Below are 57,671 nucleotides of genomic sequence, written 5' to 3' on the forward strand. Positions count from 1 at the left end.
CTTGTTATGGATGCTCTTTTTTTATGATTACATAGCGAGGGTTAATTCTGAATAAAACGAAAGCTCTATTTATTTTTACCGCAATTACACCCTTTTTTCTTTACATACCCTTGGCGATATAGGTCTTGTGATGAGTGGTAATTGGAAGATTGTGAAGATGAAGTGTGGATATTTTTATTATTAGAATCTTTGTTAGAATTGTACTCTTTATTCATGATACCATCACCTCCAGTTTAATATTTTGATATATAGATAGTATATGTGAAAATTCTAGTAATTGTTACGGTAGTTTAACGTTTATATTAATTGTAGTTAAACAATGAGCAAATAATGAGAATTTATTATAAGAGTGTCATTAATTGTAATTCCTATTATAATATTGAGGGAATAATAGGAATATTCTTGAAACCTAAAGCATTATGAATGATTTTGAAATGAGTAATGTTTAAAAAAAGATATGTATAATATAGTACTTCAATCTAGAGATTCAGCAGAAGGGTAAAGGAAGTTACGTTGTGTTTAGCGTAGATACTTCAGGTAAATATAGAGTAATGAAAAAGATGAGTATATAAGATTTTTACAAAACAAAAAGATGTTTATGGAGTGGATAAACATCTTTTTTTGTCTCTTAACACTTATTTTTAAACTGTAAATTAAAGTAACGCGCAATATTGTTTTAATAGGATATTAAAACAATATATACTTAAATATTCTCTGATCAACTGCATAAAGAATAACTTTACGATTTGGATCTGTTTATCCACTTCAAGGATATCTCGCCTATTAATACTCCTAAAACTGTTGTTGATAGTATGAAGGCTGCTGGGAATATGGTGCATGATACATTGTATCTCGGTTTTGATTATGGATGCAGTTTGCTGGAGGACCAATTACTGTAGTTGATTGAATAGGGGATATTGTTTTCTTCCACTCTTGTTCATCGAGACAATAAGTATGAGACATTACATTTGATGGTGTCAGTCTTAAAATATCCGAACCAAATATAACTTCTGGTGTAGAAGCGTTAAAAATTGCTAATAAATGTGTATTGTCTACAGCGGCGATTTCATAATGCCACCAACCTTGGGGTACGTTGGCAACTTGACCTGGTTTAATAGGAAGATTAAGAATTTGATTTGTAAATGGGTTAAGTAAGGAAACGACAGCTGCTCCTGAAATACAGTAAACTAGTTCAGCAGCATTTTGATGTACATGAGGCTCTACGACATTACCGGTGCTTAGAAAAATATCTAATAAAGAAGTATTGTCTAATGTATTTAATTGTTTAATCCCAAGTACATTTATATAATTTTCTCCATCCTTTTTAAAAAAATTACTCGTACTTAAATCATGAGTGAAACGGACAGAGGGGGATGTGTAATCTATATAAGAAGTCATTTGTTGTTCCTGCCTTTCTGTTTTGAAATAGGATTAAGTATACGAATTAGGATATGAGTCTAGTTATTTTAGTGTGCAGTATTGATTGTACGTATTCGTTTGAAATGAAGTTTTTATGTCGATGTACATATAGTGGAAAAAATGTTTAATAAAGTAAAACATTAAACTATTTTCGTAAATCCATTCATACCTTTGAGTGATGTAACGTTTAAAGAGAAAAGGTATATTATTCTTACATCCAAATGATAAAGGAGTGAATGGTTATGTCATATAGTGAAATGATTAGAAAAGAAGTCCTGAGCTGGGAAGGTGTTTCTGAAAAGCCACATCGCTTTGGTGGTATTGAATTAAATTATAAAAAGAAAGAGTTAGGTCATCTTCATGGTGACAAATTAGCCGACCTTCCATTTCAAAAATCAAAACGGGATGAATTAGTAAATAAAGGATTAGTACAACCGCATCATGTATTACCTGAGTCAGGATGGATCAGTTATCATATAAAAAGTGAAGAGGATATTCCGTTTCTCATTGAACTTTTTCGGATGCAGTATGATAGATTCGTAAAAAATTAGAGAAAAGTCGAGGTTGGTACTTCATTTACAAAATAACTAGGTATAAATGCCTAGTTATTTTTTTATGACAGAGGAATTCTGCTTATTTTTTGAGTCTAAAGTGTAAGAATAAATATGATACGTAAATACTTGAAATAAAAGAAAAAAACATTAGATTTATTACAATTCATGTTTGAATTGTATGTAAAAATTCAGTTAATATATGAAAAAATAGTATATTTACCAGGGGGATGAGTTGTTTATGAAAGAAGATATTAAGATTGGAAATGCAAAAATTAGTGATTTATCTAGCATAGTGGATATATACAATTCAACTATTTCAAGCAGAATGGTAACTGCTGATACAGAACCTGTTACTGTTACGAGCAGGGAACAATGGTTTCATGAACATTCACCTTCTTTTAGACCTCTATGGGTAATAGAATCTCAAGGAGAGATATGCGGATGGGTTAGTTTCCAATCTTTTTACGGTCGACCTGCTTATAATGGAACAGCTGAAATAAGTATATACATTCATCCAATGCATAGAGGTAGGGGGATAGGTAAATATATCATACAAAAAGTGTTAGATACTTGTCCGAAGCTCAAGATTAAAACATTATTAGCATTCATATTTGCTCATAATAAAGCTAGTCTTCAGTTATTTTCATGTTTTGATTTTGAAAAGTGGGCGCATTTGCCTAACGTTGCAGAATTAGATGGAATAGAAAGGGATTTAATCATTCTTGGTAAAAGGATTTCTTGATATTTGAGTGAAATATTATAAAAGTAGTGTAACAAGTTCAGCAAAAACGAGAAATGATATTTTTAGATCAAAGTGAATAACCTGTATTTTAATTTTAAAATAAACAAGTTAATTAACCTAGCTTGTTTATTTTAGTTTAATATTATGCAATATTTCATGCAAACGATTGCGTTTTTTGTTTATAATGAAAACGGATACATGTTTTTTATAAATTTAAAAAGAGAAAAGGAGAAAAGAGATGAAAAAACAGTTTCAATATTATTGTAGTGTCATTTTACCTGTCTTGATGTTATTTGTATCTCTATTCATTCCACAAGTAAGTTATGTGGCTGTAAATGGAAAAGGAATGAATCCGGATTATAAAGCTTACTTAATGGCACCATTAAAAAAGATTCCGGAAGTAACAAATTGGGAGACATTCGAAAATGATTTAAGATGGGCAAAACAAAATGGTTTTTATGCTATTACTGTTGATTTTTGGTGGGGAGATATGGAAAAAAACGGGGATCAGCAATTTGATTTTTCATACGCACAGCGTTTTGCTCAATCGGTAAGAAATGCAGGTATGAAAATGATACCTATTATTTCTACGCATCAGTGTGGTGGAAATGTTGGAGATGATTGTAATACACCAATTCCTTCATGGGTTTGGAATCAAAAAAATGATGATAGTCTTTACTTTAAATCTGAAACTGGAATCGTTAATAAAGAAACATTGAATCCACTTGCTTCAGATGTAATTCAAAAGGAATATGGTGAACTATATACAGCATTCGCAGCTGCTATGAAACCTTATAAAGATGTAATTGCAAAGATATATTTATCTGGGGGGCCAGCTGGAGAGCTGAGATATCCTTCCTACACATCTGCTGATGGAAGCGGTTATCCATCACGTGGAAAGTTTCAAGCATATACAGAATTTGCAAAGTCAAAATTCCGTTCCTGGATATTAAATAAATATGGTTCCTTAAATGAAGTGAACAAAGCGTGGAGTACAAAACTTACTTCCGTTTCAGAAATTTTACCACCAAGTGATGGGGAACTGTTTCTAAAGAATGGATATAATTCTGTATATGGAAAAGATTATTTAGAATGGTATCAAGGTGTTTTAGAAAATCATACAAAATTAATTGGTGAATTGGCACACAATGCTTTTGATCCAAGTTTTCAAGTACCAATCGGCGCAAAGATTGCAGGAGTACATTGGCAATATAATAATCCAGTTATACCTCATGGAGCAGAAAGGCCAGCAGGCTATAATAATTATAGCCATTTACTCGATGCTTTCAAAAGTGCAAAGTTAGATGTAACATTTACTTGTTTAGAAATGACAGACAAAGGAAGTTATCCAGAATATTCAATGCCTAGAACATTAGTACAAGATATTGCAACATTAGCTAATCAAAAGGGAATTGTACTAAATGGTGAAAATGCTTTAAGTATAGGAAATGAGGCTGAGTATAACAGAGTTGCAGAAATGACCTTTAATTATAATTTCTCTGGATTTACGTTACTTCGTTATCAAGATGTAATGTACAGCAATTCATTAATGGGAAGATTTAAGGATTTATTAGGTGTGACCCCTGTTATGCAAACGATTGTAGTGAAAAATGCTCCTACAACAATAGGAGATACTGTTTATATTACTGGGAATCGTGCGGAATTAGGAAGTTGGGACACGAAACAATATCCAATTCAATTATATTATGATTCTCATAATAATGATTGGCGAGGAAATGTTGTATTGCCAGCTGAAAGAAATATAGAATTTAAAGCATTTATTAAAAGCAAAGATGGAACGGTCAAATCATGGCAAACAATACAACAAAGATGGAATCCGGTCCCACTGAAGACTACCTCTCACGTCAGTTGGTGGTAATTATATTATGTAAACAAAAAGATCCTTTATCAGATAGTAAAGGGATCTTTTTGTTTTTGAAGAAAAAATAAAATCTTCAAAGATGTCACATTCTGCTTTCTTCATCCGTCTTGTGTGTAGAACAATAAGGAGGGAATTTGTATGGAGAACTTTACTGTCGCAATTATAGGCGGGGGGCTTGCTGGATTAACAGCTTCGATTTATTTAGCTAGGGAAGGGAAAAAAGTGGTTGTATTAGAAAAATCAAATCGTTTTGGCGGAAGAGCAATGACTACGAATAAAAACGGCATTCTTATGAATCTTGGGGCACATGCTTTATATTGCGGAGGAGAAGCACTATCAACTTTTGAGGAACTTGGAATCAATATTCCAGGAGGTATACCTTCAACTACGGCGCATGGTATATGGAAAAATGATGTGTATACAGTGCCGACAGATTTTCGATCAATTTTATCTACACCATTACTCTCATGGTCTGCTAAAATACAATTTTCTCATTTGATGCTAAAGCTAGGTAAATTAGATTTGAATACAATTCCGAAAATAAGTTTGAGTGTATGGGCAGAACAAGAAATTAAAGATCCCATGGTAAGAAATATGTTTTATGCATTATGCCGGACAACAACCTACACATATGCTCCGACAATACAGCTAGCATCTTCCGTATTAAAACAAATACAACGATCAATGAAAGAAGGAGTTTTTTATGTAGATGGTGGCTGGGAGACAATTATAAAAAAACTAAGAGATAAAGCTATGAATGCTGGAGTCCAATTTATGACTAATAAAAATGTAGTTGAAATTGAACACTGTAATGATGTTCAAAGAATACGCTGTTCTGGTGATGAAATATTTGAAGTCTCTACGATTGTCATTACAATACCACCAAAAGAGGCTTGGAATATTGTAAAAGGTGCAAAAGATACAGCACTGCATATATGGAAAGAACAATCAGTACCAATTACAGTAGCCTCACTAGATCTTGCTTTAAGAAAATTACCTAATTCATTACATCAGTTTGCTTTAGGATTAGACCAACCTGTATTTTTTACGAATCAATCGAGAGCGGCTAAACTAAGCGGCGATGGAACTGTAGTAGTGGGATTGATAAAATATCATAATCCTACATTACAAGTTAGTAACTCTAATGACGATAAAATTATGTTAGAACATATAATGGATTTATTACATCCGAATTGGCAACAGGAATTAGTTGTAAAACAATATTTACCTAAAATAACGGTTGTTTATGATTTTCCTCATATTGGTCGTACTGAAAATCCAGGTCCTATTATTCCAGAAATGCCAGGGATATATGTGGCAGGAGATTGGGCTGGCCATGATGAATTATTAGCTGATGCTGCGGTTTCTAGTGGTAAACGAGCAGCACTACAAATTCTAGAACAAAGTAAAGTCATAAATTGAAAGAGGGTCATGCGAGTGTGGAAACGGAACAATTGTATCAAGTATATAAACCTTTATTATTTTCTTTAGCCTACCGTATGCTTGGGAGTGTTATGGATGCTGAAGATATTGTTCATGATACATTTCTTTCATTAAGTAGGATAGAAGATTTAGAGTCTGTTGATAATGTAAAAGCTTATTTGTGTAAAATGGTTACAAATCGTTCAATCGATAAATTACGTTCAGCGGTCCATAAACGAAATGTTTATGTTGGTATGTGGTTACCGGAACCAGTTATTGACGAGAGTGATGACCCCTCAATGACATATATAATGAAGGAGTCTATGTCTACAGCATATCTTTTATTATTGGAACAGTTATCTGAAGTTGAACGGGCTGTATTTATATTACGAGAAGTTTTTGGTTACGATTATGATGAAATAGCATCAATCGTTGAAAAAAGTAGCGTGAATTGTCGTCAAATTTTTCACAGAGCTAGAAAGAGTATAGTAGATAAACCGAAAGCTTCAAAGTTAAGTACAAAGCAGATGGCCAAATATGTAGAACAATTCGTTGCTTCGATACAGCGAGGAGACGTGCAGGCAATGCTAGAAATTTTAAAAACAGATGCGATATTGAAGTCAGATGGTGGAGGGAAGGTTACAACGGCTCTTAAACCAATTTACACTTCTGAAAGAATTGTACGCTTATTCTTAGGAATTACTAAGAAGTTGCTAGAAGAACACTCCATCACATTTAAAATGGTAAATGGTGTTCCAGGTATTATTGTCAGTTTAAATAATTGCGCTGTGTATGTAATTTCATTTGAATTTAAAGAGGAAAAAATATCATCTATTTATATGATGATGAATCCAGAGAAGCTTATGCATTTAAATCGGAATGTATAGGATGGGAAAGACGCATTTTAAAAGAAATGCGTCTTTCATTTAAAATCATGTGAATTACTTCTCTAACATTTCAAGAGGAACATCTTTTTCACCTAATACCTCAAATTTGATTTCTCCGTCCTCTTCGTAAATACGTTTAATAATCGGTATAGTTATCATTTGCTTTTTATGCTGCTTACGTTTTCTAACAGCTTCTAAATTAATCACGTTCATGTTTAAAGCATCCTTTCCTATTTACAGTTATAAACAAAAGAAAATGCGTCCCAAAAGGGCGCTTCTTTAATGGAAAATACCGATTAAAAATGATTTTATAATTGCGTTTTGATTGTAAAATAATGTGAATGGAATAATTACACGTAGAAATTAACTTTACCAAAAAACGTAACAATATGCTACAAAAAAATTCGATTCTTTGTCTTATAACAGGAAAAGCGGATTCATTTAGCATATAATGAAAGGTAGACAAACATAATCGAGTTTCTCATCAATTTTGATCATTTATTAAATTTGCTTGGAAAGGCGATGAATAAAATGCATCATATAGAATCATTGTTGCTAGAACTTGAAAAATACGGAAAAAACTATGATCGAACAAAAGAAAAACGAGAAGAAAGGTTGAGAAATATTTCTCGAGAAATGGGACAGTTTTTATCCATTTTAGTGAAAGGATGTAGCGCTCAAAAGATATTAGAAATTGGGACATCGAATGGATACTCCACAATATGGCTTGCAAATGCTGTACAAGAAACAAATGGAGTCGTTACAACCGTGGAACTGTCTTCAGAACGTGTTGCAGAAGCGCTTGTGAATTTTCAAAAAGCCAATCTTAGGCACCGTATTGATATTCATAACCAGGAAGCTGGTGCATTTTTTGATGCACAAGTTAATCGGTCCTTTGACTTTATTTTCTTAGATTCAGAGCGTACGCAATACATGTGGTGGTGGGAAAATATAAAGCGTATATTAGAGCCTAAAGGATTTCTGGTAATTGATAATGCAATTTCACATACAGAAGAGTTAGCGGAATTTATTCAGATGATTGAAGAAGATGAGACATTTGAAACTGTGTTACTAGCTTTTCAAAAAGGAGCGTTTGTAGCAAGAAAAAAATGAAGAGATACAGTCATACTCAAAAAGGAGATTTCATAAAAAATGCGTATACATTCTTATTTCTATGAACAGGCGCAAAAATATCCTGATCGCGTTGCGCTTTCGGAACAACATAACAGATGGACTTATAAAGAATTGGCGGAATGTGTTTCAAATCGCGCATCAGCTCTTATGCAAGACGGAGCGATACCAGGACATATTTTTATTATCAAGTTAGAAAATCGTATGGAATGGATTCAAGATGCACTTGCGGTTTCAAAAATTGGTGGAATTATATTGCCGGTTCATCCAGACGTTACAGAAATTGAATGGCAAACAATTATAAGTAGTACGGAGCCTAATTGGATTATCACATCCAAAGAGACTTTATGTCAAACAATTGAGCCTAATACTATCCCATTTCCTTTTAGACATGTGAGTAGTAAGAATGAGTTATACTTCTTTGGTTATACTTCAGGTTCAACAGGTACACCGAAAGGGTTTGTTAAAAGTCATCAATCATGGACTAGTAGTTTTGAAGGGTGGAGTAAGGCATTTTCATTAATTGAAAGCGATCGTGTAGTAGTTCCGTTACACTTATCTTATTCAGCCCAGCTATATCCGGCACTTCAGGCATTAGCTATAGGAGCTGAGATTGTTTTATTATCTAAGTTCACCCCAGAAACTTTTTTTAAAGCGAAAGGATCGTGTGCTTCTATCACACCGGCTTTAATTGAACCTTTAATTCGCCATGCAAAGCAAAAACGAAGTGTGCAGGAAATGATTCCGAGGTGTATGATTTCAGTTGGGACAAAATTATCGCCTATACAAAGACAAAAATTTGAGGAATGTTTTCCTAAATCATTTTTGTATGAATATTACGGATCATCAGAAATGGGCTATGCCTCACTTTTAACACCAGATGATGCAAGAACTGCACCTGAAACAGTTGGAGTACCATTTCCAGATGTAGAGATTGCCTTTTTCAATGAGAAAAAAGAACGAGTAGTAACTAATAAAGAAAACTTTGGGAAATTATTTGTTCGCTCCGGTCAGGCTTTTGAAGGGTACATTGAAAATGAAAAGCAAACAAAAGCTACTTTCATAGAAGATTGGGTAACATCACATGATATTGGTTTCCAAAGAGAAGATGGGAAAATTGTTTTAGTAGGTAGAGACCGAGACATTATAAAAGCTACTGGAAGCTTTGTGTATGCTGGTGAAATAGAGGATGTATTACTTGGAATCACCGGGGTTACAGAAGCAGTAGTGTTTTCGGAAAAAGATGAGAAGCGTGGAGAAATTATACGTGCTGTTATCGTTAAAGAATTGTCTCGAGAATTAGTCGATATTCAAAAAGAGTGCCGTCAAAAATTAATATCGTATAAGCAACCAAGAAATTGGACTGTACTATCACATTTACCCAAGAAGCCGAACGGGAAGGTAGATAAAATGAAATTGAGGGCTGAATTGTTAAGTAATAAACTGTGTAACACGTAAAGAATCCGCCTTCAGCACGTAGCCTTCTAGGTCTTAAGTCCGAGGAAAATAATGCACGAAACAGGTATACTTATGGTAAGAAACAGGGAATGACTGCATAAGCAGGGATTCATTGTTCGATTATTTTGAATAGGATACTTTAACTAGAAAATACATGGGGTATCAAATATAGTGCAAATAAATTCGCACATATAAATAAAGGAGCGATTTTGTTGACTGAATTAGAGAAAAAAGAATCTGTATCAGTAGTGAAAGATAATGTAGACGTGGTTGTTGATACAGTTATTAAAGATGACGAACTTGTTGAATTGAATAAAGAGGCTGATTTATATGTACAAAAGTTAAATAGTGAACAAAATACAGATCTTTCAAAAGTATTATCACAGCTTGGAGATTTAGGTGATAAGGAACAGCAAGCAGCCGGGCAAACATTATCTGCACTGAAACGTCCTGTAACTGCGATGATGAACGGGAAGAATGAAGAGATTCCAAATACATTGTTAGAATTGCGTAAAGTCGTATCAGAACTCGACCCTAATTCATTAAAAGCCTCGGGTATGAAGAAATTTATGTTTAAAGTTTTTAAGAAAAATCCACTTGAAACATATGTTCATAAATATCAATCCATAGATAAACAAATTGAAGAAATTATAAGATCATTACTTATCGGGCGTGACAATCTCCAAGAAGATACAGTCGGTTTAGAAATGTTAAAAGAACAATCACACGATAAAATTCATGCTCTTGATAAACAAGTGTATCTAGGACGAAAGCTTGCTGGGATGCTTGAGGCTGAAAAACAAAACCCAGATCGTCAAAAGGATATTCCATTAATCAATGATGCGTTAGAAAAAATTCTTGTACGTACGCGTAACATGCAACAAGCAAAAAGTGTATTACTACAATCTATCGCATCTGTAGATATCATTAAGAAAAATAATGAAAAGTTAACAGAAGCGATTCGTAACGCGATTACAATGACGCAAAATGTTGTTACTGTTTCAGCTGCGATTCAGCTTGCATTAACAAACCAACGCAAAACGATTGATGCAGTGAATGCAACAAACGAAGCAATTGAATCGATGGTATTAAGTAATTCACAGGCTTTAAAACAAAACACAGAAGAAACGACGCAGCTGCTTGAAAATCCAGCGATCAGCATGGATAAATTGCGTGAATCATTCCAAAATGTATTTGCGGCGATTGAAGCATCTGAGAGATCGTCAGAGCGCATTATTGAATCTAGTAAGAAGTTTGTTATTGAACTTGACACATTTAATGATGAAATGAAGCAGAAGCTCATTCAGCGTCCAAAGAAATAAAAGTGCATTAGAGGAGGTGAAAAAATGGGTTTCTTCGAATTTGTTTTAATGATTGGTGGAATTTTGCTTTTACTAGGATTTACAGCTGTAGTTTTACTTGTTTATTTTGGCAGGAAATTTTACTTGTCATGGGCGAAACCGTATAAACGAGCACATGAATCAATTGAAAAGTTATCCAACAAATCAACGCCGTTTTTACAAGAGTTTACGCAACATCCACTTTTTTATCGTTGGATTCGTACTGAGGGGAAAAAGGAACAAAAAGCATTTAATACCCTTTTCTGTACAGCAAATCAACGTACAAGAGAACAAGTCTTCTCTATGTTACCGAAGGATAAACAAAAGAAAGTACACGTTATGGCAAAAACAACGAAAAAAGTGACGAATGAAGATATTGATGCAGCAGTAATGAAAGTGAAAGATTTCTTAAGACAAGAATCACAACAATCATCTAAGCCAACAGATCTATCGTTTTATAAATTGTATTTTTATGACCGTTATCCAGATGCATTAAATACAATTCAAGCGTATAAACGCTCAATCAATCCGTCACTCCAAAAAACAGTTGATGACATCACAGTTTCTGTATTGAATGCTCTTCCATATTACCAAGAACATCGCATGTTTGAACAACAACACAAACTTGAAACGTTCTTAATGAAAGACTTAATCGATATGTTATCATTGGTTGCACAACTTCCACCTTCACAGCGTCCAGAAAAAGAAGAAGAGTTGCAAGTTTACTTACAAAACTTCCAAAAAGAAATGGAAGCAGTAGAGCGTGATATTCGAGACTCCATTGATCATGATTTGAATGTGAAGATGAGAGCGGCGAAGGAGAAATTTAAGAATAAGTAAAAGAAAGCCTCTTGAGTACATTACTCAAGAGGCTTTCTTTAGTTTAATTCTTTAATTTGAATTGTATCTAAACTTATCTTTAAACAACATCTTGAATAGTTACTGCTTTAATTCATTTAACTCTTGCATACACTCTTGAACAAGTGTGACTGCCTGGCTCATGGTAGCCCCCCCGCCAAAGGCAGCTGTTACGCCAATGATTTCAAGAATTTCCTGTTCCGAAGCTCCTTGATCTATACATCCTTTAGTGTGATAAATAATGCAATACTCATCCTGAGAATAAAGGCTTATCCCTAAAGCAACTAATTGTTTTACTTTTTTTGATAAGGTACCTTCTTTAAAGCATTCCTCTGTAAAAGAATTAAACTGTTCAGCCAGTTTTGGCATTTTTTCCGTAAATAAACCTAACCCATGTTTATAGTGAAGGAGTGCAGATTCTGTAGTATTTCTACCTTCAAATTCCATATTTAATCAACCCCATTTCTAGTAGTTATGAAACATAAGTTAGTATGAGCTTAAAGCATTTTGATTAATCATATTTGAAGTTTACTTTAAAGTTCTGAAGGAGGTTAAAACAAGATAGGGGTTGTTAGAATAACATATCGGAGAATATTACGTAACATCTTTACTTTCTAAGAAATTATTCTTATAAATAAGCGAATAAAGTTAAAAATGTGTATAGACACTATCAAAGTTCATGTAAACCAATCCAATCATTTAATAGAGATAGTAAATTTTTCGTATACATGTATAGCGGATGACTACCTTCTCAGCATGATATATACCTAATTTAAATTATTTCAAATAAAAGTATCTAAGATTTTGGTATAGGAAAGGCAAGCATTTAAATATGCTTACCTCTGTTCTAACGACGATGCTCTACTAGATCAATTACCCCTAAAACAACGTGAGCTAAACCAAATCCAAATACCGTATTAGCAATCATCTTATTAGACCCGCGTGTCTGCTTCAATGCATAACCTGCAGCTGTGACCGCTGTACCTAATGCAGTTGGAATTAATCCTTCACGAATATCCATTGTAATATCCCCCTAGCATCGTAGTTAGTAAAACATGTAGTATTTAATAAATAAAATACTAACATTAGTATGGTCGCTTTTTATATAAATATGTAAACACCAATTTCAGGGAAATACATATGACTTAAAACCCTGAATCAATGTCCCAATCCATTCCAATAAAAATCTATAATACTTACAGCTAAATTATCTATATCGGTAATCAGTGGTTTTTGATTTACATCTTTGTAATCACCGACGTATAGCAAAGCAACAAAGGCATGAGCACTTAAAAGTGAGTGCCCTTTTGGGATTTCACCTTTTTGCATTGCTTTATGTATTGCTTGATCCAATACTTCATACATTTTATCTTCAGCTTGTTGCATTTGTTTTAAGTGATCCTCTGAAAGAGATATTTTTGCATCTTTCATAAAACTCTTGATGTCAATGTTCATTGTTGCAGTTAAATGAACTTTTGCAATATCAAGTAATCGCTCCTTAAGCGGTTTACTTGTTGAAAGAATTTTATGCATATTGTCTCTAATGCGAGCCATCATTTGAATCATTGTGTCCGTAAAAAGATCAGCTTTTGTAGCATAGTAGTAATAAACAGTTGCCTTTGTTACATCACACTCTTTTGCAACATCTTCCATAGAAACAATTTGATAACCTTTACTTAAAAACAACTTTGTAGCAATATCAACAATTTTATCTTTTGTAGATTTTGTATTTTTATTTTGAGGTGGTCTTCCTAAAGGACGTTGTTTTTGTTCCAATATCATTCTCTCCTGACTCTTTATAATTAAAAATATTATAACATATTAGTTGAATGGTTCTTGATTAATTAACCGACCAGTATATATAATTGATTCTATAGTTAGTCTGAAAGGTGGAATATGATGAAAAAGCATCCTCTTTATACATGGGGGAAATATGTCGGGGGACCAAAAGCAAGGTGGATTACCCTTTTTGTATGGGTCTTATTGACACTCGTTTTATCGTTTACTTGGCCAGCTGTGAATACTGTTGAAGATGAGACAGCCCCTAATCTTCCTGAAACGGCTATGTCACAACAGGCCAATAATATGATTAAGAGAGAATTTCCGAATGACTCAGGAAACCCTGTTCTTATTGTTTGGCATAAAGATAAAGGTTTAGAAGAGAAGGATTTTAAGACAATTCAAGATACTTATCAAAAGCTTAGAAATTCGCCATTAAAGGGTCAATCAACGTTACCACCTTTTGATACCATACCGCACCAAGTGTTAGCAAAAAGTCTTTCAGAAGATGGCACGTCTCTTATAACTCCTGTGTTTTTTGATAAAACTGCAGGGACAGATATGCTACAAGAGAATATGATTGAACTGCAGCGTGTTATAAAGAATACATTGGGAGATGATCCATTTAAAAGAAAGATTTCTGATTCTGGTTTGCATGTACGTCTATCAGGGCCAGTTGGTATTCAGACTGATGCAGTAAGCATATTTAGTCAGGCCGATGTGAAATTATTAGTTGCAACTGTATTGCTTGTTTTAGTTCTACTTATTCTTCTTTATCGTTCGCCACTTTTAGCAATCTTACCTTTGATTGTAGTTGGATTTGCTTATGGAATAATTAGTCCAACTTTAGGACTGCTAGCAGATAAAGGATGGATTGCTGCTGATGCACAGGGAATTTCAATTATGACTGTACTATTATTTGGAGCTGGTACGGATTATTGTCTATTTTTAATTTCAAGATATCGAGAGTTTCTTCTTGTAGAGCAAAATAAATTTAAAGCGCTACAACTTGCAATTATAGAATCAGGTGGAGCCATTATTATGAGTGCTCTTACAGTTGTAGTAGGATTAGGTACTTTATTACTTGCTCATATTGGCTCTTTCCATAGATTTGCAGTACCATTTAGTGTGGCTGTTTTTCTTATGGGAATCGCTTCATTGACGATTTTACCGGCATTATTAGCTATTTTTGGCAGAATAGCATTTTTCCCATTCATCCCAAGAACAAAAGAAATGAATGAAGAACTCGCTAAGAAAAAAAAGGAAACACTCAAAGTAAAAGAATCAAAAGGATTCTTAAGCAAAAAACTTGGAGGTCTTGTTATCCGTAAACCATGGACGATTATCCTGCTAACTTTATTCCTATTAGGTGGGTTAGCTTCATTTGTTCCACGCATCCAATTTACGTATGATTTATTAGAATCATTTCCAAAAGATATGCCTTCACGTGAAGGATTTGATTTAATCTCTGATCATTTTTCACCTGGAGAGTTAGCACCTGTACAAATTATTGTTGATACAAAAGGAAAAGATGTACCTGTCAAAGAAGAATTAACAAAACTTTCTTTTGTAGATCAAGTAACAGAACCAGTGAAAGGGAAACAGAACAATCAATTACAAATGTATGAAGTTTCAATAAAAGATAATCCGTATTCTATTGAGGGAATGAATAAAATCCCTGAGTTAAGAAAAAGTTTGAAACAGGTAATGAAGAGTGCTGAAATAAGTGATGCTAATAATCATATTTGGATTGGAGGAGAAACGGCTACATTATACGATACGAAACAAACGACTGAACGTGACCAAAATGTGATTATTCCAGTTATGATTGGTGTTATCGCATTATTATTACTTTTTTATTTACGTTCTATTGTGGCGATGATTTACTTAATTGTAACAGTGGTATTATCATTCTTCTCTGCATTAGGGGCGGGTTGGTTACTACTTCACTATGGTATGGATACTCCCGCAATACAAGGAGCAATTCCTCTATATGCATTTGTGTTCTTAGTAGCATTAGGAGAGGACTATAACATATTTATGGTTTCTGAAATATGGAAGAATAAAAGAAGCCAGCCACACCTTGAAGCAGTTAAAAATGGGGTGGTACAAACAGGTAGTGTTATTACGTCTGCTGGGTTAATTTTAGCAGGAACATTTGCTGTACTAGCTACTTTACCAATCCTAGTACTTGTTCAATTTGGTATTGTTACAGCAATAGGAGTACTACTAGATACATTTATAGTAAGACCACTTCTTGTCCCTTCACTTACAGTTGTTTTAGGCCGTTTCGCTTTTTGGCCAGGGAATCTTTGGAGGAAGAAAGAGACAAAAAAAGTAGACGCTTGATAATACAAGAAAATTAAAAAACCAAGGGAACTTTGATTTTCCTTGGTTTTTTATAAGGAATGAAATATGTATGCAAAATAAAAGTAATATTTAAATACTAAGTATTTTTTAAGTTCTCTTTTTTGCTGTTCTTTGTCTTCAATATCAGTTTCTGGTATTCCGAATAATCCATTCATGGCTTAATCTACCGGCTGAAGTCCAGTTTATGTAGTTTTAGATTTTATGTTTTTAGAATTGCTAATCTCTTCTTTTTTTGAATGTGGAAAATTCAGTTTTATAACCTCTGAACACTGTAGTTTTAAAAAATAAAAAAGGATGAAAAGAGTTTGGTAGATAAACATATGTATTATCTGCTAATTGTTATTATAATCCTCCTTGTAGAAATAGTGATTTTTACAATAAATATGGTTATCCAATTAGTAAACACATCAACACAAAGTAGTCATCAGATTTCATTTATATCATAATAAAACCATTAGAGTGGTTTTTCTTACTGGTACTGTATACAGTAGATAAAAATCCTGAAAATAGAATTCACATTCAATATAGTGAACTGAGAAAATAGTAGTTTATTTATATGTGTAAAGTAAAATCTCTCACATTTAGAGTGAGAGATTTCATAATTATTTTGCTTTTATAGTAGTTTTACTAGAAGGAATACTTTCATTATGCAACCGATCCACTGCAGTTACTACATACGTATATATCTCCCCAGATACAGCTGTATTATCTACATAAATTTCTCCAGGTTTTGTTTTTCGTAAAGTAGTAAGTAAATTCTCGGATTTTTGAATATCGACTTCATTTTTTCCGTTTACTCGGTAGATGGCATAATAAGCAGAGTCGTTGTTTCTATCATCAATAATGCCTAAAGCGATACCTTCATTTCTTGGAATAGCCCCTTTTAAAGTGGGTTGTTTAGGTGGATCGTGATCTAGCCAAGTCATTGGTGGGATTAATGCAGGGTGTTTATAAATGTCATTTTTTAGTCGGTCTTTTATCCCTAATGGATTTTTATTTATATCTTTTAAACTAAAGTGCATGCTACCTTTTATTTGCGAATTTTGATGATTTAGCGCAATTTGTCTTGGGTATTCTTCAGTGTCTGACCATGCAGGTACTGAGTTATTATTAATTTTATATGCTGCTTGCCCGATATATAGTTGAATAGGTTTGTTTACAGTTTCTTTTACCCACCAATTTAATAATATGTCATATGCTGCAGGTGCAAATCCGATATTCCAATAAATTTGTGGTGTAATATAGTCGATATATCCTTTTTGAATCCATTCTCGTGTGTCAGCATATAGATCATCATAATTTCTTTGTCCAGCAGTTGTATTAGAACCGGTTGGATCGTCAGCTATATTCCGCCATACACCAAATGGACTAATTCCAAATTTGATATACGGTTTTTCTTTTTTAATAGCGGTATTTAAACCACTAACAAGTTGATTGACATTATTGCGACGCCAGTCTTCAATGTTAGAGAATTTTCCATTATTGTAAGCTTCATAGGTATTCTGGTCTGGAAATTCCTCCCCAACTATCTTATAAGGATAAAAATAATCATCCATGTGAACAGCATCAATATCGTAATTTTGTACAACTTCTAATATTCCTTCAGTTATAAAGTTTTTTACTTCTGGAATACCAGGATTATAGTATAGTTTTCCTCCGTAAGATACAATCCAATCGGGATGTTGTTTTGCGGGGTGATTTTCTGCTAGTCGGTTTATTTCTGTATGGTTCATCGTAATTCTGTACGGATTAAACCATGCGTGAAATTCAAGATTTCTTTTATGGGCTTCTGCAACCATAAATGCAAGCGGATCATAGCCGGGGTCTTTTCCTTGCACGCCTGTAAGATATTCGGACCAAGGACCATATTGGGAAGGATAAAAAGCGTCTGCGGTTGGTTTAATTTGCACAACAACTGCGTTCATACCTACATTTTTCACATCATCTAGTAGTTTGATAAATTCTTGTTTCTGCTTTTCAATAGGTAGCCCTGGCTTAGAGGGCCAATCAATATTGAGCACAGATGCGATCCATGCGGCGCGTAATTCATGTTTTTGATACGTAGTGGGTATTTCAGCTTGTGTGGGGCTAGAGGTTATGAACAGGAAGGGAATAATCAAGATGACGCTACAACAACTCATTAATAATCTTCTAAAAATCATCGTACGCCTCCTTACATATTCTATTATCGAGACTACTATATCATGTGAATATAAGATTCACAATTGAGAAAGTAGGGTACTGAAAATTTTATTTCATATAAAAAACATTTTTACTGAAATTTCATTTCATCAGAACTAATTTGCCTATATTCTTCATATCATTTTTAATAACGTGAAACTTCCTTTCAGTGGTGTTTTGACAGTCCTTGAAAAAGGATGAAAATTACTTAAAGCATATAGGAGGATTATGAAATGAAAGTTCTGTTTGTATGTTCTGGAGGAATGTCCAGCTCGATTGTTGTAAACGCTTTAAAAAAAGAAGCTGAGAAGAAAGGAATCAGTATGGACGTGCACGCAATTGGCACGAGTGAAGTGGAAGAAGAGGTGAAAAATGGCTGGGACGTTGTAATGGTTGCTCCGCAAGTAAGGCATAGATTTGTTGCAGTGAAAAAAATAGCAGATGAGCAGTCTGTTCCTTGTGGTGTGATTCCGCCGCAGGCTTATACACCACTTGGTGGTCCGACGTTATTAAAAACAGTGCAAGAACTCATTCATTAGGAGGGAGAGTAGTATGAATAAGTTTATCTCGTTTCTTGAGAATAACTTATCTAGCCCAATGGCAAGGCTTTCTGAGCAAAGGCATTTACAAGCGATTCGTGACGGTGTAATTTCAGCATTACCGTTTATTATTGTAGGAAGTTTCTTTTTAATCGTGGCGTTTCCGCCTCTCCCAAAAGATAGTTTTATTTCAATCTGGGCAGCAAAGCATATAACAAGTATTTTAATACCGTATCGGTTAACGATGTTTATTATGTCGCTTTATATCGCCTTTGGTATTGGATATAATTTAGCGAAAAGTTACAAATTAGATGCATTATCAGGAGCGCAGCTTGCAGTTTGTTCCTTGCTCCTTACATTGACGCCTGAATTAATCGATAAGAAAGGGTTTATGCTCTCAATGACAAACCTTGGGGGACATGGGTTATTTGTTACAATGATTGTTTCCATTTTATCGGTTGAGATTTTGAGATTCTGTAAGACGAAAAATGTGATGATTAAGATGCCAGAACAAGTACCACCGTCTGTATCTCGTTCTTTTGAAGCACTTATACCTGCTGCTTTCGTTATTATTATTATGAGTATTATCACAGTTGTTTTTAGCATTGATTTACACCATTTAGTTGATAAGCTAGCTGCACCATTAGTAAAAGCTGGTGATAGTTATTTTGGAGTTATTCTACCTGTGTTTCTAATTACATTCTTCTGGTCATTTGGTATACATGGTGTTTCTGTTGTTGGGACAGTTGCCCGTCCTTTATGGGAAGTTTATCTTGGTAAAAACTCTGCTGCAGTTGCAGATGGAGCAAGCAGTATACCATTTATTGCACCGGAGCCATTATATCAATGGTTTATATGGATTGGCGGTTCCGGAGCTACGTTAGGACTTGTATTAGCCATGATTGTCTTCGGTAGATCAAAATATTCTAAAGCGCTATCAAGAACGTGCATTGTACCTGGGATTTTTAATATTAATGAACCAGTTATATTTGGACTTCCGATTGTATTAAACCCGATCTTAATTATTCCTTTTATTATTACGCCGCTTGTGACTGCAACCATTGCTTATACCGCAACTGCAATGGGACTTGTAACTGCGACTTATATTATGCCGCCGTGGACATTGCCAGCTCCAATCGGTGCATATTTAGCGACGGGAGGAGATTGGAGAGCGGTTGTATTAGTCTTCATTAATATAGCAATCTCATTCCTTATTTATCTGCCATTCTTTAAAATGTACGATAAAAATATGATTGAAATCGAAAAAAGCGGTGATGACGAACAAGATTCTGTGAATGTGTAAGAATGAGAAATGCGAAGAAATCATACAGACATGTATTTGAGTGATAGGCAACGAGTCTATCACTTCTTTCATGATTAAAGGTGAAACGAATCTGTTTTATCAATAGAAGAAGGTGAAATGAAGTGGGGATAAAATTCAGTTATAAAGGTGTGTTTTTGCTACTATTTGTAGTGATCTGTTCAAACCTTCTGTTTACGCCTCTATTAAGAATGTTAGATGTATCACAGATGTATAGTATATGGATTGTGACGAGTATTTCGGCAAGTATAATGCTAACAATTGTTATGTCCTTTATAGATGGTACGTATTCATCAAAAGTACAACTAATTGTTAGATTTGTATTTTTTCTAGTTGGTTGTACATTTATTACCTATATGATTGTCTTTTAAAGAAATAAAGAGGTGATACTATGTATATTGTTGGCTTAATGTCTGGTACTTCTTTAGATGGCATAGATGCTGCCCTTGTCCATATTGAAGGAAATGGTAAGGATACAAAAGTGGAACTCATTCATTTTATTACAGCACGGTTTTCAAGAGAAATAAAAAGTGAAATTCAGCAAGCGTTGTCGATAGAAACTTCTAATGTAAAACTTATATGTAGTTTAAATTTTAAACTCGGACAACGTTTTGCCGATGCAGTGAAAATAGTCTGTAAACAATCTAATTTTCCAATAGAACAATTAGATTTAATTGGCTCACATGGTCAAACAGTTTATCATCATCCTGTTCAAGAGGGAAAGATGGTTCCATCAACACTACAAATCGGAGAACCTGCAGTTATAGCCTATGAAACAGGAACAACAGTCATTTCAAATTTTCGAACGATGGATATGGCGGCTGGTGGTCAAGGAGCTCCGCTTGTTCCATATTCAGAACTCATTTTATATAGAGACCAAAATAAAAATCGAGTACTCCAAAATATTGGCGGAATAGGGAATGTAACCGTCATTCCAAGCCGAGTAGCTAAACAAGAAGCGATTGCCTTTGATACGGGACCAGGAAATATGGTGATAGATGAAGTGTGTCAACGATTATTTCAGCAGTCTTTTGATAAAAATGGGGACATAGCAAAACAGGGAAATGTGATAGATGAAATGCTTTCCTATTGTATGAAACATCCGTTTTTAGAAATTTTACCACCCAAATCAACAGGAAGAGAACAGTTTGGAAAAGAGTTTACAGATGAATTGTTAAAGCAATTTAATGGGCACAGTAAGGAGGACATTATAGCTACTGTAACAATGTTTACAGCAAACTCGATTGTTCATCATTTTCAAAAAGATATTTTTCCTTATTATCATATCGATGAAGTTATTCTTGGCGGAGGTGGAAGTTATAACAAAACACTTGTAGAAATGATAAAAGAAAGTTTGAAAGAGGAATCTTGTAAGGTATTTAGACAAGAAGAACTTGGGTATTCATCGGAAGCAAAAGAAGCAATAGCTTTTGCTGTGCTAGCAAATGAAACATATCATCGTAATCCAAGTAATGTACCAAGTGCTACAGGGGCAAGACATTCTGTCGTTTTAGGTAATGTAACATTCCCTCCAATTGTGAGGTAAGAAAAAGAGGGTGGAAAGATGAAGTATATGATCGGCGTAGATGGTGGTGGGACAAAAACAGAAGCGATTGCATTTGACCAAAATGGTAAAGAAATAGCAAGAAGTATGAGCAGTTTCGGAAATGTTTTATTAGATTATGAGAAAGCTGTATCGCATATTATGCAGGCAATTAATCAATGTCAACAAAGCTTATCTAAAGAGAACTGCGTTTGTATTTGTTTAGGGCTGGCTGGTGTGAAAAGTATAGATATGAATGTGTTAAAAGAGCGTTTAAAAACGAAATATCAAACAAATATTGAAATTTATGATGATGCAGTAATTGCGCATGCCGCTTTATTAGGAGGAAACGATGGTATTTTAACAATAGCGGGAACAGGTGCTATCTGCTTAGGGAAAAAAGGAGAAAAATTTGAGTATAGCGGAGGATGGGGCCATATATTAGGAGATGAAGGAAGTGGGTATTGGATTGCTTTACAAGCGTTAAAAAGGATGACAATCGAGTACGATAAAGGTGCTCAATTTTGCAATCTTAGCACAGCAATACAAAATCAAGTTCCTATTCATACACCATTTGATATAAAACAACTTGTATATTCCTCACAGAAAGATCAGGTTGCTGCGATTGCTCCTCTTGTAATAGAAGAAGCAAGGAAAGGTAATAATGATGCGCTCAAAATTATATTAAAAGCTAGTGAAGAATTAGCCACAATTACAGTTGATGTGTATAAAAAAATGTCATTTGAAGTACCAATTTCAATTGCAGTGAAAGGTGGGATTTTATGCTCTGCACCAGAAATATATGCTGAATTCAAGAGGTGTTGCGAAAAGTATATGAATGAAATAAATTTTATTCAAAATGAAATCTCATCAGCAAAAGGAGCTTATTTTTTAGCTGTAAAAAAATCTATGTTATTTTAAACATAGTTTTCAATATAGCAGTCTCATTTTAAAAATAAATATTTGGTATTATTTACAAAGGTAGGTGTTATATGGATTTAAGGATTAAAATATGGATTTTTTTATTTAGAATGTTATTTCCGATTTTCTTGCTTATCGTATGTATGAATAGTATAGCAATTATAGGAATTGATAAGGTTCCGGTGCATAAACTGCAAGTTATAATACTTGTAAGTTTGTTTATAGCCTGGTCAATAGGATATATTTTACAATATATTAAATCCGTACGTGTTATTGCATGGAAATTGATAGGGGTTACAACGGTAGCAAGTTTCATATTTTATTGTAGCGCTTACTTCTATGCCACTTATGCTTGAAGATTGTATTGAAAATAGTAAATAGAAAGCGAATGATTATATGATTCATATCAACCAGTTTCTGTATGTAATAGGCGCTTATATGGTTGGAAATGTATTAACAGCATATATGATTATAAAATGGAAATATGGGATAGATATTCGAGAAGCTGGTAGTGGAAACCCTGGTGCACGGAATATGGGGCGTTTATATGGGAAAGGATATTTTCTTGCTACATTTTTGGGAGATGCGCTAAAAGGGGCAATTGTTGTTTATATAGCGAGAATCTTATTTGGGGAGTCTATATTTTCATTACTCTCGTTACTAGCAGTTATTGTAGGTCATATATATCCAATTTTCTTTAAATATAAAGGTGGAAAGGGAATTTCGACATTTATTGGCGGACTGCTTGTGTTCAATTATTTAATAGTGCTTACTCTGATGTTTGTATTTATTTTATTTTATTTCATTTTTAAGAGTTTCACAAAGGCTGGTTTAATTACAGTCGCTTGCCTACCACTTTGTATGATTGCATACTCGTATTCTATGGTAGCAATTATATTAAGTGTTTGCATGATTCTATTGATTTTGTACGCACATAGAAAATAAAGGAGAGTAAAACATGGGGTTAATGTATAAAATTGCTGATCAAACTTGGGAATTTGAAAGTATTCATAAATTAAATTATAAAACATTTGTAGAAGAAATTCCACAGCATGAACAAACAGAAGAGCGCAAACGTATAGATTTGTTCCATGAAGAAAATACATATTTAATATGTTTAGATGGTCGAAGATTAGTAGGAATGGTTGCGGTAAGGGGGACACGGCCATTCTCATTAGATAATAAAATACTTCATTTAGATAAGTGGTTACCAGAACGTGGTGATCGTGTATATGAAATCCGTTTATTAGCTGTAGAGCAAGAATATCGAAGCGGAAGAGCTTTACTCGGATTGATTCGATTTTTACATCGCTATTTGCTTCTAAATGGGTATGATTTAGCGCTCATTTCAGCAACAACACGTGAACTTGCACTTTATGAACAAATAGGTTTTCGTCCTTTTTATACATTAGTTGGGACAGAGCAAGCAGCATTCCAGCCGATGTATATCACCCCAAAAATGTTTGAACAATCTAGTATTATAAATGTAGTAAAAAAAGAATATACATTTTTACCAGGACCTGTCGAGATTAGTGAAAATGTCCAGCAAGCATTTGCTTCTAATCCAATTTCGCATCGTTCCAACCAATTTAAAGCTGTGATGGAGAATGTGAAAAGACGACTTTTGCAAATGACAAAAGCCAAGCATGTACAAATAATGCTTGGGACAGGTACATTAGCAAATGATTCAATCGCTTTACAGTTGAAGTTATTAAAGGGACGTGGGTTAATTTTAACAAATGGTGAGTTTGGGAATCGTTTAATCAAGCAGGCAAACCGAGTAAACTTATCATTTGATACATATGAACGAGAAATGGGAACACCATTTTTATACAATGAAATAGGGGAGTTAGTGAAACATCAAGAGTATGAATGGATATGGTTTGTTCATCATGAAACGTCCACCGGTATGTTAAATGATTTAGAAACGTTAATTGGAATTGGTAAAAGGTACGGTATTAAATTATGTGTAGACTGTATTAGTTCTATTGGAGCAATCCAATTCTCTCTAGAAGATGTGTATTTTGCCAGCGGAGTTAGCGGAAAAGCAATTGGAGCATACACGGGATTATCTTTTGTATTTTACAATCATATTGTGAATGCAAATGAAACATTACCTATCTACATGGATATAGGAATGTACGCGGAAAACGGGAGTGTACCGTATTCACAATCTTGGAATTTAATATATGCATTACAAGAAGCGCTAAAGAAATTTGAAGATGAAGCCGAGTATAAGAAGATATATCAAACATATGCTTTTATTGAAGAAGCTGTTACCAATATGGGATTACAACTTGTATCTTCCAAAGAGCATACCTCATCTATCATTCTTACAATTGCATTAGATAAAGAACTTTCTTCTAAGGAAATAGGAGATTCATTAGCCTTGCAAGGATTTATTATTCATTATGAATCATCCTATTTACAGCAAAATAATTGGGTCCAAATTGCTTGCCTAAATCATTATAAAGAACGTGAAATGAAAAGAATGTTGGATTGTTTAGGGATGTATGTAGAACAACTTCATGTATAGTTAACAGAGAAGACGGTTATGAAAACCGTCTTTCTTATTTTTGCATTATGCATGTGCCGATCCAAATAGGGATTTCATTTTCAATTTTCCCTTTTTGCGAATTTCGGCATTTGTATGTACCATGATATATTTATGTGCCCAAGCAATTGCAATAACGTCATCTAACAAGCCGATTCCAATAATAGCTGCTAAATCCGGGATGAAATCGATTGACCATACATAATAGGACAGCGCAGCTAATATAATTATCTTGGCTTTAGCAGGTAATCCGTTCTTTTTTAAGGTGTAATATAAAATAATGCTCTCATACACACCGGACTTACCTAATTTGGTTGCACCTTTTTTCAATTTTTTCCATAATTTCTGTTTCTCCATATAACCACTCCTTATTTCGTTTTTTCATTAATTTTGTAAAAGTATATTTAACATTATGTAAATGCGTTTAAAAATATAGATTTTTTAAAAGGATAGACAAACAATCGACAAAATAACCCTTTTTATCGTTTTTTCTTAATGTCTATTTTCATAAGAATAAAAAAGAAGATAGGAGGAGAAAACATGTGGCTTTTGTTTGATGTAATAGCAGATATTATCTTGTTTTATCCGAGGACTGACGCGAAGTTAAAACATTATATTGCGAAGTTAAATGAACAAGAATGGTTTTGAGATGTACATGAATATACTGGGTATACAGGGACCATTTGGAATAATTGAAAAATCAAGAAGTTTATTTTGGCGCCTGTTAATATGAATTTGCTAACAAAATCAAAAAAGAAACAGAAAGAACTAATTCACCTTATCCATAGCGAGTATGAAAAAAGGAGATAAGAATTATCTTATTTTTCATATTTAGTGAAACAAATGGTACAATGAGAGCTTAATGTGAAAAATAAGGAAAAGAAGTGATCTGTTTGAAAAACTTTTTAGAATTAGGAATTAGTGAAACGTTTAATCATACACTACGTGAAAATGGGATTGCTGAAGCAACGCCAATTCAAGAACAAGCAATCCCTGTTGTTATGGCTGGAAAAGATATAATTGGACAAGCAAAAACTGGTACAGGTAAGACACTGGCATTCATCTTACCAATTTTAGAAAAAATTGATCCTGAATCAAGTGATGTACAAGCCTTGATTGTTGCGCCAACTAGAGAATTAGCGCTGCAAATTACAACTGAAATTGAAAAGATGCTTGTTCATAAAGAAGATATCAATGTTCTTGCAATATATGGCGGTCAAGATGTAGCGCAGCAAATGAGGAAATTAAAAGGAAATACACACATTGTTGTTGCAACGCCAGGACGTTTATTAGATCATTTACGCCGTGAGACGATTGTATTATCCAATGTTTCTATGCTTGTATTAGATGAAGCAGATCAAATGCTTCATTTCGGTTTTTTATATGATATAGAGGATATTTTAGAAGTAACACCTGAGAGTAAACAGACGATGTTGTTTTCAGCGACAATGCCAAAAGATATTAAAAAACTTGCGAAGCGTTACATGAAAGAGCCTGAGATGATTCGAATTCAAAGTGAAGAAGTAACGGTGAATAATATTAAGCAACGTGTGATTGAAACGACAGACCGTGCAAAGCAAGATGCGCTGCGCTATGTAATGGACCGTGATCAACCGTTTTTAGCAGTTATTTTTTGCCGTACAAAGCGGAGAGCAAGCAAGTTATATGATGATTTAAAAGGGTACGGTTATAATTGCGATGAACTTCACGGTGATTTATCTCAAGGAAAACGTGAACGAGTGATGAAAAGTTTCCGAGATGCAAAAATTCAATATTTAATCGCAACAGATGTAGCAGCTCGTGGATTGGATGTAGAGGGTGTAACGCATGTATTTAACTATGATATTCCAGAAGATGTAGAGAGCTATATACACCGAATTGGCCGAACTGGCCGTGCTGGTGGATCAGGCATTGCAATTACATTCGTTGCACCGAAAGATGAAATGCATTTAAAAGAGATTGAAAAAGGTATTGGTGCAACATTGCAACGACAAGTAATTGAACAGTCTGTAAAACCGAAAAATAAAACGGATGAAAAAAAACAAAAGCAGCAAATGAAAAAAACAACGAAAACAGGTCAATATCGATCAAAAGATAACCAAGGGAGATCGAAGAATACAAAACAACAATCATCGCATAAACCAAGTAAAAAGAAAAATAGTACAAAGCAAGGGCAACAAAGACGAGGTCGTTAATAAAGAGTAAGTGTAAAAGTCGTTTTCTTTTAAAGAAGGAAACGGCTTTTTTATTTTGTGTTTAGAAGGTGAATAAATGCAAAAAGTCTTTTTTCGATTTATAAAGTGGAAGGATAATTTAATTGAGGTGTTGTATAGAAGTAGGTAACAGCTTGTGAAAGGAACAGGATTAAATTAAATTTGCATGAAACTTTTTTACAGGCTACACATATATTTATATTAGACCGACAGTCGGTCTAGGGGAAAGGAGTTCTTTATGAGGACCGTCAAAGAATATGAGGAACGAAGAAATGAAATATTAGATACAGCTGAGATGTTGTTTACTTCTAAAGGGTATATGAAAACAACTGTAAATGATATTTTACGAGAAATCGGTATTGCAAAAGGAACATTTTATCATTACTTCAAGTCAAAGGAGGAAGTGATGGATGCAATTATCATGAGGAGTGTAACTGCGGATGAAGCGGCAGCAAAAAAGATTGCTTCAAATTCCAAGATTCCAGTAGTTGATAAATTGTTTCAAATTTTAATGGTGCAAGCACCAAAAGCTGGCGGGAATAAAGAAAAAATGATTGAGCAATTCCACAAGCCAAATAATGCAGAAATGCATCAAAAAAGTTTAGTGCAAGCTATTTTGCATTTAACACCTGTTTTAACAGAAGTAATTGAGCAAGGGATTGATGAGAAGATTTTTGTGACTGCGTATCCAAGGGAAACAATAGAATTTTTAATTGCTTCTGCACAAGTTATATTTGATGAAGGATTGTTTCAATGGCAGCCTCATGAAGCAATGCAAAGAGGAAAGGCTTTTATCAATATGATGGAAATGACTCTTGGAGCCCGAAAAGGAACTTTTAATTATATGCTAGACATTCTGAAGAGACAGTCTTAGCATAATTTTTTTGAAATTTATTAGACCGACAGTCGGTCTAATATTCTGCTGAAAGGTGTGTATACGATGAAAAACAATGCGAGTATAAAATCTTTCCCTAAAGATTTTACTCTTATGGTAATCGGGCAAATTGTATCAATCTTAGGCGCCACTCTTTTACGTTTTGCTTTATCGCTCTATGTGCTGAATATAAGGAGACGTGCAGATGTTTTTGCTACCTTATATGCCATATCGAGCATACCTCTTTTGTTGTCACCTCTTGGCGGGACTATTGCTGATAGATTTAACAGACGCAATTTGATGATAGTCTATGATTTGACAAGTAGTGCCGTTATATTGTGTTTTATTTTTGCGTCATCGATTGGAAACGTTTCTGTAATATTTATTGGTGTTGTTATGATTTTGCTAGCGTTTATTAGTTCGATATATTCTCCTGTTGTTATGGCGAGTATTCCACTGCTCGTTACGGAAAAGAAATTGGAACAGGCAAATGGTATTGTGAATGGGGTGCAAGCATTGTCGAGTGTGGCAGCTCCTGTTTTGGGCGGGGTACTATATGGTATTGTAGGCTTAAAAATCCTTGTTGTGATGAGTTGTATTACCTTTTTCTTGTCGGCAGTATTAGAGGTGTTTATCAAAATTCCATTTGTGAAAAGAAAACAGGATGGTCATATTGTACCGACAATTATAAAAGATATGAAAGACGGGCTTACTTATGTTGTCAGAGCACCTTATATTTTGAAATCTATGATCCTTGCAGCACTTCTCAATTTAATCCTTACACCACTCCTTGTTGTCGGTGGCCCCATCATTTTACGAGTAACGATGAAAAGTAGCGATACATTGTATGGGATTGGAATGGGGCTAATAGATTTAGCTACAATTTTAGGGGCTTTGTCTATTGGCTTCTTTGCAAAAAAGATGAAGATGAACACAATATACCAGTGGTTACTTATTATTGCTCTATTAATTGTCCCGATGGCTGTCTCTCTTATGCCTCTTGTTCTTAGATTTGGATACTATCCCTTATTTATCCTCTTTATCTTATGTGCAATCCTTATTGCAATGGCAATTACTATTATCTCTATCTTTGTCATTATAGAAAATTAGAAGACACCAAATCATTAGATTGATATGAACTATGGATGGTGTTCTTTTTATTTTAATAAAAGGACATGTGTGGAATAAAAGCATGAAAAGATTAATTAGGTGAATGGAAAAAACAAAGCAATCAAGTGGAAAAGAAGAAAAGAGAAGTTAAGCACATGGAATATCGAGAATTTGGCATAGATCATTCTAAAATTGAAGGCAAATGATGTGAAAGGTAGTTCAATTTGCGAAAAGAAGAAAGTGAAACAAAAGTATATTGAAATTACGGCAGCATGAAGGAGTTTTGTTGATACAGCAAAGATGGGTTCAATCCCTAAGTTGTTTCATTAAATGATTGCCTTTTTAAGTTGAATAGACGATCTAATATTCCCGAGATAAATTGTGGTATAATTTACATATAGGGGGAAAGTAGATGACACAACATAAAGAAGAACAAATGAATCAGGCGCTTGCATTGTTTTATTTTGCATATAAAACATTTACAGAAAAACCAGATGAAATTATAAAAGAATATGGTATACAGCGCGTGCATCACCGAATTTTATTTTTTATTGCTCGCTTTCCAGGGCTCAGTATAAATGAATTGTTATCTCTGTTAGAAATAAGTAAACAAGCTCTTCACGGACCACTCCGTCAGCTTCTTGAAAAGGGGCTTATCGAAAGTAATGAAGCAGAACATGATCGTCGTGTGAAACAGCTTGTCCTCACGAAAGAGGGAGCAGTGCTTGAGAGAAAACTAAGCGACGTGCAAAGAAAACAAATGGGAAGTATTTTTTCGAAATTTGGTGAAACATGTGAAGAACATTGGCATCAAGTGATGACAGAACTAGCAAATAGTCGTTTAGGTTTTGATGCATGGTTATCTAAGCGTGAAGAACCAGTTGATCAAAAATAAGGAAATAAATCATTCTTCAGTTTTTAGGGTTTGAAAAAGAATTCATTATATCCATGCATTTTGGCAACTATGAGTGGATTATAGAAATACATGGATAAAAAATGAACATTACTAGATACTTTATGACGTGTACGTATTGCAAAATTTAAATTATTATTTCCGAAAGGGGAATTATGATGATAAAACTTGTACTTATTCGTCACGGACAAAGTTTATGGAATCTTGAAAACAGATTTACAGGATGGACAGATGTAGATTTATCGGAAAATGGATTAAACGAAGCACAAGAAGCAGGTGCGATATTAAAAAACAATGGATATACATTTGATGTTGCGTATAGTTCTGTTTTAAAACGGGCAATTCGAACACTGTGGATTATTCTGCATGAAATGGATCTGGCTTGGGTTCCAGTACATAAATCATGGAAGTTAAATGAGAGACATTACGGAGCGTTGCAAGGTTTAAATAAAGATGAGACAGCAAAGAAATATGGAGGTGCACAGGTTCATATTTGGAGACGAAGTACGGATGTGAGACCGCCAGCTCTTGCTGAAGATGATCCAAGGTATGAAGTTGCTGATCCAAGGTATAAGCTGCTTAAAAAAGGAGAATTTCCCCTTACAGAATGTCTAGAAGACACAGAAAAAAGAGTGTTGGATTTTTGGCATCAGGAAATTGCACCAACGTTACAAACCGGTCAAAAAGTAATCATTTCATCGCATGGGAATACAATTCGTTCGCTTGTGAAATATTTAGATAGTTTATCGGACGATGGCGTAGTGTCATTAAATATTCCGACGAGTATTCCTCTTGTTTATGAATTAGATGAAAAATTACAACCTATTCGTCATTATTATTTAAGTATGGATGGAGAGGTACCTAAAGGCGTAATTCCCAAACATATATCTTTGTAAAAAAATATTTTTGAAAATTTGAAATGCAGGCTTGTCTACATATACAATGTAGATTCATTATAAAAGACGTGGATTCCTTTTTAGTATATGCGATGTAGCAGACTTTAGAAGGTTGTCCATGTCTTTTGTCATAATGAGAGAAAATTGAGCATGTAATGATATCGTGAGAAGTTTTTGAATGGAGGGTGATGTGATTGACAGTCTCTAACATTCGAATTGGTTTGTTTTTTCTTGTACTAGTTTTTTTATTTCTTATCTTCTTTTATTGGAAAAATGAAGAGATGTACGAAGAAAAAAAGCAACTTATTCGAAAAACATGGTATGGTGTGTTTATTACTTCAGTCACAATTTATTTCATGGTGAAAGGAATTGATTTAACCCTCTGGAAAAACATTTTAATGTTTGTAGCGATGGTTATATTTGTCGATATTGCTTTTATTTTAACTCCAAATATTTCTGAGATATGGGGGGCGAAATTTAGTGATATCGGAAAGACTGTCCAGTCCATTAAACGATCATTAATCGCTTCAAAGGCAAGGGGAGAGATTTATACGACTATCATCCAAAATGTAAACCCTGCAGCATTTGGTACGATGGAGTGGAGGGCAGAGGCTGAGTATGCACAAAGTTTAAATATATTTCTTGATACGTATGCTGAAAAAATCGGAGCAAAAATCGTTGTCTTTGTGACAGCTGATGAATTAAATACAAATTTCCGTGGCATCCGCTCTCAGTTTAGTATCACAGTACCTTTAGAACATATAGAGCAATTAAATGAACAAAAAGCTGTTCAAGTAGAAAACGTCGGTATCATACCAGCGAAAATAGTCAAAGATGTTTGTATTGTTATTGATGGTCAAAAGAGCAATCTTCAAGATCGAGATTTTGAAAATGTATATAATTTAACGATTCAGCATAGTTATTTTAGTAAATAGGACAGAAAAAAGTTTCTGTCCTTTCTTTCATACATAAATACAGGCAAAGTTCGTGAAAATGAAACATAATTGAATAAATTTGGACAATCATCCCAACACTAGCAGGTAGAGGTGATTGTAGTGGAAAAAGAATATAGCAATGAATTTTTCAAAGAAGAAACAGAGGATACAACAGATTTCTCTTTAATAAAAGGAGATACAATGCAACAAGTAGAAGAGTTAGAAGATGAATTAAAAAGAAAAGGATAACGTCTGATTTATATTTGAGATATAATGAAGAGAGAAAGAGTGTATCTTTTTTATAAAGGGGGAGGAAAAAATGCAAGAAATGAAACAACAAAAACTTGCTTTTTTTAAAGAAAAAAAAGAAGCATCGAATACAGATTTCTCTCTTGTGAAAGGTGCATTAACAGAAAATATTAATCGACTAGAAAAGCTCATGAATCATGATGCATCAAAATATATGCAAGGGAAAAAATTAAAAGAAAATGTATAAAAGCATTTTCTTTTTTTATTTCTTCTTCATTCCCGCTCCGAATTCCTCAAAATCTAGCAACTTACGAAGTAAATAAAGGAGCTTTGATTTGGAGGACTTTGTCATCTAGTAAAAAACGAAAGGCGCTTTGTATCGTCTTTCGTTTTTTTGTATTAAGATTAAGTTGTCTTAAAATTAGTATTTTGCAGATTACTAAAAATAGTATAATGAGTACAATCACATTTTAGAAAGAAGGTATTCCCTTGAAAAAGATTTACGTTATTCATGAAAACACAGAATGGACAAGATATCTAATGAGAAGATTGGAAGAACTCGATCTTCCTTATGAAGAATGGCATTTAGACAAAGGGAATGTGGATCTTTCGTCTGTTCCGCCGCAGGGCATATTTTATAACCGTATGAGCGCTTCTTCTCATACAAGAAATCACCGCTTTGCACCAGAGTTTACGGGTGCTGTCCTTGCTTGGTTAGAGAGGCATAATCGAAAAGTGTTCAATGGAAGCAGAGCATTGCAGCTTGAAGTAAGTAAAGTCGGGCAATATATGGCACTGAATGCACAAGGAATCCGGACACCTAAGACAATTGCAGCTGTTGGTAAGGTTCATATTATAGAAGCGGCAGCGCAATTTGAAGGACGACCATTCATTACGAAGCATAACCGTGCTGGAAAAGGATTAGGCGTTCAACTGTTTCAGTCTGTTGTTTCATTACAAGAATACGTAGAAAGTGTAGCGTTTGAAGAACCAGTAGATGGTATTACATTAATTCAAGAATACATTCAATCTCCTGAGCCTTACATTACACGCTGTGAGTTTGTAGGCGGGAAATTTGTGTATGCAGTTCAAGTCGATACATCGAAAGGCTTTGAATTATGCCCAGCTGATGCTTGTCAAATTGGTGATTTGTTCTGTCCTGTTGGAGAGAAAGTCCCGGAAAAACCGAAGTTTCAAATTATTGAGGGCTTTGATGACCCAATTATTCAAAAATATGAGGCCGTTTTGGCTGCAAATGATATCGCAATTGCTGGCATTGAGTTTATTCGAAATGCCGATGGTGAAATTTTCACTTATGACATTAATACAAACACAAACTACAATGCTGACGCGGAAGCAGTTGTTGGAAAATACGGTATGCTAGAGATTGCGAAGTTTCTTGGTAGTGAATTAGAGAAAATATAATAGATAGGAAGAAAGTTGCTGATGAAACAGCTTTTTTGTAAGTTCCATTCGGGCGCAAATTGGTAATGGGAGGTTTTCTGTAAAATACATAATCATTCTCCTTATTCTGTTGAATTGGTATAGGAGAGTTTTGATTAGTAGGAGTGATAACTCTACATCTTTAATAAAAAGTAACATGATGAAGCGTGGTATAATGATAACGAATAGAATGATTTAAAATTCAAAGATGTATTTAAGAGAGGAGCTTCACAATGTATTCTAATTTAGAACAATTAACAAAGCACCCGGTATTTTACCATTTTGCAGAAATTTCAAAGATTCCAAGAGGATCTGGAAATGAAAAAGAAATTAGTGATTTCCTAGTGAAATTTGCAAAAGATCGTAATTTAGAAGTTGTACAAGATGAAGCTTTAAATGTAATTATTAAAAAGCCAGCAACTGACGGTTATGAACATGTCCCAGCAATTATTATACAAGGTCATATGGATATGGTTTGCGAAAAGAACCAAGCAACTGTTCATGATTTTGAAAAGGATCCGATTGAGCTACGAATCGTTGGGGACATGCTGTATGCAAATCAAACGACTTTAGGTGCTGATAATGGTATTGCAGTTGCATATGCATTAGCACTATTAGATTCGGCTGATATTCCGCATCCATCTCTTGAGGTTGTGATTACAACTGAGGAAGAGACAACAATGGGTGGAGCTTTTGCTGTTGATGCAAAGCATTTTGATGGAAAAATATTTATTAATATCGATTCTGAAGAAGATCATAAATTATTAGTGAGCAGTGCAGGCGGAGCGAAAGCAGTTGAAACAATTTCTGTTGATTGGGAAGAAGTACCTGCTGAACTAGAAGCATATCGACTATATGTTGGTGGACTAAAAGGCGGTCATTCCGGTATGGAAATTGATAAACAAAGAGGAAATGCCAATAAAGTATTAGGACGCGTTCTTCATGATTTATCAAAAGAAATCTCATTTAACATGAGTGAAATTCATGGCGGATTAAAAACAAATGCGATTCCACGTGAAAGTGTTGCGACAATTTTATTATCTGGACATGACGTACAAAAGGTAGAAGAGAAAGTGGTAGAATGGACACGCATTTTCCAAGAAGAGTTACGTGCTGTAGATCCTGATGTACATGTTTCTCTTACAAAATTAGAAGGAAAAGTAGAAAAAGTATTTGCTAAAACAACACAAAGTCAGCTTATTTCTTCTCTATTCCTAATTCCAAACGGTATTCAAAGCATGAGTATGGATATTAAAGGACTTGTAGAAAGTTCAACAAATTTAGGTGTTATTGAAACATTACATAATGAAATTAAATTACGAAATGAAGTAAGAAGTTCTGTAAGTAGTTTAAAACAGCACATTACAAATGAGATTAAGCATATTGCAGAATTGGTTGGAGCAAAGTTCGAGAAGGAATCGGAGTATCCAGAATGGCCGTACAATCCGAATTCACCAATTCGTGAATTATTTGAAAACGTGCATAAAGAAAAATACAACAAAGACGTTGAAATCTTTGCGGTACATGCCGGTATTGAGTGTAGTGTATTTGTTCAAAAAATGCCGGAATTAGATGCAATTTCATTTGGACCAGATATTTTCAACGTTCACACACCAGACGAGCATATTAGTATTTTATCAGTTATCAATAACTGGGGATTCTTTGTTGATGTAATGAAAGAAACGAAGTCTTTAGCATAAATAAGAATGAGCTGAACTGCCTAAGGAGGACCTTGGGCAGTTTTTTGTTGAAATTCAGTTTATATTTCTGTAATGGTTCCAAATTACAATTATGTGACTTTAACTTGTTAAGATTGCATAATACGGTTCCTTTATCATGTAACTTTACAGTTGCTTATTGTTGATGGCAATCATATAGTTGCTTATACTTGATATATGAATTGGGACAAAGACGCTATATTCAAAGCACTTGGCGACTCGACTCGGCGGCTTATATTAGACGAACTATCCGAACGTAACGAGCTGACGTTGTATGAACTTACGGCACGTCTTATTATGAAGCACGACCTTTCCATTTCGCGACAGGCGATTGCTAAACATCTTACTACATTGGAAGATGCGGGGCTCGTAAAATCAATGCGAAAGGGAAAATATCGAGTACTTATGTTTAACAACGAACCACTTAAAAACTTATTGAAAGGATGGATAGAGTAATTTTATAATATCGTAACAGAATTTTCTGACGAATATGTGAGTTGTTTTGCGGAAAACCAGACTGTTAGTACAGCACCATGCGTCACAAATAAAAAGGGAGGCAAGAACAATATGAAAATCGTTGTTACTAGTATATTTGTACAAGATCAAGACAAGGCACTGGAGTTTTATTCAGAAAAGCTAGGGTTTGTAAAAAAGGAGGACGTTCCCGTAGGAAAATTTAGGTGGATAACGCTTGTTTCTCCTGATGATCAGGGCGGTACTGAGCTTTTACTCGAACCGAATGAACATCCTGCCGCAAAAGAGTATCAAAAGAAAATATTTGCTGAAGGCATCCCAGCAACAATGTTTAGCGTTACAAATATTAATAAAGAGTACGAACGATTATTGGAAAAAGGTGTGAAGTTTACTATGGAGCCGACAAAAATGGGCGAAGTCACAATAGCTGTCTTCGACGATACATGCGGCAACTTTATTCAGATAGTGCAGAAGTAACTTCATGACGAAGTAACCTAGTACTAAACGAATTTATTGGCAAGTTTTAAGTTAGGTGAAGTGTTTTTTACCAAAAAATAAAAACCATTATGTTAACCCTGTCCTACTTTTAGGATGGGGTTATATGTTTATAAGGTCTAAAATTAAATGAGGTTGTTATCATTCCACAATGGAAATGTAACATTGTGAATATGTTCACTTCAACTTAGGACCCTGTTAGTTGAACAAGGAACATCAAAATAATCAAACTTTTTTATAAAAAGTAGTTCCTAAACTAGAAGGAAGCCATTGTATTGATCAATATTTATTCAAAATAATGGATTTTAATATGCACTGAATCAAGATTTAAAGAGTGATTTCTAATCAAACTATCTTTTAAAGCAACATTTGTTGCTGCGGTATAGATAAAATAAAGCAAACTTTACAGAGCGACAATGCAGCTGGTATCTGTAATTTTAGTTAAGGAGGAAGGAAATTCAAGAAATTTCACATACCGTATTGAAAGAGAAAATATAAAATAAAACATTTGCTGAAAGGTAAATAACATAATTAAAAAGAAGTGCTAAAAATATATTTAATAGAACTTTTATAAGGATTTTTAACAGACTAGAAATTGTAGTCGTGCAATTAAATTAAGGTGCACGACTTTTTTTATATCTAATGCAACTATTTTGATAGAAAATGAAAACCAAAATATATTAGTAAAAGGAATTATTTATATGAAAAATAGGTGTTTTTAAGTACAAGTATCCATTACAATTTTGTTAAATTTGTTCTACACTACATAAAATAACAAATTTTGACGTCCTTCTTTTGGTATAGTGTAAATAATTAAAATACTCAGTTTTTAATTGGGTTAGAATATGGTTAGAGCATATAAAAACTTTGTATAAAGGAGTCGTGTACACATGCATAAAGAATTTGAAATTGAGGAATACACAGCAATTGAAGAACAAATTCATTATTATAGTCAGTGTTTATTGGTAAATCACCCTGAACAAATTGTGAAGTACTTAGAAAAGAGGTTAGAAAAGTATACAGAAACATTACAATATGCGCACTTGTACCCTGAAAAAGTCATTTTGCCTATACAACAATTAGTAATTGAGTATTCTTTGGATCTTGCTAGGATTAGAAAGTATTTAAATTTAGAAACATAGCTTATAAATAATCGTTTAAAATGAAACAGAGTCGGCAATGAGAAATTCATTCTATTGTCGACTCTGTTTCATTGTTTTATGACGAAGTTAGTTGTTAGAAATAAGAAAAAATAATACTAATAAATAAAGTTTGACATATAATACTCCAAGAGTAAAATAAAAGTGAGTACTCACTCATTTTGAAAGGGAGGAGATTTTATTGCAACAACCTTCTGTGATTTTGCAAGATGTATCAAAAAGTTTTGGTAAAAAAGAAGTATTACACAATATTTCACTATCTGTATCAGACAAAGAGATTTTTGGTTTAGTAGGTCCCTCGGGTTCTGGAAAAACGACACTTATTAAAATGATTGCTGGTATTAGTGAATCAACGTCTGGTGATGTAACAGTTCTAGGAACGAAAATGCCCAATTTAAATGAGATGAAACATATTGGGTATATGGCACAAGCTGATGCCCTGTATGAAGAGTTATCAGCTTATGAAAATGCAGATTTTATCGCGATGATGTATGGATTGAAAGGTAAGCATAAGAAAGAGCGAATTGAAGAAATTCTTACATTAGTTCAATTATCACAGCATGCTAAGAAACAAGTACAGCATTTTTCAGGTGGAATGAAGAAGCGTTTATCACTTGCTATCGCACTTCTACATGAGCCTAAATTATTAATTCTAGATGAACCAACTGTTGGAATTGATCCAGTTCTTCGCAAATCTATTTGGGAGAAATTTTATGAGCTTAAAGAACAAGGAACAACGATTATTGTGACAACACATATTATGGACGAAGCTGAATTTTGTGAACGCCTGGGATTAATTAGAGATGGGAAGTTAATTGCGACAGGAACCCCAAATGACTTGAAAGAACGAACTTCATCGGGACGAATTGAAGACGTTTTTCTATTGGAAGGAGCGGTTGAATCATGAGAGTTGGTGGTGTAATTATACGGATTATTCGTCAGTTTCTTCGAGATAAACGATCACTGGCAATGATGTTTGGCGCTCCCATGTTACTTCTTTGGTTATTATCACTTGTGTTTACACAAAAGGATTATATACCTCAGATTGCATTAGTAGATGTTCCAGCACCTATAGTGGAATCAATGAAAAAACAAGATGCTACCATTTATGAGTATAGTAAAGAAGACGCACGTTCTAAGTTGGAAAATCAACAGATAGATGCCATTATAACTTTAGAAAATGAAAAAGTAAATGTATTACTGGAAGGTAGCGATTCTTCAAAAAATCGCGCCGTACTACAAGTACTGCAAAAGGGTGCAGAAAAAAATGATATACCTGGTTTGAAACCAGAAATTGATTTTTTACATGGTTCCGCAGATTTTACGATGTTTGATGGACTCGGACCGGTATTAATTGGCTTTTTCACATTCTTCTTTGTCTTTATTTTATCAGGCGTTTCCTTTGTGCGAGAACGTTTAAGTGGGACATTGGAAAGGCTGCTATCTACTCCAGTCCGCCGCTTGGAAATTGTTGTTGGTTATATAGTTGGATTTGGTATTTTTGCATTTTTACAGTCTGTTATTATTGTAGGTTTCTCTGTTTATATTCTTGATTTATATGTAGCAGGGTCACCATGGCTTACATTATTGATTACGTGTATGCTTTCGCTAACAGCGTTAACACTAGGCACTTTTTTATCGGCATACGCCAATAACGAATTTCAAATGATTCAATTTATCCCACTTGTCATCGTACCGCAAATTTTCTTTTCGGGTTTGTTTCCAATGGAATCAATGAATAAGTGGTTACAAATGCTTGGAAAGTTATTCCCACTCACATATGGTGCTGATGCAATGAAGCAAGTGATGATTCGGAATCAAGGGTTTACTGAAATTGCAAGTGATCTCGGTGTGTTGCTTCTTTTTGCGCTAGTATTTACAGTAGGAAATGTATTTGCTTTGAAGAAACATCGTAGAATATAATTTTTATAAAAAGGGGCATGATGAATGAAAAAAGATTGGCTGGAAGAATTAATCGCTAGTGTAGATACAGATAAGCGCAATGAACGACAACTGCGTATATTAGAAGCTGCGGTTGATATGTTTGGAGAAAAAGGGTATGCAGCCACTTCAACAAGTGAGATTGCAAAGCGTGCCGGTGTAGCGGAAGGAACAATCTTCCGCTACTACAAGACGAAAAAAGATTTACTATTGGCGGTTGTCATGCCAACTTTAACAAAGTTTGCTGCTCCATTTTTCGTACAGGCTTTTGCAAAAGAAATACTGGAGAATACGTATGAAACGTATGAAGAATTTTTAAGAAAAGCAATTCGAAATCGATTTGAATTTGCTAAAAAACATTTTCCAATGTTAAAAATTTTAATACAAGAAGTACCGTTTCAACCAGAATTAAAAAATGAAATACAACAATTAGTAGAGAAAGAACTTTTTTCTCGCTTTAAAAAGTTAATTGTACATTTTCAAGAACAAGGACAAATTATTGAAATGCCACCCCCTTCAGTTATCCGCTTTACTTTATCAGCTATAATGGGGTTAATTTTAACTCGATTTTTATTATTACCTGAAGAAAAATGGGATGATGAAGTGGAAATTGAAAATACAATTCAATTTATATTATACGGATTAACACCGCGGACGTTGATATAACAACGCCCGCGGATTTTTATTTTCGTAGGTGCAAACATTGACTATCCAAAGATACTTTTCCCGAAAGTTTTAACAGCTTCTTCTTGCATGTTGGGTAACACATGAGAGTAAACTCTTAATGTCATAGATATATCCGTATGGCCTAATCTTTCGCTTATAATTTTAGGGTTGACCCCTCATTTTAGGTATTACGGATAAAAGAATTGGTATCATGTATGATCGGAGTCCTAATTATGTCAGCAAGTTGAAGAAGAAATGGAAAGAGCAAGGCAAGTGGGAAGGAGCAACAAATATTTGGAAGATGAAAAAGGGTAAAGGAAATTCCTGAATGAATACTAAATTTGAATTTTGTTAAGAAATGAAATGGTTAATAACTGTGAATGATTAGATGATAATGGGGAAAAAGCAAAAGGACCCTTTATAAGGATCCTTTTGTTGAGTTAATCTAACAATCACATTCGTAATCACGGTAGTGTTCATCGCACGGATCATTCTTATCATTGCAGCAGATGCAAAATGTTTTTTTGATCAATATATCAATAAAAGCATTGAATTCGGTATTATTTGTGAGAGTAAGGCTTTGGAAATCTTCTACTTGAAATATCCTTGTTTCATTTGTGATAAGTGTGGCGATAATTGGTATGGGAGATCTTCTTGTTCGAATAATTACTTCAATGGCAAGAGCATCATCGGGAACAGATACTTGAAGTAATGTTTTATTGTGGTTATTAGTACAGTCTTCAAAAACTCTTCTTGAAGCGCCTGGGGGTACGAAAATATTTAAAGGTACATTTTCAGTTGGGGTGGTATCTGAACCAGCTATGGTATGAGTTTCTATAAAACAGTTATCTTTTTGATAGTGAGAATACGATTGTTCTTTATAATACTTTTTACGATTATCATTTTGATTATTGCAGCAGATACAAAATGTTTTTTGAATAAATATACCAATGGTGCTATCGATATTGGTATTATTTGTGAGAGTGAGGCTTTGAAAATCTTCTACTTGAAATATCCTGTTTTCAGTTGCGGATATTGTAACAGTAATTGGTATACGAGATCTTCTTGTTCGAATGGTTACTTCAATTGGTTGAGAACCACCAGGAACGCCAAAATCAAGCAATGTTTTATTATGGTTATTGGTACAATCTTCAAAAGCCGTTCTTGAAGTGTTAGCTGGTACGATAAAAACTAAAGCACTATTTGAACCAGATATTGTATGGGTTTTGATAAAACAGTTATCTTTTTGATGGTGAGAATACGATTGGTTTTTATAATACTTTTTACCATCTTTATAAAAATAATCAGCCATATGTCCCTCTCCTTGTATTTTTGTCTATATATATTATCTGGAAGAGATAAGGCATGATTGGACAAAATGGTATAAAGTTTTTCTGTATAAAAGTTTCATTTTGTTTAAAAGAGGAATGGATAATGTATGCTTATTTGGGAAATTCAGTTAAATAGTTCCTTAAGAAACAAGGGCAAGAGAGACACAAAAGAACAGCTAGCAAAAGCTAACTGCTCTCTAGGGATAGAAACTCACGTTGCTGGAGGTCCGTATAATGAGTTATGACCATCGCCTATGTACATTATATACAGAATATTTGTTGAATAAACATAAGGACATTTTTAAATAACTGTATTTTAAAACCCCTTTAATTTAGGGCTGATTCCAAAAAAGCGAAACACTAACAAAATATAAAGTTAGTAAAAGAGTAGTACCTATGAGAACACCTATAAAAATCTTTGTCCATATATTCTTCATCAATACACCCCTTTTATGAAGAATATTAACATCTATCGAAAATTTGAACAAAATAATCCTTTGAATGGAAAGCGTATGTACGGAGGGGAAGCGTATCGTATGAACCAATTGTCATTCTTTGGAGACATCGATGAAAAAGAGATGCGGAGACTTGTGGTGAACGAGCTGAAAAACTACAAAGCATTACGTGTCCGGATGAAAAATCAAGAAGAACAAATGCAAGCAGAATGCGCGGTTTTCTTTCCGAAAATGAAAGAAGATAAAAAGCATGAGATAAGGTTTAAGCAAATTGAGAGGGCGTTGCAGAATACGCTTGATAATGACCATCGTCAGATAATTGAGTTGAAATATATGGGAATGAGAAAGCCAAAGATTCCTATGTTTATGACGAATTGATGATGAGACGTGATAATTTTTATGAGAATAAAAAAATAGCTATCCGTTTGATAGCTACTGCTTTAGGGGTTATATAAACGAGGTATTATTCTAGTGAAAATGAAATTATGATTTTTTTTGCTATTTATATAGATTGTTATATGGTACGTGTAACCCATCTTACATTTGCTCTGCCTGTGACAGGGCTTTTGATTCTAGTAGATAAAAAATCAATAACTTGTCCAATCCTTTCTAATCTATCTAGCATATTATGCATTAAATAGAATAGGGAGGGAAGATAAATTTGTATTACTACTGTAAATACTGTGAGCGTTACCAAAAGAAACATCATGATTGCTGTAAAGAAAGTACTTATGACAAACGCGATAAAAAGCACGAAGAAAAAACATCTGTTAATGTAAATGTAAATTGTTGTTGTGAGGATAAGAAGGAGAAACTTGTAAGAGCGTCTGCTTTTAGGGCTGTGAATACAGTAAATCAAAATCTTCCAGCAAATACTTTTATTAAGGTACTATTTCAAAATGAACAATTCGATTTAGCGAATGAATACAATCCAGCAACGTCAATTTTTATTCCGAAGACTAGAGGAGTTTATTCTGTTATTGCTAAGATTGGTTTCTTTCCAAACGACACAAACTTGAATTATAGAGCGCGGGTAGAAATTCGTGTGAATGGAAATGCAGCAATTGCAATAGATAATGATTTTTTTGGTCCCATAAACTTCGGTAATGCAGTAAGTGTTTCCACAATAATTCAATTAGAAGTGGGCGATCAAGTTGAGGTATTTGCACAGAGTAGTATTGCTGGAGTTATTAGTATCGCAGAAGACCGTTCGCATTTTGAAGCTGCAAGATTTCCATCTCCAATTGTATAAAGAAGATGAAAGATATGTTATGAACTATATAAAGATAACCTCCCTTACTCGCTCTGCCTTGTGACAGGGCTTTTTTACATAACTATACATACATGAAAAAATTCTCGTTTTACTCTCAATTACTTATTGTAAAGGAAACCGGTGTATTTTCTGGAGGAGGACTTCCATTCACCAAAACTTGACCAACAAGGTTAGCTACATTCGGTCCTGTTCCTGAAGAGCATAGTGTTGAATTACTGATGTCTAGGAAAATAGTTGTTGTCAATGGAGGAAGACTAGGGAAAGGAATCGAGATTGGGATAGATATTGGACATGTGAGCTGGGGTTTCCAACAACTATTGTATCTATTTCCCTTTATTTTTTCTCATTTATTGTTCATCCTTTGTTTTTTCACGATATTATATGATATGCATGCTTGAATAAAATGAAACAAGTATGAATTATAATTAGTATGTGTATCTTATCGCCCCATCGCCATCGAGTTAAGAAATTTGTTGTTCTCCAAAACGAAAAAATGAGCTGATTTCTCATAAGTAACTGTAAAATGAAAAAAATTGGGGGACACTTCAACATATTAGCTTGATGGCAATGGTGTAATACCAACAAAACACAAATTTTACAGCCTAAGAAAAATTTGAAAAAGAAAAAACAATTTCCTATAAATTAAAGAAGCGGCTGTTATAAGTTGCTTCTTTAATTTATGATTTTTGTCAAAATGGCAGTGAGAGTGATGTGTAATAGAAGAAATATAAAAAAGTGCTAACAAGTTTGCAAACGAACTTGCTTTATATAAAATAGATATAAATTATCGCTGATATGTCACTGATATATAGTCATAATAAAAAGAGACAATACAAACGAATTTTGCTTAGAATACTCATCGTAGTACAATTTATATTATACGGATTAACACCGCGGAGGTAATAAAATGCGACAATTTGCAAAACCAACAGTTGTTGTAAGTAAATGCCTAGAATTTGATGCTTGCCGTTATAATGGGGAAATGATTTCTGATGTTACAATTCGAAATTTACAACCGTTTGTTACATTTATTCCAGTATGTCCTGAAGTAGAAATCGGATTAGGAATCCCTCGTGAAACGATTCGAGTTGTTGAAGATAGCGGCATTCACAAACTTGTACAACCTTCAACAAAAGAAGATGTAACAGAGAAAATGCAAAGTTTTTCTGATCAATTTTTAAATTCTTTACCAGATATTGATGGTTTTATTTTAAAGAATCGTTCTCCAAGTTGTGGAACTAGAGATGTGAAAATTTATACAGGATATGAAAAATCACCAATAAAAGAGAAGGGTGCTGGTTTGTTTGGTGGCGCTGTATTAAAAAAATTTTCGCATATTGCAATAGAGGAAGAAGGTAGATTGTCGAATTTTATTATCCGCGAACATTTCTTTACTAGGTTGTTTACAATTGCTAATTTTAAAACATTAAAACATGATAGAGACTTGAAAGATCTCATTCATTTTCAGTCTAATTATAAATATTTATTTATGGCATATAATCAAGTGAAACAGAAAGAATTAGGTCGTATTATCGCGAATCAGAAAAAGGAAAAGATTGAAGTTGTTTTTGAAAATTATGAGAAGACTTTGTATGAATTGTTAATGCGCACACCGCGCTATACATCGAATATAAATGTATGTGAGCATATTTTTGGATACTTTAAAACGAAGTTAAAGAAACAAGAAAAAGAGCATTTTTTGGAATTACTTCACAAGTATGCTGAAAAGAAAATGCCACTTAGCAGTTTGCTTGCAATCTTAAAATCATGGGCGATTCGATTCGAAGAAAATTATTTATTACGACAAACATATTTTGAACCGTATCCAGAAGCATTAGTGGAAATATCAGATTCAGGTAAAGGCAGAGATTATTAAAGAAAAATCGCATAATTCGACACGATTATTCCTATGTTGTTGTAGAACAATGTAGGAATTTTTTTGTGCATGAGTACAGATTCTGTTTTAAAATTAAGTTGTGACAGAATTATAACAATTATCTAACTACTATTCCTGTCTTTTAAAAAGCAATGTTTGTAGTACAGACTCGTACGCTGTCGAAACTCAATATTCGATAAGGGGTGTGTAGCGGAATGGAATTTACTCTAACTCGCGAAAAACAAATGATTAAAGAAATGGTACGTGACTTTGCCGAAAAGGAAATCGCACCAAAAGCTGTGTATTATGACAAAACAGCTGAATTTCCATATGAAACGTTTCAAAAAATGGGCGAACTAGGATTATTAGGAATCCCATTCCCAGAAGAGTATGGAGGTTCTGGCGGTGATACTCTATCGTACGCGTTAGCTGTTGAAGAAATTGGTCGTGCTTGTGGCGGTACAGGTTTAAGTTATGCTGCAACAATTTCATTAGGTGCTTCTCCAATTTATTACTTTGGTACAGAAGAACAAAAACGAAAGTATTTAGTACCAATGGCATCTGGAAAAACATTAGGTGCTTTTGGTTTGACTGAACCGAATGCTGGATCTGATGCAGGTGGCACACAAACAAAAGCATTTTTAGATGGCGATGAATATGTGATTAGTGGCGAGAAGTGTTGGATCACAAATGCTGAGTATGCAAATACAATTATTGTAACCGCTGTCAACGGTATTGAAGAAAGTGGTAAAAAACGTATTTCTGCATTTATTGTGCCGACAAATAGTGAAGGATTAACGATTTCAAGTCCATACGATAAGATGGGTGTTCGCGCTTCTAATACTTGCGAAATCGTACTTGATAGCGTTCGTGTGCCAAAAGAAAATATTCTTGGTGATGTAAATAAAGGATTTAAGCAATTCCTATATACACTTGATGGAGGGCGTATTTCAATTGCAGCATTAGCTGTAGGGATTGCACAGTCTGCTTTTGAACGTGCACTTCAATATGCAAAAGAGCGTCAGCAATTCGGAAAAACAATTTCGAATTTCCAAGCGATTCAATTTAAACTGGCAGATATGGCTACTGAGGTGGAATTGGCACGGAATTTAGTACATAAAGCAGCTTGGTTAAAAGATCATGATAAACCTTTTGGTAAAGAAGCAGCTATGGCAAAGTTATTTGCATCTGAAGCAGCAAGTCGTATTGCGAATCAAGCCGTGCAAATTCACGGTGGATATGGTTATATGCGTGAATATGAAGTTGAGCGTCATATTCGTGATGCAAAACTTTTAGAAATTGGTGAAGGAACTTCTGAAATTCAACGTCTCGTAATCGCAAGACATTTAGGGTGTAGATAAAAGGAGGATTCACTATGTTTCAAAAAATATTAATTGCTAATCGTGGAGAAATTGCAGTTCGAATTATGAAAACTTGTCAAAAGCTTGGTATTCGCACAGTTGCTATTTATTCCGAGGCAGATGAAAATGCACTTCATGTAAAACTAGCAAATGAGGCTTATTTAGTTGGTGGCCCGCGTGTTCAAGAGAGTTATTTAAATCTTGAAAAGATAATTGAAATTGCTAAGAAAACAAATGCGGAAGCGATTCATCCAGGATATGGATTATTATCAGAAAATCCTTCTTTCGCGATTCGCTGTAAAGAAGAAGGAATTGTATTTATTGGTCCTTCTGAAGAAATTATTGCTAAGATGGGAAGCAAAATTGAATCACGTTTGGCAATGCAAGAAGCAAATGTTCCAGTTGTACCAGGTATTACAACAAATATTGAAACTGCTGAAGAAGCAATTGAAATCGCAAAACAAATTGGTTATCCATTAATGTTGAAGGCATCCGCGGGCGGCGGAGGCATTGGAATGCAGTTGATGGAAACTGAGCAAACGCTCACCAAAGCATTCGAGAGTAATAAAACACGTGCGCAAAACTTCTTTGGTAATGGTGAAATGTACTTAGAACGATATATTGCAGACGCACATCATATCGAAATTCAGCTTTTAGCTGATACTCATGGAAATACAGTGTACTTATGGGAACGAGAGTGCTCTGTACAACGCCGAAATCAAAAGGTTATTGAAGAAGCACCGTCTCCATTTTTAGATGAAGAGACACGTAAAGCAATGGGAGAAGTTGCTGTACAAGCAGCAAAAGCTCTTGGCTATACAAATGCAGGTACTGTTGAATTTCTTGTGGATGATCAGAAAAACTTCTATTTCTTAGAGATGAATACGAGATTACAAGTAGAGCATCCTGTCACAGAAGAAATTACTGGACTAGACCTTGTAGAACAACAATTACTCATTGCATCTGGTGAAAAACTCTCCTTTACACAGGAGGATATAAAACGTATTGGTCATGCCATTGAAGCGCGTATTTATGCGGAAGATCCAAAAACATTTTTCCCATCACCTGGGAAGATTACTGACCTAGCGTTACCAGAAACAGTGCGTATTGATCACTTTTTAGAAAATAATGTGACAATCACACCTTTTTACGATCCGATGATTGCAAAAGTGATTGCTCATGGTGAAACGCGTGAAGAAGCAATTGAAAAATTACAGGATGCACTTCAAAACTTGAAAGTAGAAGGTATTAAGACAAATACATCCATGCTACTCCAAGTGCTAGAAGATGAAGTCTTCCAAAGTGGTATTTATACAACAGGTTTTGTAACAAAACAACTTGTAAAAAAATAAGGTTCATGAATATTAAAGGGGGAAAAAATGATGACAAAAGTGTATGCATCGATGGCAGGTAATGTTTGGAAAATTGTTGTGGGAGTAGGAGATGCAGTAGAAGAAGAACAGGATGTCGTCATTTTGGAATCTATGAAAATGGAAATTCCAATCGTTTCAGAAGAAGCTGGCACAGTCATGAAAATTAATGTGCAAGAGGGCGATTTTGTAAATGAAGGAGATGTATTGGTAGAGATTGAATAGGGAGAAGAAGGGGTGAAATGTATTGAAGCTACCTACTTTTGCTGTCATTAAAGAAGTGGGACCACGTGATGGTTTGCAAAATGAAAAGAAAATTGTTGGCACAAAAGATAAAGTGAAATGGATTCAATTACTTTCAGAAGCTGGATTATCATATATTGAAGTTTCCTCTTTCGTTCACCCGAAATGGGTTCCTGCTTTAGCTGATGCGGGTGATGTATTTGCAGAGTTAAAGCGGAATTCAGATGTTACATATGCTGCGCTTGTTCCAAATCAAAATGGTTTGGAACGAGCTCTTTTGCAAAATGTAGATGAGGTGAATGTTTTTTTATCAGCAAGTGAGTCACATAATAAAAGCAATATCAATAAGTCCATTAAAGAAGCATTATCTGTCGTGCAAGATATTACAAAACAAGCACAGTTCGCAGGGAAAAGAGTAAGAGGTTACGTTTCTACCGTTTTTGGTTGTCCTTATGAAGGAGATGTGAGCATTGATGCTGTAGATGAACTATGTAATCAACTCTTTTCATACGGTATTTATGAAGTTTCTCTTGGAGATACGATTGGTGTAGCAAATCCATTACAAGTAGAGCGTGTATTAGAACGTTTACTTAAAAAATATGATTCTTCTCAATTTGCGATGCATTTTCATAATACGTATGGGATGGCACTTGCAAATGTCGTTCAGTCATTGGAATACGGTGTTACGACATTTGATAGTTCTTGTGGCGGTCTTGGCGGTTGTCCTTATGCACCAGGAGCATCAGGAAATGTCGCGACTGATGATTTAGTACATATGCTCCATAAAATGGGCGTACAAACAAATATAAATGAAGAAAAGCTATTAAAGGCTAGTCAATTTATTCAAAGTAAGTTAAATATTCAATTGCCAAGTCATGTGTATAAAGCATTGCAACATAAAACAATAAGTAGGTGATAAAATGCTACAATTACAAAACATTTCAGTAGATTATGTAACACCGCATATCGTAAAAATAACATTAAATCGTCAGCGACAAGCAAACTCGTTATCTCTTGCATTATTAGAAGAATTGCAGTCTACATTAAGCGATTTAAATGAAGAGACTGATGTTCGTGTCATTATTTTAACGGGGGCTGGTGAAAAAGCATTTTGTGCCGGAGCTGATTTAAAAGAACGTGCCAATATGAATGAGGAGCAAGTACGTCATGCAGTTGGAATGATTCGTTCTACAATGGATATGGTCGAGCAATTATCACAACCTGTTATTGCTGCAATAAATGGAATTGCACTTGGTGGTGGTACCGAATTAAGTTTAGCGTGTGATTTTAGAATTGCAGCAGAAACAGCAAGTCTTGGACTTACTGAAACATCTTTAGCTATTATCCCAGGAGCTGGTGGTACGCAGCGTCTGCCAAGATTAATTGGTGTCGGCAGAGCAAAGGAATTAATTTATTCGGCGAGACGTATTTCAGCGCATGAAGCAAAGGAATATGGAATGGTCGAGTTCGTTGTACCAGCGAACTTACTAGAAGAAAAAGCAATTGAAATAGCAGAACACATTGCTAGTAACGGTCCAATTGCAGTTCGATTAGCAAAACAAGCAATCTCAAATGGTATACAAGTAGATTTGCATACTGGATTACAAATGGAAAAACAAGCGTATGAAGGTGTAATTCATACGAAAGATCGATTGGAAGGACTACAAGCATTTAAGGAAAAACGTGAACCAATCTATAAGGGGGAGTAAATGTGCTAGAACAAAAACAACAATCGAATTCATTTGCAGAACGTGTTGAAACAATTAAACAAGGCGGAGCGCCGAAATATCATGAGCAAAATAAAGCAAAAGGAAAAATCTTTGTTCGAGATCGCTTAGCTCTTCTATTTGATAACGGTGAATATGTAGAGGATGCATTATTTGCAAATTGTGAGCAAACAGGTTTACCAGCGGATGGTGTTGTAACGGCAACAGGAAAAATACATGGTCGTACAGTATGTGTTATGGCAAATGATTCAACAGTTAAGGCAGGATCTTGGGGTTCTCGTACTGTTGAAAAGATTTTACGTATCCAGGAGACAGCAGAAAAATTACGTGTGCCACTTTTTTATCTTGTTGATTCTGCAGGTGCGCGTATTACTGACCAAGTTGAAATGTTCCCAGGCCGCCGCGGCGCAGGACGCATTTTTTATAACCAAGTGAAGCTATCAGGTAAGGTGCCGCAAATTTGTTTACTATTTGGTCCATCAGCAGCTGGAGGTGCGTATATTCCTGCTTTCTGTGACGTTGTCATGATGGTGGAAGGAAATGCTTCTATGTATTTAGGCTCACCGCGTATGGCTGAGATGGTTATTGGTGAAAAAGTAACACTAGAGGAAATGGGCGGCGCTCGTATGCATTGCTCCGTATCAGGATGCGGCGATGTTTTATGTAAGACAGAAGAAGATGCAATCGTTCAGGCAAGACAGTATATTTCTTACTTCCCAAGTAATTACAAAGAAAATGCTCCTAAGGTAACACCTCAAGAACCAAAGCAATTCGAAAAAACGTTAGAACAAATCATCCCAGAAAATCAAAATGCACCTTTTAATATGAAAGATCTTATTAATCGTATTATCGATGAAGGTTCTTTCTTTGAAGTGAAAAAATTATTTGCACAAGAACTTATTACAGGGTTAGGACGAATCGATGGGAAACCTATTGGTATTGTTGCAAACCAACCACGCATGAAAGGTGGCGTATTATTCCACGATTCTGCCGATAAAGCAGCGAAGTTTATTAATTTATGTGATGCGTATCATATTCCATTATTATTCCTTGCTGATGTACCTGGATTTATGATTGGAACGAAAGTTGAGAGAGCCGGTATTATTCGTCACGGTGCGAAAATGATTTCTGCAATGAGTGAAGCGACAGTACCGAAAATTTCAATCGTTGTTCGTAAAGCATATGGTGCTGGTCTATATGCAATGGCAGGCCCAGCGTTCGAACCTGATTGCTGTCTTGCGTTGCCGACGGCTTCTATTGCTGTAATGGGACCTGAAGCTGCCGTTAATGCTGTATATGCAAACAAAATTGCAGCGTTACCAGAAGAAGAACGTGCGAGCTTTATTGCAGAAAAACGTGAAGAGTATAAACAAGATATTGATATTTACCGTCTAGCATCTGAAATGGTAATTGATGGTATTGTTCATCCGAATGATTTACGTGAAGAGCTAAAGAAACGCTTTGACATGTACATGAGTAAATATCAAGTGTTTACAGATCGAAAACATCCAGTTTATCCAGTATAAAAGCCCTATTTAGGGCTTTCTTGTTCGAAAAATGAGGAGGGGAAAACATTGAAGCAAGCCGTTTGGTTTCCAACAGAAGAATATAAAGACAAAACACGTTTATACGAGTGGATGAAATCGCTTGGTTATGAAGATTATGAAGCATTTTATGATAAGTCAATTGAAGAAACTGCATGGTTCTGGGGGGAAGCAGAACGTGCAGTTGGTTATCAATGGATGAAGCCATATACAGAAGTATTAGATTTAGCAAACGGCACACCGTTTGCACAGTGGTATAAGGATGGGACATGCAATGTAGTAGAATCTGTATTATCTCGTTGGCTTGCAGATGAAGAGACAAAACAACAACCTGCCCTCATGTACGAAGGAGAAGATGGCACAACAAAATCATTTACATATGAAGAGCTCGATAACTGGGTAAGTCGTGTTGCCAATGGATTGAAGCATATGGGCATTGAGAAAGGTGATCGCGTAACAATTTACATGCCAATGATTCCAGAGACCGTTGTTGCCATGCTGGCAGTAATGAAAATAGGTGCGATTATTTCTCCGATTTTTTCTGGGTTTGCAGCTGATGCAGTTATGACGCGTGTACAAGCAGCAGGCTCAAAAATGATTATTACAGCGGATGGATTCTCACGCCGCGGTAAAATTGTTTCTTTAAAAGATGAGGTCGATAAAGCGTGTGAACATTGTCCATCTGTTGAAAAGGTTGTTATTGTTCGTCATGCTGGAAATGATTTTATACCCCACAATTATGATGTTTCATGGAGTGTTTTAGAAAAAGAAAAACCATTTACGCATGCTGAGGAAATGAAAAGTGATGACCCGCTTATGCTCATTTATACATCTGGGACAACTGGTAAACCAAAAGGAACGGTACACACGCATGCTGGATTTCCTCTGAAATCGGCATTTGATGCAGGGTTTGGTATGAACATTCAGCAAGGCGACCGTGTATTGTGGGTGACTGATATGGGCTGGATGATGGGACCGTTTTTATTATTTGGCTCTCTTATTAATGGGGCAACAATGGTCATGTACGAAGGTGTTCCAGATTACCCAGAAGCAGATCGATTATGGGAAACTGTTGATCGATATCAAATTACTCATCTTGGGATTTCACCGACATTAATTCGAGCATTGATGGCAAAAGGTGATGAATATGTAAAGAAACATTCTCTAGAAAGTTTAGAAGTATTCGCATCAACGGGTGAACCTTGGAATCCAGATCCTTGGATGTGGCTTTTTGAAACAGTTGGAAAAGGGAAAGTACCAATTTGTAACTATTCAGGTGGAACCGAAATTTCTGGTGGAATATTTGGAAATGTCCTAGTTAAACCAATTGCACCGATTAGTTTTAATGCACCTTTACCTGGAATGGCAGCGGTTGTATTAGATGAACAAGGTAGCCCAATTCGTGATGAAGTTGGAGAATTATGTTTAGAAAAACCATGGGTTGGAATGACGAAAAGCTTCTGGGAAGATGACGAACGTTATGTCAATACGTATTGGTCACGTTTTGGGGATAAATGGGTACATGGTGACTGGGTAATCTATGATGGAGAGCAATATATCATTACAGGACGTTCTGATGATACATTAAATATTGCTGGGAAGCGTATCGGACCAGCTGAATATGAATCGATTATTGTAAAACACCATGATGTAATCGAAGCAGCAGCAATAGGTGTACCAGATAAAGTGAAAGGCGAGGTTTGTCACTGTTTCGTTGTTTTACGAGAAGGGACAATATTTACAACGGAACTCAAAAAAGAGTTGATGAATTTAGTGAATTCACATATTGGAAAGGCGCTATGTCCAAAAGATATTCATGTTGTAGAAGATTTGCCGAAAACGCGCAATTCAAAAGTGATGAGACGAGTAATTAAAGCGGCGTATTTAGGCAAGGAATTGGGTGATTTATCTTCTTTAGTAAATCCAGAGGTTGTTACATTTATTCAGGGATTAAAAGCTAAACAAATATAATAATAAAAAATGAGTTCTTTATAAAGAGCTCATTTTTTATTGTCTCTATTTTAAAAAAAGTATAGGACAGTTGTTTGTTTTCTTGTATCTATGTGTTTGTCTCTATCACTTTATTTCTTTTTACATAATTTATAGTAAAAGGATAAAGGGGTGAAATTATGAGTTGTCGTGAAGGTTGGTATGAAAAAAAATATTCTAAGTGTAGCGATTCAAAAAGACATTCTAAATGCTGGGATGATCATGATGATGATTGCTGGAAAGAATTTAAAAAGTGCAAAAAGGATCAAAATGAAAAATGCGATTGTTGTTGCACAACAGGTCTAGTTAAGAGACTAAGAGCTTTGATAGGTACAGGGGTAGTCGTAACAATTACTACTAAAAGTGGTGCTATAGTGACTGGTACTGTTGCGGCTGTATCATGTGACACTGTTGATGTTGTTGCTGCTGCAACTACTACACGGACAACAGTTTCGGTTTGCGAAATTGAGTCGTTCTCAAGACCAAGTGCGATTTAGTTGATAAAAGGCTGCTCTGTTTAGGGCAGCCTTTTATTAATTTGTAATGAGCACCAGACATTACATATGTATTGAAAAAGTCTCATATATTTTTCTCTTTCCTAATGGAGTAATGTGTATTGCTCTTGAGTATTCGGCTCTAGCAATCCAATTTTCATGTAACATTTGCTCCAAAACCGCGTTCCCTAAAGATCCCGCTATATGATGTTGCCTTTCACTCCAATCTAAGCAACATTTTGAAAAAAACCTTCTTTTTTTATATAACGAGTCTAAATCAATACCAAAACTCTCAAAAAATTCTTGTCCATTCTTCGTTACTTTAAATTGCAAATCTTCTTTAATTAATATGTTGTTATTTAAAAGTGAATTTGTAATTTCAACACCTAATTTTCCTGCTAAATGGTCATAGCAAGTTCTGGCATATTGAATTTCTTTAGACTCCCTTGATTGTTTAAAGGATTGAATTGGTTCTGGAGGAGTTAAATATAGTATTTTTTCCAGTGATTCTGCTATTTGATGATTTGCTATTTTGTAATAACGGTGTCTTCCATGTTTTTCAACATCTATAATCTGTGCTTCATATAGTTTTTGAAGATGAAAACTGGCTGTTTGTGGTTGGATTTTCGCGGTATGTGCTAATTCAGTAGCTGGATGTGGACGACCATCCAAAAGTTGGACTAGAATTGTTGCTCGTGATGTATCACTAATAAGAGAAGCTATTTTTGCTACATTTACATTCATTTGCATCACTCCTTATTTTACGTCTATATTTCGATGATAATGGAATTATTTGTGTTTTACAATGTAAATGGAGTAATAAGAATAGGAGTGATTTTATGGGTTTCACATTTCAACAAGGTTCCTGTAAAGAAATTAAACCAAAAATTTTATATTACGGAATGCCAATTTATTTATTATCAACATTAAATGAAGATGGAACAACAAATATAAGTCCAATGTCTTCTTCTTGGGCTTTAGGGAACTATATTATTTTAGGTGTTGGACTTGGAGGGAAATCAATTGAGAATCTTGAAAAAAACAGAGAGTGTGTTATTAATTTACCTTCTTCAATGCAGTGGGAGCAAGTAGAAAAAATTGCGCCTTATACAGGGGTAGAGAAAGTTCCGGTTTATAAACAAGAAATGGGATTTACATATCAAAAAGATAAATTTACAATAGCTGGTTTTACACCATGTGATTCACAATTCGTAAAGCCGCAGCGTATTCAAGAATGTCCACTACAAATTGAAGCAAAGGTAAAGGATATTCGAATTCCTGAATATGATCCTTTCTTTGCAATTGTTGAAACAGAAGTCATTTGTGTTCATGCGCATGAAGAGATTATAGAAAGAGAAAATCATATCAATCCACAAAAATGGAGTCCGTTATTTTATAATTTTAGACATTATTTTTCAATAGGAGAAGCGCTAGGAAGGAATTATCGAGCAGAAAGTTAATAATACAAGTTTTCGTATTTTCACTTGTTATAGTGGCTGCTGGAAAAAAGCACTTTATTCTCATAAAGTTCAAATAAAGTGGTTACAAATGCAAGGATAATTATTGCAATCATCGAATAACTATAAGTTGGTTATTGTACCCAATAGTGGTCATTATATTTAAATGGATAGGTCTGAATATGTGATAGGGGCTGTTAAATGGGTACTATATCATATAAAAAAGGAGAGAAGTTGATTGAAAACTTTATTTCTATATAACTGGCAAGTTAGAGAGCAATGGTTTGAATGGTGTAAGCAGCTTTCGGAAGATGATCTACTCTGTAAACGTGTTGGAGGTGTAGGGAGTATTTTGGAAACTTTGTTTCATATTGTAGATGTAGAATATAGCTGGATACGTGCTCTTCAAGGAGAAGATGATTTGGATCTGCAATTTCAAGACTATCAATCACTTAAAAAAGTGAAGGAACTTTCAGATTCTTTTAAAAATGAAATGGAATCTTTTTTGCAAGCATGGTCAAGTAATTTAGAGAATAAAATATTAACAGCTTCATGGACTGATGAAACGTTTAAATATGGTGAGATAGTACGTCATGTAATTGCACATGAAATCCATCATATTGGTCAATTATCTATTTGGGCAAGAGAGTTGAATCTTCAGCCTGTTTCAGCAAATTTAATTAGAAGAGGTTTAATGGAGCAAATAGGGAAAGCCATTTTGTAAAAAATTTATAAAGTGGTGGTTGTCTTGAAAAGTATTATACCTAGTAAAATTCATATCATTGGTCCTGTTGGAAGTGGAAAAACAACATTAGCAAGAGAATTGTCTGCTCAATTAAATATTCCTTATTATGAGCTAGATAATGTTGTTTGGAGAAGGACCAAAAAATGGAGATGTAAGAAATACACCTCAGGAAAGAGATGAACAACTTTATAATATTGTACATTCAAACGCTTGGATTATTGAAGGTGCTCATCATAAATGGGTATCGCAAAGCTTTCAAAAAGCAGATTTAATTATATTTTTAGATGTCAGTGTAGCAAAGAGGAAAGCCAGAATAATAAAAAGATTTATGTTGCAGTTGCTTAATCTAGAAAAGGCTAACTATACACCTACATTTGAAATGTTTATGAAAATGTTTAAGTGGACCAATGATTTTGTAAAAAATTATAAAAAGAGATTTTACATATGTTGAAACAACATGAGGATAAGTTATTTATTTTAAAAGATAATACAGAAATTGAGTTATCAAAAATAGGGATACAAATTTTGTATTAAACTATTTTATCCAGCATTAACGGGGGCAGTAAGACCCCCACTGATTAAAGTATCACTTTAATCAGTGGGGGGTGTCAGAAGACAAAAAACACTGAGTCGTTAGGCATAAATCATAAATTCCGGTGTTTTTTGTATGAAAAAGTAGAAAGATTGTACTCATGAGTGATTATAATTCAATGTGAATACAGAAATCTGTTCTATAGTAAAAGCAATACCTAAATATAAAAATTGTATTGGGAGAGATGTGATATGGATAGGGGTAGTTGTTTTGTAGGGGGAGATAATGAACAAGACATTAAATTTTCTATTATAGTCCCTGCACACAATGAAGAAAATTATATTGGTAGGTGTCTGGATTCTATTGTGGCCGCATCAAACATTTATAAAAATCAGGTCGAAGTTATTGTTGTGCTAAATCGCTGTAGTGATCGAACAGAAGAAATTGCACAGTCATATCATTGCATAACAGTGCAAGATGAAAACAAAAACCTTTCTAAAATTAGAAATGCTGGTGCAAAAATAGCTAGAGGAGAAATTATTGTTACAATAGATGCAGATAGCCAAATGAGTGAGAATATGTTGAGTGAAATAGAAGGACACTTAATAAGTGGAAAGTATATAGGTGGAGGCGTAAGAGGAAAGTTCGAACGTATTTCTTTAGGAATTATCGTATCAGGATTATTATTAATTATTCCGCTTATTTTTAAATATGGGCTCGTATCTGTCGGGATGTTTTGGTGTTATAGAAAAGATTTTGATGCAATTGGTGGCTTTAACGAAAAGATGTTGATGGCCGAGGATGCAGAATTTGCAATGCGTTTAAAAAAATATGGTAAAACGTGTGGGAAAAAATTCACTACGATCAAGAAAGCGTATATGACAACTTCTTGTCGAAAATTTGATGAACATGGTGATTGGGCATTAATAAAGAGACCTCAAATTATTTTTGCGTATTTAAAAGGAACAAATCAAAAATATGCAGATGAGCTATATTATGAGAAAGAGAAATAAGATAAACCGACTTGTTTTGAAAACACAAGTCGGTTTTTATGTAAAAGAGCCTGTGAAATTAAAAATTCTCGGAATCTTTTTTTCGTATATTTATAAATAGTGAAATGGAGATAACGAGAAAAATTGTTATTGTTTGTAAAAATAGATTTTTAAACTGAGGCATGGATATCCAGGATTTTATATAATCCTTAACAGATTGCAGAGAAGGAAGGTGAGTAGGCTCAGAACCATAAGTAAATAGTTTTTTCGTTTCGATAAATGCGCTATTTTCTC

At 34.5% G+C, this 57,671-nt stretch carries 57 protein-coding genes and 6 pseudogenes (1 of these 63 running past the window's edge); 51 read left to right on the forward strand and 12 right to left on the reverse strand.

Annotation, left to right across the window (positions count from 1 at the left end):
• Positions 1-792: 792 nt before the first annotated feature.
• Entirely contained in the window at positions 793-1,398 is a 606-nt protein-coding gene (locus HRG09_RS05225; RefSeq protein ID WP_174099696.1) for a cupin domain-containing protein, read from the reverse strand.
• A 263-nt stretch (positions 1,399-1,661) separates the two neighbouring features.
• Here HRG09_RS05225 and HRG09_RS05230 point away from each other — a divergent pair, with 263 nt between their 5' ends.
• The 5 genes from HRG09_RS05230 (at position 1,662) to HRG09_RS05250 (ending at position 6,906) form a co-directional block, all read left to right on the forward strand.
• The gene (locus tag HRG09_RS05230; RefSeq protein ID WP_174099697.1) at positions 1,662-1,970 is read left to right on the forward strand and encodes a luciferase domain-containing protein; all 309 of its coding nucleotides are present in this window, start codon (positions 1,662-1,664) and stop codon (positions 1,968-1,970) included.
• A gap of 241 nt (positions 1,971-2,211) precedes the next feature.
• Complete coding sequence (locus HRG09_RS05235) at positions 2,212-2,715, forward strand: GNAT family N-acetyltransferase (RefSeq protein ID WP_174099698.1); 504 nt, start codon at positions 2,212-2,214, stop codon at positions 2,713-2,715.
• Positions 2,716-2,953: 238 nt separating this feature from the next.
• Positions 2,954-4,594, forward strand: a complete 1,641-nt coding sequence (locus tag HRG09_RS05240) for a family 14 glycosylhydrolase (protein ID WP_174099699.1) — start codon at positions 2,954-2,956, stop codon at positions 4,592-4,594.
• A 141-nt stretch (positions 4,595-4,735) separates the two neighbouring features.
• Positions 4,736-6,019 (forward strand): phytoene desaturase family protein, encoded by a 1,284-nt coding sequence (locus tag HRG09_RS05245; protein WP_174099700.1) that lies wholly within the window; start codon positions 4,736-4,738, stop codon positions 6,017-6,019.
• A gap of 17 nt (positions 6,020-6,036) precedes the next feature.
• Positions 6,037-6,906, forward strand: coding sequence for an RNA polymerase sigma-70 factor (locus HRG09_RS05250; RefSeq protein ID WP_174099701.1), 870 nt, complete (start codon positions 6,037-6,039; stop codon positions 6,904-6,906).
• A gap of 54 nt (positions 6,907-6,960) precedes the next feature.
• Here HRG09_RS05250 and HRG09_RS05255 read toward each other — a convergent pair whose 3' ends face one another.
• Positions 6,961-7,119: a hypothetical protein gene (locus HRG09_RS05255; protein WP_174099702.1), complete on the reverse strand. Its 159-nt coding sequence runs from the start codon at positions 7,117-7,119 to the stop codon at positions 6,961-6,963.
• Positions 7,120-7,437: 318 nt separating this feature from the next.
• Here HRG09_RS05255 and HRG09_RS05260 point away from each other — a divergent pair, with 318 nt between their 5' ends.
• The 4 genes from HRG09_RS05260 (at position 7,438) to HRG09_RS05275 (ending at position 11,675) form a co-directional block, all read left to right on the forward strand.
• Positions 7,438-8,019 carry an O-methyltransferase gene (locus HRG09_RS05260; protein ID WP_375335749.1) on the forward strand — a complete coding sequence of 194 codons (582 nt, stop codon included), beginning with the start codon at positions 7,438-7,440 and terminating at the stop codon, positions 8,017-8,019.
• A 39-nt stretch (positions 8,020-8,058) separates the two neighbouring features.
• Positions 8,059-9,495, forward strand: a complete 1,437-nt coding sequence (locus HRG09_RS05265) for a class I adenylate-forming enzyme family protein (protein ID WP_174099704.1) — start codon at positions 8,059-8,061, stop codon at positions 9,493-9,495.
• Positions 9,496-9,707: 212 nt separating this feature from the next.
• Entirely contained in the window at positions 9,708-10,817 is a 1,110-nt protein-coding gene (locus tag HRG09_RS05270) for a toxic anion resistance protein (RefSeq protein WP_174099705.1), read from the forward strand.
• Between the two features lie 24 nt (positions 10,818-10,841).
• Positions 10,842-11,675: a DUF3974 domain-containing protein gene (locus HRG09_RS05275; protein WP_174099706.1), complete on the forward strand. Its 834-nt coding sequence runs from the start codon at positions 10,842-10,844 to the stop codon at positions 11,673-11,675.
• Positions 11,676-11,774: 99 nt separating this feature from the next.
• Here HRG09_RS05275 and HRG09_RS05280 read toward each other — a convergent pair whose 3' ends face one another.
• From HRG09_RS05280 to HRG09_RS05290, 3 genes are all read right to left on the reverse strand, one after another.
• Complete coding sequence (locus HRG09_RS05280) at positions 11,775-12,140, reverse strand: carboxymuconolactone decarboxylase family protein (protein WP_174099707.1); 366 nt, start codon at positions 12,138-12,140, stop codon at positions 11,775-11,777.
• Positions 12,141-12,540: 400 nt separating this feature from the next.
• The gene (locus tag HRG09_RS05285; RefSeq protein ID WP_006096976.1) at positions 12,541-12,714 is read right to left on the reverse strand and encodes a hypothetical protein; all 174 of its coding nucleotides are present in this window, start codon (positions 12,712-12,714) and stop codon (positions 12,541-12,543) included.
• 137 nt (positions 12,715-12,851) lie between these two features.
• A complete protein-coding gene (locus HRG09_RS05290) occupies positions 12,852-13,469 on the reverse strand; it encodes a TetR/AcrR family transcriptional regulator (RefSeq protein ID WP_174099708.1) in 618 nt (205 codons plus the stop codon).
• A 123-nt stretch (positions 13,470-13,592) separates the two neighbouring features.
• On the opposite strand from HRG09_RS05290, the gene HRG09_RS05295 reads away from it, so the two are divergent.
• Positions 13,593-15,821, forward strand: a complete 2,229-nt coding sequence (locus tag HRG09_RS05295; RefSeq protein ID WP_174099709.1) for an MMPL family transporter — start codon at positions 13,593-13,595, stop codon at positions 15,819-15,821.
• Between the two features lie 110 nt (positions 15,822-15,931).
• Here HRG09_RS05295 and HRG09_RS05300 read toward each other — a convergent pair.
• Positions 15,932-16,093 (reverse strand): annotated as a pseudogene (locus HRG09_RS05300) (DUF4021 domain-containing protein); the annotation flags it as partial.
• A 71-nt stretch (positions 16,094-16,164) separates the two neighbouring features.
• On the opposite strand from HRG09_RS05300, the pseudogene HRG09_RS29485 reads away from it, so the two are divergent.
• Positions 16,165-16,386: pseudogene (locus tag HRG09_RS29485) on the forward strand (DUF6688 family protein); the annotation flags it as partial.
• A gap of 58 nt (positions 16,387-16,444) precedes the next feature.
• On the opposite strand, the gene HRG09_RS05305 reads toward HRG09_RS29485, so the two are convergent.
• Positions 16,445-18,004, reverse strand: coding sequence for a glycoside hydrolase family 10-like protein (locus tag HRG09_RS05305; protein ID WP_174099710.1), 1,560 nt, complete (start codon positions 18,002-18,004; stop codon positions 16,445-16,447).
• Positions 18,005-18,256: 252 nt separating this feature from the next.
• Here HRG09_RS05305 and HRG09_RS05310 point away from each other — a divergent pair, with 252 nt between their 5' ends.
• The 7 genes from HRG09_RS05310 to HRG09_RS05340 all read left to right on the forward strand — a co-directional run bounded on the left by HRG09_RS05310 (position 18,257) and on the right by HRG09_RS05340 (position 24,883).
• Positions 18,257-18,562, forward strand: a complete 306-nt coding sequence (locus HRG09_RS05310) for a PTS sugar transporter subunit IIB (protein WP_174099711.1) — start codon at positions 18,257-18,259, stop codon at positions 18,560-18,562.
• Between the two features lie 13 nt (positions 18,563-18,575).
• Positions 18,576-19,865, forward strand: coding sequence for a PTS sugar transporter subunit IIC (locus tag HRG09_RS05315; protein ID WP_174099712.1), 1,290 nt, complete (start codon positions 18,576-18,578; stop codon positions 19,863-19,865).
• A gap of 122 nt (positions 19,866-19,987) precedes the next feature.
• A complete protein-coding gene (locus HRG09_RS05320) occupies positions 19,988-20,254 on the forward strand; it encodes a hypothetical protein (protein ID WP_174099713.1) in 267 nt (88 codons plus the stop codon).
• 20 nt (positions 20,255-20,274) lie between these two features.
• Positions 20,275-21,429 (forward strand): anhydro-N-acetylmuramic acid kinase AnmK, encoded by a 1,155-nt coding sequence (gene anmK / locus HRG09_RS05325; protein WP_174099714.1) that lies wholly within the window; start codon positions 20,275-20,277, stop codon positions 21,427-21,429.
• An 18-nt stretch (positions 21,430-21,447) separates the two neighbouring features.
• The gene (locus tag HRG09_RS05330; RefSeq protein ID WP_174099715.1) at positions 21,448-22,347 is read left to right on the forward strand and encodes a BadF/BadG/BcrA/BcrD ATPase family protein; all 900 of its coding nucleotides are present in this window, start codon (positions 21,448-21,450) and stop codon (positions 22,345-22,347) included.
• Positions 22,348-22,743: 396 nt separating this feature from the next.
• Positions 22,744-23,292: a glycerol-3-phosphate 1-O-acyltransferase PlsY gene (gene plsY / locus HRG09_RS05335; protein ID WP_174099716.1), complete on the forward strand. Its 549-nt coding sequence runs from the start codon at positions 22,744-22,746 to the stop codon at positions 23,290-23,292.
• 13 nt (positions 23,293-23,305) lie between these two features.
• The gene (locus tag HRG09_RS05340; protein WP_174099717.1) at positions 23,306-24,883 is read left to right on the forward strand and encodes an aminotransferase class V-fold PLP-dependent enzyme; all 1,578 of its coding nucleotides are present in this window, start codon (positions 23,306-23,308) and stop codon (positions 24,881-24,883) included.
• Between the two features lie 45 nt (positions 24,884-24,928).
• Here the strand turns inward: HRG09_RS05340 and HRG09_RS05345 are convergent, their stop codons facing one another.
• The gene (locus HRG09_RS05345; RefSeq protein ID WP_174099718.1) at positions 24,929-25,258 is read right to left on the reverse strand and encodes a YkvA family protein; all 330 of its coding nucleotides are present in this window, start codon (positions 25,256-25,258) and stop codon (positions 24,929-24,931) included.
• A gap of 183 nt (positions 25,259-25,441) precedes the next feature.
• Between HRG09_RS05345 and HRG09_RS05350 the strand changes: the two are divergent.
• The 17 genes and pseudogenes from HRG09_RS05350 (at position 25,442) to HRG09_RS05430 (ending at position 39,988) form a co-directional block, all read left to right on the forward strand.
• Positions 25,442-25,711 (forward strand): annotated as a pseudogene (locus HRG09_RS05350) (hypothetical protein).
• Positions 25,712-25,785: 74 nt separating this feature from the next.
• Positions 25,786-27,096, forward strand: a complete 1,311-nt coding sequence (locus HRG09_RS05355) for a DEAD/DEAH box helicase (protein WP_174099719.1) — start codon at positions 25,786-25,788, stop codon at positions 27,094-27,096.
• Positions 27,097-27,352: 256 nt separating this feature from the next.
• Positions 27,353-27,988: a TetR/AcrR family transcriptional regulator gene (locus HRG09_RS05360; protein WP_174099720.1), complete on the forward strand. Its 636-nt coding sequence runs from the start codon at positions 27,353-27,355 to the stop codon at positions 27,986-27,988.
• A gap of 66 nt (positions 27,989-28,054) precedes the next feature.
• Positions 28,055-29,086, forward strand: a pseudogene (locus tag HRG09_RS05365) (MFS transporter); the annotation flags it as partial.
• A 424-nt stretch (positions 29,087-29,510) separates the two neighbouring features.
• A complete protein-coding gene (locus HRG09_RS05370) occupies positions 29,511-29,993 on the forward strand; it encodes a MarR family winged helix-turn-helix transcriptional regulator (RefSeq protein WP_174099721.1) in 483 nt (160 codons plus the stop codon).
• Positions 29,994-30,169: 176 nt separating this feature from the next.
• Positions 30,170-30,907, forward strand: coding sequence for a 2,3-diphosphoglycerate-dependent phosphoglycerate mutase (gpmA, locus tag HRG09_RS05375; RefSeq protein WP_174099722.1), 738 nt, complete (start codon positions 30,170-30,172; stop codon positions 30,905-30,907).
• A gap of 194 nt (positions 30,908-31,101) precedes the next feature.
• Positions 31,102-31,842 (forward strand): type II toxin-antitoxin system SpoIISA family toxin, encoded by a 741-nt coding sequence (locus tag HRG09_RS05380; RefSeq protein WP_174099723.1) that lies wholly within the window; start codon positions 31,102-31,104, stop codon positions 31,840-31,842.
• Positions 31,843-31,962: 120 nt separating this feature from the next.
• Positions 31,963-32,091: a D-alanyl-D-alanine carboxypeptidase gene (locus tag HRG09_RS05385; protein WP_174099724.1), complete on the forward strand. Its 129-nt coding sequence runs from the start codon at positions 31,963-31,965 to the stop codon at positions 32,089-32,091.
• Between the two features lie 70 nt (positions 32,092-32,161).
• Positions 32,162-32,338 (forward strand): stage II sporulation protein SB, encoded by a 177-nt coding sequence (gene spoIISB / locus HRG09_RS05390; RefSeq protein WP_174099725.1) that lies wholly within the window; start codon positions 32,162-32,164, stop codon positions 32,336-32,338.
• A 242-nt stretch (positions 32,339-32,580) separates the two neighbouring features.
• Positions 32,581-33,516 carry an ATP-grasp domain-containing protein gene (locus HRG09_RS05395; RefSeq protein ID WP_174099726.1) on the forward strand — a complete coding sequence of 312 codons (936 nt, stop codon included), beginning with the start codon at positions 32,581-32,583 and terminating at the stop codon, positions 33,514-33,516.
• A 251-nt stretch (positions 33,517-33,767) separates the two neighbouring features.
• A complete protein-coding gene (locus HRG09_RS05400) occupies positions 33,768-35,234 on the forward strand; it encodes an aminoacyl-histidine dipeptidase (RefSeq protein WP_174099727.1) in 1,467 nt (488 codons plus the stop codon).
• A gap of 195 nt (positions 35,235-35,429) precedes the next feature.
• Positions 35,430-35,708, forward strand: coding sequence for an ArsR/SmtB family transcription factor (locus HRG09_RS05405; protein WP_174099728.1), 279 nt, complete (start codon positions 35,430-35,432; stop codon positions 35,706-35,708).
• Between the two features lie 111 nt (positions 35,709-35,819).
• Positions 35,820-36,203 (forward strand): VOC family protein, encoded by a 384-nt coding sequence (locus HRG09_RS05410; RefSeq protein WP_174099729.1) that lies wholly within the window; start codon positions 35,820-35,822, stop codon positions 36,201-36,203.
• A 908-nt stretch (positions 36,204-37,111) separates the two neighbouring features.
• Positions 37,112-37,363: a hypothetical protein gene (locus HRG09_RS05415; RefSeq protein WP_174099730.1), complete on the forward strand. Its 252-nt coding sequence runs from the start codon at positions 37,112-37,114 to the stop codon at positions 37,361-37,363.
• Positions 37,364-37,562: 199 nt separating this feature from the next.
• Complete coding sequence (locus HRG09_RS05420) at positions 37,563-38,288, forward strand: ABC transporter ATP-binding protein (RefSeq protein ID WP_174099731.1); 726 nt, start codon at positions 37,563-37,565, stop codon at positions 38,286-38,288.
• Entirely contained in the window at positions 38,285-39,304 is a 1,020-nt protein-coding gene (locus HRG09_RS05425; RefSeq protein WP_174099732.1) for an ABC transporter permease, read from the forward strand. Before HRG09_RS05420 ends, HRG09_RS05425 begins: the two co-directional genes overlap by 4 nt.
• A gap of 24 nt (positions 39,305-39,328) precedes the next feature.
• Positions 39,329-39,988: a TetR/AcrR family transcriptional regulator gene (locus HRG09_RS05430; protein ID WP_174099733.1), complete on the forward strand. Its 660-nt coding sequence runs from the start codon at positions 39,329-39,331 to the stop codon at positions 39,986-39,988.
• A 41-nt stretch (positions 39,989-40,029) separates the two neighbouring features.
• Here the strand turns inward: HRG09_RS05430 and HRG09_RS05435 are convergent.
• Together HRG09_RS05435 and HRG09_RS05440 are read right to left on the reverse strand one after the other, a co-directional pair.
• Positions 40,030-40,164, reverse strand: a pseudogene (locus tag HRG09_RS05435) (site-specific integrase); the annotation flags it as partial.
• Between the two features lie 269 nt (positions 40,165-40,433).
• Entirely contained in the window at positions 40,434-41,300 is an 867-nt protein-coding gene (locus tag HRG09_RS05440; RefSeq protein WP_174099734.1) for an exosporium protein D, read from the reverse strand.
• 555 nt (positions 41,301-41,855) lie between these two features.
• Between HRG09_RS05440 and HRG09_RS05445 the strand changes: the two genes are divergently transcribed.
• The 12 genes from HRG09_RS05445 to HRG09_RS28740 all read left to right on the forward strand — a co-directional run bounded on the left by HRG09_RS05445 (position 41,856) and on the right by HRG09_RS28740 (position 53,654).
• Positions 41,856-42,152, forward strand: coding sequence for an ArpU family transcriptional regulator (locus HRG09_RS05445; protein WP_254610027.1), 297 nt, complete (start codon positions 41,856-41,858; stop codon positions 42,150-42,152).
• 277 nt (positions 42,153-42,429) lie between these two features.
• Positions 42,430-43,026, forward strand: coding sequence for a C1q-like domain-containing protein (locus HRG09_RS05450; RefSeq protein WP_174099975.1), 597 nt, complete (start codon positions 42,430-42,432; stop codon positions 43,024-43,026).
• Positions 43,027-43,954: 928 nt separating this feature from the next.
• A complete protein-coding gene (locus HRG09_RS05455; protein ID WP_174099735.1) occupies positions 43,955-44,923 on the forward strand; it encodes a YbgA family protein in 969 nt (322 codons plus the stop codon).
• Positions 44,924-45,138: 215 nt separating this feature from the next.
• A complete protein-coding gene (locus tag HRG09_RS05460; protein ID WP_174099736.1) occupies positions 45,139-46,284 on the forward strand; it encodes an acyl-CoA dehydrogenase in 1,146 nt (381 codons plus the stop codon).
• Positions 46,285-46,298: 14 nt separating this feature from the next.
• Complete coding sequence (locus tag HRG09_RS05465; RefSeq protein WP_174099737.1) at positions 46,299-47,636, forward strand: acetyl-CoA carboxylase biotin carboxylase subunit; 1,338 nt, start codon at positions 46,299-46,301, stop codon at positions 47,634-47,636.
• A gap of 27 nt (positions 47,637-47,663) precedes the next feature.
• Positions 47,664-47,879: an acetyl-CoA carboxylase biotin carboxyl carrier protein subunit gene (locus HRG09_RS05470; RefSeq protein WP_174099738.1), complete on the forward strand. Its 216-nt coding sequence runs from the start codon at positions 47,664-47,666 to the stop codon at positions 47,877-47,879.
• A 22-nt stretch (positions 47,880-47,901) separates the two neighbouring features.
• Positions 47,902-48,813 carry a hydroxymethylglutaryl-CoA lyase gene (locus HRG09_RS05475; protein WP_174099739.1) on the forward strand — a complete coding sequence of 304 codons (912 nt, stop codon included), beginning with the start codon at positions 47,902-47,904 and terminating at the stop codon, positions 48,811-48,813.
• 4 nt (positions 48,814-48,817) lie between these two features.
• Positions 48,818-49,606: an enoyl-CoA hydratase gene (locus tag HRG09_RS05480; RefSeq protein WP_174099740.1), complete on the forward strand. Its 789-nt coding sequence runs from the start codon at positions 48,818-48,820 to the stop codon at positions 49,604-49,606.
• A gap of 2 nt (positions 49,607-49,608) precedes the next feature.
• Entirely contained in the window at positions 49,609-51,150 is a 1,542-nt protein-coding gene (locus HRG09_RS05485) for an acyl-CoA carboxylase subunit beta (RefSeq protein WP_174099741.1), read from the forward strand.
• A 48-nt stretch (positions 51,151-51,198) separates the two neighbouring features.
• A complete protein-coding gene (locus HRG09_RS05490) occupies positions 51,199-53,139 on the forward strand; it encodes an AMP-binding protein (RefSeq protein ID WP_174099742.1) in 1,941 nt (646 codons plus the stop codon).
• A 180-nt stretch (positions 53,140-53,319) separates the two neighbouring features.
• Positions 53,320-53,463 carry a hypothetical protein gene (locus HRG09_RS28735; protein ID WP_241817044.1) on the forward strand — a complete coding sequence of 48 codons (144 nt, stop codon included), beginning with the start codon at positions 53,320-53,322 and terminating at the stop codon, positions 53,461-53,463.
• Positions 53,464-53,480: 17 nt separating this feature from the next.
• Complete coding sequence (locus HRG09_RS28740; protein WP_254610028.1) at positions 53,481-53,654, forward strand: hypothetical protein; 174 nt, start codon at positions 53,481-53,483, stop codon at positions 53,652-53,654.
• A gap of 60 nt (positions 53,655-53,714) precedes the next feature.
• On the opposite strand, the gene HRG09_RS05500 is transcribed toward HRG09_RS28740, so the two are convergent.
• A complete protein-coding gene (locus tag HRG09_RS05500) occupies positions 53,715-54,395 on the reverse strand; it encodes an ArsR/SmtB family transcription factor (RefSeq protein ID WP_174099744.1) in 681 nt (226 codons plus the stop codon).
• A 95-nt stretch (positions 54,396-54,490) separates the two neighbouring features.
• Here HRG09_RS05500 and HRG09_RS05505 point away from each other — a divergent pair, with 95 nt between their 5' ends.
• The 4 genes and pseudogenes from HRG09_RS05505 (at position 54,491) to HRG09_RS05520 (ending at position 57,398) form a co-directional block, all read left to right on the forward strand.
• Positions 54,491-55,111 carry a flavin reductase family protein gene (locus HRG09_RS05505; RefSeq protein ID WP_254610029.1) on the forward strand — a complete coding sequence of 207 codons (621 nt, stop codon included), beginning with the start codon at positions 54,491-54,493 and terminating at the stop codon, positions 55,109-55,111.
• A 235-nt stretch (positions 55,112-55,346) separates the two neighbouring features.
• Positions 55,347-55,832, forward strand: coding sequence for a DinB family protein (locus HRG09_RS05510; protein WP_174099745.1), 486 nt, complete (start codon positions 55,347-55,349; stop codon positions 55,830-55,832).
• Between the two features lie 24 nt (positions 55,833-55,856).
• A pseudogene (locus HRG09_RS05515) lies at positions 55,857-56,387 on the forward strand (AAA family ATPase).
• Positions 56,388-56,636: 249 nt separating this feature from the next.
• Positions 56,637-57,398, forward strand: coding sequence for a glycosyltransferase (locus HRG09_RS05520; RefSeq protein ID WP_174099746.1), 762 nt, complete (start codon positions 56,637-56,639; stop codon positions 57,396-57,398).
• 58 nt (positions 57,399-57,456) lie between these two features.
• Here HRG09_RS05520 and HRG09_RS05525 read toward each other — a convergent pair whose 3' ends face one another.
• Positions 57,457-57,671 carry the 3' portion of a D-alanyl-D-alanine carboxypeptidase family protein gene (locus HRG09_RS05525; RefSeq protein ID WP_174099747.1) on the reverse strand. Its footprint extends 796 nt past the window's final position, so 215 of the gene's 1,011 nt are visible here — the last part of the coding sequence; the start codon falls outside the window, past its right edge; it ends in the stop codon at positions 57,457-57,459.

This window comes from Bacillus sp. Xin1, assembly GCF_013314535.1.
GTDB lineage: Bacteria > Bacillota > Bacilli > Bacillales > Bacillaceae_G > Bacillus_A.

Excerpts from the sequence above, each read along its gene's own strand:
- HRG09_RS05305 (WP_174099710.1), bottom strand. The coding sequence starts at position 18,004 with ATGATTTTTAGAAGATTATTAATGAGTTGTTGTAGCGTCATCTTGATT.
- HRG09_RS05245 (WP_174099700.1), top strand. The coding sequence starts at position 4,736 with ATGGAGAACTTTACTGTCGCAATTATAGGCGGGGGGCTTGCTGGATTA.
- HRG09_RS05405 (WP_174099728.1), top strand. The coding sequence starts at position 35,430 with ATGAATTGGGACAAAGACGCTATATTCAAAGCACTTGGCGACTCGACT.
- anmK (WP_174099714.1), top strand. The coding sequence starts at position 20,275 with ATGTATATTGTTGGCTTAATGTCTGGTACTTCTTTAGATGGCATAGAT.
- HRG09_RS05340 (WP_174099717.1), top strand. The coding sequence starts at position 23,306 with ATGGGGTTAATGTATAAAATTGCTGATCAAACTTGGGAATTTGAAAGT.
- HRG09_RS05370 (WP_174099721.1), top strand. The coding sequence starts at position 29,511 with ATGACACAACATAAAGAAGAACAAATGAATCAGGCGCTTGCATTGTTT.
- HRG09_RS05225 (WP_174099696.1), bottom strand. The coding sequence starts at position 1,398 with ATGACTTCTTATATAGATTACACATCCCCCTCTGTCCGTTTCACTCAT.
- HRG09_RS05425 (WP_174099732.1), top strand. The coding sequence starts at position 38,285 with ATGAGAGTTGGTGGTGTAATTATACGGATTATTCGTCAGTTTCTTCGA.
- HRG09_RS05445 (WP_254610027.1), top strand. The coding sequence starts at position 41,856 with ATGAACCAATTGTCATTCTTTGGAGACATCGATGAAAAAGAGATGCGG.
- HRG09_RS05255 (WP_174099702.1), bottom strand. The coding sequence starts at position 7,119 with ATGAACGTGATTAATTTAGAAGCTGTTAGAAAACGTAAGCAGCATAAA.
- HRG09_RS05470 (WP_174099738.1), top strand. The coding sequence starts at position 47,664 with ATGATGACAAAAGTGTATGCATCGATGGCAGGTAATGTTTGGAAAATT.
- HRG09_RS05230 (WP_174099697.1), top strand. The coding sequence starts at position 1,662 with ATGTCATATAGTGAAATGATTAGAAAAGAAGTCCTGAGCTGGGAAGGT.
- HRG09_RS05460 (WP_174099736.1), top strand. The coding sequence starts at position 45,139 with ATGGAATTTACTCTAACTCGCGAAAAACAAATGATTAAAGAAATGGTA.
- HRG09_RS05415 (WP_174099730.1), top strand. The coding sequence starts at position 37,112 with ATGCATAAAGAATTTGAAATTGAGGAATACACAGCAATTGAAGAACAA.
- HRG09_RS05275 (WP_174099706.1), top strand. The coding sequence starts at position 10,842 with ATGGGTTTCTTCGAATTTGTTTTAATGATTGGTGGAATTTTGCTTTTA.
- gpmA (WP_174099722.1), top strand. The coding sequence starts at position 30,170 with ATGATAAAACTTGTACTTATTCGTCACGGACAAAGTTTATGGAATCTT.
- HRG09_RS05260 (WP_375335749.1), top strand. The coding sequence starts at position 7,438 with ATGCATCATATAGAATCATTGTTGCTAGAACTTGAAAAATACGGAAAA.
- HRG09_RS05330 (WP_174099715.1), top strand. The coding sequence starts at position 21,448 with ATGAAGTATATGATCGGCGTAGATGGTGGTGGGACAAAAACAGAAGCG.
- HRG09_RS05265 (WP_174099704.1), top strand. The coding sequence starts at position 8,059 with ATGCGTATACATTCTTATTTCTATGAACAGGCGCAAAAATATCCTGAT.
- HRG09_RS05520 (WP_174099746.1), top strand. The coding sequence starts at position 56,637 with ATGGATAGGGGTAGTTGTTTTGTAGGGGGAGATAATGAACAAGACATT.
- HRG09_RS05410 (WP_174099729.1), top strand. The coding sequence starts at position 35,820 with ATGAAAATCGTTGTTACTAGTATATTTGTACAAGATCAAGACAAGGCA.
- HRG09_RS28735 (WP_241817044.1), top strand. The coding sequence starts at position 53,320 with ATGAAAAAAAATATTCTAAGTGTAGCGATTCAAAAAGACATTCTAAAT.
- HRG09_RS05465 (WP_174099737.1), top strand. The coding sequence starts at position 46,299 with ATGTTTCAAAAAATATTAATTGCTAATCGTGGAGAAATTGCAGTTCGA.
- HRG09_RS05240 (WP_174099699.1), top strand. The coding sequence starts at position 2,954 with ATGAAAAAACAGTTTCAATATTATTGTAGTGTCATTTTACCTGTCTTG.
- HRG09_RS05505 (WP_254610029.1), top strand. The coding sequence starts at position 54,491 with ATGGGTTTCACATTTCAACAAGGTTCCTGTAAAGAAATTAAACCAAAA.
- HRG09_RS05455 (WP_174099735.1), top strand. The coding sequence starts at position 43,955 with ATGCGACAATTTGCAAAACCAACAGTTGTTGTAAGTAAATGCCTAGAA.
- HRG09_RS05430 (WP_174099733.1), top strand. The coding sequence starts at position 39,329 with ATGAAAAAAGATTGGCTGGAAGAATTAATCGCTAGTGTAGATACAGAT.
- HRG09_RS05285 (WP_006096976.1), bottom strand. The coding sequence starts at position 12,714 with ATGGATATTCGTGAAGGATTAATTCCAACTGCATTAGGTACAGCGGTC.
- HRG09_RS05310 (WP_174099711.1), top strand. The coding sequence starts at position 18,257 with ATGAAAGTTCTGTTTGTATGTTCTGGAGGAATGTCCAGCTCGATTGTT.
- HRG09_RS05400 (WP_174099727.1), top strand. The coding sequence starts at position 33,768 with ATGTATTCTAATTTAGAACAATTAACAAAGCACCCGGTATTTTACCAT.
- HRG09_RS05480 (WP_174099740.1), top strand. The coding sequence starts at position 48,818 with ATGCTACAATTACAAAACATTTCAGTAGATTATGTAACACCGCATATC.
- HRG09_RS05315 (WP_174099712.1), top strand. The coding sequence starts at position 18,576 with ATGAATAAGTTTATCTCGTTTCTTGAGAATAACTTATCTAGCCCAATG.
- spoIISB (WP_174099725.1), top strand. The coding sequence starts at position 32,162 with ATGCAAGAAATGAAACAACAAAAACTTGCTTTTTTTAAAGAAAAAAAA.
- HRG09_RS05360 (WP_174099720.1), top strand. The coding sequence starts at position 27,353 with ATGAGGACCGTCAAAGAATATGAGGAACGAAGAAATGAAATATTAGAT.
- HRG09_RS05345 (WP_174099718.1), bottom strand. The coding sequence starts at position 25,258 with ATGGAGAAACAGAAATTATGGAAAAAATTGAAAAAAGGTGCAACCAAA.
- HRG09_RS05295 (WP_174099709.1), top strand. The coding sequence starts at position 13,593 with ATGAAAAAGCATCCTCTTTATACATGGGGGAAATATGTCGGGGGACCA.
- HRG09_RS05235 (WP_174099698.1), top strand. The coding sequence starts at position 2,212 with ATGAAAGAAGATATTAAGATTGGAAATGCAAAAATTAGTGATTTATCT.
- HRG09_RS05440 (WP_174099734.1), bottom strand. The coding sequence starts at position 41,300 with ATGGCTGATTATTTTTATAAAGATGGTAAAAAGTATTATAAAAACCAA.
- HRG09_RS05280 (WP_174099707.1), bottom strand. The coding sequence starts at position 12,140 with ATGGAATTTGAAGGTAGAAATACTACAGAATCTGCACTCCTTCACTAT.
- plsY (WP_174099716.1), top strand. The coding sequence starts at position 22,744 with ATGATTCATATCAACCAGTTTCTGTATGTAATAGGCGCTTATATGGTT.
- HRG09_RS05500 (WP_174099744.1), bottom strand. The coding sequence starts at position 54,395 with ATGAATGTAAATGTAGCAAAAATAGCTTCTCTTATTAGTGATACATCA.